This window comes from Nocardiopsis sp. NPDC050513 (assembly GCF_044457925.1).
In the GTDB taxonomy this organism is placed as follows: domain Bacteria; phylum Actinomycetota; class Actinomycetes; order Streptosporangiales; family Streptosporangiaceae; genus Nocardiopsis.
Map to the genome: position 1 here is coordinate 477,332 of NZ_JBITHK010000004.1, position 41,905 is coordinate 519,236.

General features: G+C 72.3%; 21 protein-coding genes (1 of these 21 only partly in view). 18 read left to right on the forward strand and 3 right to left on the reverse strand.

All coding sequences use genetic code 11. The features are described 5' to 3' along the window. Positions 1–22,528 carry the 5' portion of an ADP-ribosyltransferase gene (locus ACIBFB_RS10085; RefSeq protein WP_397228341.1) on the reverse strand. The gene continues 7,592 nt to the left of window position 1, outside the view, so only the first 22,528 of its 30,120 coding nucleotides appear in the window; the start codon lies at positions 22,526–22,528; the stop codon falls past the left edge of the window. Between the two features lie 587 nt (positions 22,529–23,115). Here ACIBFB_RS10085 and ACIBFB_RS10090 point away from each other — a divergent pair. The 15 genes from ACIBFB_RS10090 to pabB all read left to right on the forward strand — a co-directional run bounded on the left by ACIBFB_RS10090 (position 23,116) and on the right by pabB (position 37,509). Continuing rightward, entirely contained in the window at positions 23,116–23,718 is a 603-nt protein-coding gene (locus ACIBFB_RS10090; RefSeq protein ID WP_397228343.1) for a DeoR/GlpR family DNA-binding transcription regulator, read from the forward strand. A 166-nt stretch (positions 23,719–23,884) separates the two neighbouring features. Then, a complete protein-coding gene (locus ACIBFB_RS10095; RefSeq protein ID WP_397228345.1) occupies positions 23,885–24,646 on the forward strand; it encodes a DeoR/GlpR family DNA-binding transcription regulator in 762 nt (253 codons plus the stop codon). Positions 24,647–24,866: 220 nt separating this feature from the next. Then, positions 24,867–25,394: a hypothetical protein gene (locus ACIBFB_RS10100; protein WP_397228347.1), complete on the forward strand. Its 528-nt coding sequence runs from the start codon at positions 24,867–24,869 to the stop codon at positions 25,392–25,394. After that, entirely contained in the window at positions 25,388–26,263 is an 876-nt protein-coding gene (locus ACIBFB_RS10105) for a hypothetical protein (RefSeq protein ID WP_397228349.1), read from the forward strand. The genes ACIBFB_RS10100 and ACIBFB_RS10105 overlap by 7 nt, the downstream gene beginning before the upstream one ends. Before the next feature lie 26 nt (positions 26,264–26,289). Then, positions 26,290–26,967, forward strand: a complete 678-nt coding sequence (locus ACIBFB_RS10110; RefSeq protein WP_397228351.1) for an SAF domain-containing protein — start codon at positions 26,290–26,292, stop codon at positions 26,965–26,967. After that, positions 26,967–27,713, forward strand: coding sequence for a hypothetical protein (locus tag ACIBFB_RS10115; RefSeq protein ID WP_397228353.1), 747 nt, complete (start codon positions 26,967–26,969; stop codon positions 27,711–27,713). The genes ACIBFB_RS10110 and ACIBFB_RS10115 overlap by 1 nt, the downstream gene beginning before the upstream one ends. Next, positions 27,710–29,074: a CpaF family protein gene (locus ACIBFB_RS10120; protein ID WP_397228355.1), complete on the forward strand. Its 1,365-nt coding sequence runs from the start codon at positions 27,710–27,712 to the stop codon at positions 29,072–29,074. The genes ACIBFB_RS10115 and ACIBFB_RS10120 overlap by 4 nt, the downstream gene beginning before the upstream one ends. Beyond that, entirely contained in the window at positions 29,071–29,946 is an 876-nt protein-coding gene (locus tag ACIBFB_RS10125; protein WP_397228357.1) for a type II secretion system F family protein, read from the forward strand. Before ACIBFB_RS10120 ends, ACIBFB_RS10125 begins: the two co-directional genes overlap by 4 nt. Then, the gene (locus ACIBFB_RS10130) at positions 29,943–30,845 is read left to right on the forward strand and encodes a type II secretion system F family protein (RefSeq protein WP_397228359.1); all 903 of its coding nucleotides are present in this window, start codon (positions 29,943–29,945) and stop codon (positions 30,843–30,845) included. Before ACIBFB_RS10125 ends, ACIBFB_RS10130 begins: the two co-directional genes overlap by 4 nt. 26 nt (positions 30,846–30,871) lie before the next feature. After that, positions 30,872–31,057 (forward strand): hypothetical protein, encoded by a 186-nt coding sequence (locus ACIBFB_RS10135; RefSeq protein ID WP_397228361.1) that lies wholly within the window; start codon positions 30,872–30,874, stop codon positions 31,055–31,057. 4 nt (positions 31,058–31,061) lie between these two features. Further along, the gene (locus tag ACIBFB_RS10140) at positions 31,062–31,442 is read left to right on the forward strand and encodes a TadE/TadG family type IV pilus assembly protein (RefSeq protein WP_397228363.1); all 381 of its coding nucleotides are present in this window, start codon (positions 31,062–31,064) and stop codon (positions 31,440–31,442) included. Further along, a complete protein-coding gene (locus tag ACIBFB_RS10145) occupies positions 31,439–31,894 on the forward strand; it encodes a TadE/TadG family type IV pilus assembly protein (protein ID WP_397228365.1) in 456 nt (151 codons plus the stop codon). Before ACIBFB_RS10140 ends, ACIBFB_RS10145 begins: the two co-directional genes overlap by 4 nt. Further along, entirely contained in the window at positions 31,891–32,301 is a 411-nt protein-coding gene (locus ACIBFB_RS10150) for a pilus assembly protein TadG-related protein (RefSeq protein WP_397228367.1), read from the forward strand. The genes ACIBFB_RS10145 and ACIBFB_RS10150 overlap by 4 nt, the downstream gene beginning before the upstream one ends. Positions 32,302–32,319: 18 nt before the next feature. Then, the gene (locus ACIBFB_RS10155) at positions 32,320–35,175 is read left to right on the forward strand and encodes an OmpA family protein (RefSeq protein ID WP_397228369.1); all 2,856 of its coding nucleotides are present in this window, start codon (positions 32,320–32,322) and stop codon (positions 35,173–35,175) included. 288 nt (positions 35,176–35,463) lie between these two features. Next, positions 35,464–37,509, forward strand: a complete 2,046-nt coding sequence (pabB, locus tag ACIBFB_RS10160) for an aminodeoxychorismate synthase component I (RefSeq protein ID WP_397228371.1) — start codon at positions 35,464–35,466, stop codon at positions 37,507–37,509. Here pabB and ACIBFB_RS10165 read toward each other — a convergent pair. Further along, positions 37,478–38,503, reverse strand: a complete 1,026-nt coding sequence (locus tag ACIBFB_RS10165; protein WP_397228373.1) for an aldo/keto reductase — start codon at positions 38,501–38,503, stop codon at positions 37,478–37,480. The genes pabB and ACIBFB_RS10165 overlap by 32 nt on opposite strands. Before the next feature lie 115 nt (positions 38,504–38,618). Between ACIBFB_RS10165 and ACIBFB_RS10170 the strand changes: the two genes are divergently transcribed. Together ACIBFB_RS10170 and ACIBFB_RS10175 are read left to right on the forward strand one after the other, a co-directional pair. Further along, positions 38,619–39,449, forward strand: coding sequence for a helix-turn-helix domain-containing protein (locus ACIBFB_RS10170; RefSeq protein WP_397228375.1), 831 nt, complete (start codon positions 38,619–38,621; stop codon positions 39,447–39,449). 49 nt (positions 39,450–39,498) lie between these two features. Next, positions 39,499–40,113 carry a DUF4291 domain-containing protein gene (locus ACIBFB_RS10175; RefSeq protein WP_397228377.1) on the forward strand — a complete coding sequence of 205 codons (615 nt, stop codon included), beginning with the start codon at positions 39,499–39,501 and terminating at the stop codon, positions 40,111–40,113. Between the two features lie 267 nt (positions 40,114–40,380). Here the strand turns inward: ACIBFB_RS10175 and ACIBFB_RS10180 are convergent, their stop codons facing one another. After that, the gene (locus tag ACIBFB_RS10180; protein ID WP_397228379.1) at positions 40,381–41,055 is read right to left on the reverse strand and encodes a DUF998 domain-containing protein; all 675 of its coding nucleotides are present in this window, start codon (positions 41,053–41,055) and stop codon (positions 40,381–40,383) included. A 114-nt stretch (positions 41,056–41,169) separates the two neighbouring features. On the opposite strand from ACIBFB_RS10180, the gene ACIBFB_RS10185 reads away from it, so the two are divergent. Further along, positions 41,170–41,790, forward strand: coding sequence for a TetR/AcrR family transcriptional regulator C-terminal domain-containing protein (locus ACIBFB_RS10185; protein WP_397228381.1), 621 nt, complete (start codon positions 41,170–41,172; stop codon positions 41,788–41,790). Positions 41,791–41,905: the final 115 nt, after the last annotated feature.

A 41,905-nucleotide genomic window follows, 5' to 3' on the forward strand; every position in this document is an offset into this window, starting at 1 on the left:
CGAGGGGTTCGGGCAGGTAACTGCCCTCGAGCGCCTGGTCGATGAGGGAGATCCGGTCGTCGATGTCCTGGACGCTGGGGAAGTGCCCGAACACATCGACCAGGTGACCGGCGAGTCCGGCGTCGTCGCGCAGGTCGGCGAGTGTCCGGTCGGGGTCTCCGGAGGTCAGGATGTCGACGATCATGTTCCGCTGGTCGGGGGTCAGGCCCGCGCGCCCGTAGGCGTCCTGGATGTCCTGGAGCGTCGGAGCCCGCAGCGGCCATCCCGACAGCTCGTACAGGGGAAAGCCGTCTCCGTCGTTGTCGTACCAGTCCTCCAGCAGCTCCTCCCGGGCGTCGTCGTCCCGGGCTCTGAGCATGTCGTTGTATGGCCAGCTGCTGGTGGTGTAGGCGAGGACGGCACGCCTCTGCTCGTCCGGCAGGTTCTGGAACGCGTGGCGGTTCCACTGCGGGTCGTCGAGGAACTGGTCGCCGTAGCGCGCGCCCTCCAAGAACGTGGCGAAGCGCCGGAACCCGTCCGGGCCGACTGTGCCCGGGATCTGGGCGGGACCGGACGGGTCGCCGGTGTTCTGCGGCGTGGGCTGGGGCGTGAACGCCGGCATGACGATGAGGCCACTGGCCGCCCCCGACTCGGGTTGCGGCGCGGCCGGGAGTCCTCCCTCGGAGTCGCGCGGGGCGCTGCGCCAGTCGGCGGTCGGTGTCCATCCGTCCGGCACGACCTCGGCCTCGACCACCCAGTGGTCGTTGTCGTACAACTCGTCGCGGACCCGGCGCACATCGTGGATCACGAAGCTGGCCCCGCGCCGCAACACCACATCCGGACCCTCACCCCAACGCGCCCCCGACGAACCCGAGGTGTTCAACGCCGGGTAGCCCTCGGGCACCCGGACCACCACATCGACAGGATTGCGGTGGTCCAACGGCGGAACAGCCGCGGTCGCGGCCACGAACCCCGGATCGGTGAACATCCGACCGACCAGACCACGCATCGACTCCGGATCGGACAGCGACACCCCCAACCGGTCGGCGAACCCCCCGTCGGCGCGGTGATGGACAACGACCGGCTCGAACACCGCCGACCGGCCGATCAACGCGTCCAGCGTCTCCACGGTCCCGCGGGCACGGTCCACGACATCCTCGGGCAGGGGACGGCCGCGCAGCGCGTCGTCGACCCGCGCCGCACCGCCCGGAGCGGTGAAACCGTTGACGACCAATGCTTCGTCACCCGACAGAACCACCGGCGGAACGACCCGCGGCACGTCCGCCGGGCCATCCAGGGTCCGACCGTCACGCATCCCCCGCGGCTCCACACCCCCACCCCACACGGGAGGCGGCGCCCACTCAGCGGTCACACCCCGACCGCCCGCGCCGTCCGGGGCACCGGTGGACGTGACCGCCGTGTCCGGAAACGGCAACTGAAGCAGACCATTGGGATCGAAGAGCCGCTTGACGTCCGCGTAGGAGTCGGCGGGCTCCTTCGGGTCGAGTCCCGCGAGCCGGGACGGCGGCTTCGCGAGGCCGAACACGTCCAGCGGACCGTCCGGCGGTGCGGTCGCACGGTCGGGGGACGTGCCGTTCGGGGAGCTGTCCCTGTCGGCGTCGTCGCTGTCGCGGACCTCGGAGGGCGGCGGGACGCCCCGACCGCTGTTCCCGTCGTCGGGAGAGGTGAGCACGGGCATGGCTGTGACGTCGGTCGGGGTCCACCCGTCCGGCACGATCTCCAGCTCGATCGCCCAGTGCCGGAGACCGTACTCGTCGCGTTCCAGCTCCCGGACGCTGTGGATGAGGTACGTGGTGTCGCGGCGGAGAATGACCTCGTGCTCGCCGGGCTTGGGGACGCCCCGAACGCCGAAGGCGTTGAGCGCCGGGTAGCCCTGCGGCGTCCTGATCGACATCTGGACGCGCCGGTTCGGGAAGGGCGGCTCGTGCGACAGAGAGGTGGAGCCGTACCCTCGGTCGGTGAACGTCCTACCGACCAGAGCCATCATCTGATCGGGGCGGTTCGTCGACGTGGCGAGCTCGGGGGGCAGCAGGTCGACGCTGCGGTGGAGCAGGACTGACTCGGGCGCGCGGGACCGGTCCACCAGGCTGTCCAGGGACCGCACGGCCTCGCGCACGCTCGAATCGGCGTCGCTCTCGTTGACCCCCATGCGCAGCGTGCGGTTGATGCTGAGGTAGCTCCCACCGGTGTAGCTGAGGATGTGGGACCGCTCCGCCTCGTCCACCTCGGGGGAGCGCAAGGTCTCGGTGAGGTAGGTCGTCGAGTCCTCGACGGTGTCGAAGGTACGCGCGCCCTGCATGCCCTCGGGGCCCCGGCCCTGACCCCATACGGGCGGTGCCGTCCACCCTTGGGCGGGCGGGGTCAACACCGACATGACGGTCGGATTGGTCAGGTGGGAGATGCCGGGGCGGGGCGGATCCGCCGTCGGGCGGGTGTTGGCGGAGGAGGGGCCACCGGTGTCGGTGCCCGAGTCGTCGTTCCCGCCCGTGGCCCTGGCAACGTCCGAGGTGTCGGGCGCGGCGGTGGGGTCGTCGTTCCCCGGGACGCGCTGGGTGGTGTCGGGACCGTTGTCCCCGGACGGGGTCCGGGCGTTGCGCGCCTCAAAGACCCGTTGGTCGAGCTGGTCCGCCGCCCGCTGGTGGTCGGCCGCGCCGAAGAGGGCGTCACGCACACTCGACCGGTGGGTGTTGATGCTGTCCACAGTGCTCTTGAGCTGCCGATTCAGCACGTCCAGGCGCGCCTTGGCCTTGTCGGCGGCGGTCTCCGCGGTCCGCAGTCGGGCTTCGAGCTCGGGGACCTCGTCGCGCAGCGAGGCGGCGTGCTCGGCGGCCGCGTCGGCCTGGCCTCGCGCGGCGGCCACGTGCATTCCCAGGAGGTGGACGCCCTGCCGCGCTCCCACTTCGAGTTGAGCCGCCCGGTCGGCCTCCCTCTGCCACTGGCTCGCGCGATCGTCGAACTGGCGCACCTGCTCTTCCGCACGGGAGTCCTCCGCCTGACGGGTGGCGAGTTCTGCCCGCAGATCCGCGAGCTCCTGGTCAGCCGAGCTGGAGCTCTGCGCGTCGTGCGCGGGGTCGGAACTCCCCGCGTCCCCGTCCCCCCGACCGGAGTTCTGTGCGGCGACCTCCAGCGCCCGGATCCGTTCGACGAGGTCCGCGGTCTCCCGCAGCCGATCGTCCAGGGTCCGCTGCGCGGCGTCGCGAGCGTCGGTGGCGGCCCCGACCTGATCGAGGGCCTTGTCCTTGCGGTCCTTGGCCCGCTTCTCGTCGGCGCGCTCCTGATCCTGGTTCTTCTTCAGGCTGTCCGCGCGGTCGGCCTGGGTCCGCGCGGTGGTCTCGGCCTGCTGGATCGCGTCGTGGGTCTGCCGGATCTGGTCCTTGATCTGGTCCCGTGTCCGCTCGGTGGAGCCTTGTTCGGCTCGGGCGCGCGGGATGTCCTGTCGGCTCAGACGCTGGGCGTCCGGTTCCAGCCAGTCGAGGTTGGCCTGGTCCCTGCGGGCCTGCTCCAGCAGCGTGTCGACCTCCGCTCTGTGGTCCTCGGCCTGCCGGATCAGGTCCAGGACCTCGCTGTCGTCACCGGGACGGGCGTCGCTCGTCAGGGCGGGCGCGCTCAGGTACGGGGAGACGAGGTCGTGGAGGCGGTCGGCGTAGGTGCGGAGGGCGGCCCCGCCGGCGTCGCCGTCGGAGAGGGCGGCCGCGGCCCCCAACACGTGACGCGCCGCGTCCAGGGCCTGTGCGCGTTGGCGGATCGTGTCGGCGATGGCGGTGTAGCGCGTCGCCCTGCGCTCCAGGTCCTTCTCGACGGTCCGGAGTCCGTCGAGTTCGTCCGCGGCGGTGTGCAGCTCGGTCTGGCGGGCGGCGAGTGCGGTCCTGGCGTCGTCCAGGTCCTGTTCCAGCGTGTCCCGCTGGGCCGTCACGGTGCCGAGATCCCGCTCGGCCTGGTCGAGGCGGGTCTTCAGGTCCTTGGCCGCCTGGTCGAGCGCCGGATCGCCCGGGGTGGTGCCAGCGGCGCCACGGGTGGAGTCGTACTGTTCCTTGAGCTGGTCGCGGCTCTGCTGGGCGGTGTCGAGGGTCCGCTGGACGTCGGCGAGCGCGTTCTCGACCGTGGTGATGTCGGCTTCGACGAGTGCGGCGTCCTGCTCGGCCTGCCCGAGCCGCGCCCGCGCGTCGGGGACCTGTGCGAGGATCGCCTCGGCCTCCTCGCGCAGTCCGTCGGCACGGGTGCGCAGGCGGTCCTGGTCGGCGGTGGCGCGCGCGGCGGCGTCGCGCACGTCCCGCGCCCGGGAGTCGAACCGGTCCTCGCCCGGACCGGCATCGCGTGACGGGGCGGTGGCGGACTGGGCCGTGATCGCCGGATCGGCGGGCTCCAGGTTGAGTTCGGCGAGGAAGCGGGCGCCGAGGCTCGGCCCGGGATCCACGGCGGGGGTTGTCGTCGTGTCGGCGGCGTCGCCCGGTTCGGCCGTCTCGGTGATCGGCGGGAGCGACGGGACGTGGCGGACGCGGCCCCCACCGGTCCGCTGGGACGTGACGTCGATGTTCGAGGGGTCCTTGACGGCTTCGCGCGTGGCGTTGATCGTCCTGACCCACGAGTCCATCGCCCGCTCGAAATCGCCCTGCTTCTCGTCCAGCGCCTGTTCGAGTTCCCGGTACCGGTCCCTGGCGTCGGTGTCCTCGGGCTTGGCCGCGTACTCGGCGGCGGACGACTCCACGGGGCGGCGCGCGGTCAGGTAGTCCGTCTCCGATGCGGACAGGTTCGCCTCGGAGCTGGCCACCTTCTCGATGACCGTGGTCAGCCGGTCGGCGTCGGCCTGGGTGATGATCCCCATCCGGACGGCGTCGCTCTGGGACACCCAGGCGGTCACCTTGGAGTCGGTGTCACCGAGCTGCCAACGGGCGGGCCGCGGGGGCCTCGTGCCGAACACACCGCGCACCGTGTCGGCGACGTGGCCGAGGGCCCTGGAGAAGGCGGAGCCGCGCAGTTCCGACTTGGCGCCGATCGCCCACTTGGTGTCGACCTCCACCAGGAGGAAGGGGCCGAGACGCTCGCGCTTGGAGTGCGGCGGGTCCGCCGGTTCGACGGCGCGGACGTTCTCGCCGCCGGACTCCGTGACGACGGGCGCCGTGGCCGCCCCGGTGTGGATGCCGAGGTGCGGATCGTGCAGCGGGGACTCGTCGGACCGACCGGAGGCGTGCGCGGTCGGCATGGCGCCCCGCACGTTCTCGTGTTCGAGGACGGACACGGTCGCCTCGCCCGCGACGCCGGAGTCGGACATCCATCCCGTGGGGACGACGTCGAGGATGCGCGCCGACGACGGGTCGGGCTGGGCCTTGACGCTCCAGGTGGTCCGGCCCATCTGGATGAGTTCGGCGCCGTCGTCCGCGGCCTCGGGGTAGAGGCCCTTGAGGGCGACCGCGTTGAGGCTGTGGTCGATCGCGTTGTACCGCGTGTTGAGGCCCAGCTTTCCGGCCGCGTACTCGCGGGCCGACTGGATCGCCGCGGGGGTGTAGCGACCGCCCGCGACCGCGTTCGGCGGCGGCGTCCAGCCCAGGGACTTGGCGACGACGATGTGACCGGTGTCGCGGACGTCCTGCCCGCCCCTCTCGACCGTGGCCGGGACGACGACCCCCTTCCTGCTGGCCATCGGGCTGTCCCCGCCGTTGTTCGCGGTCCAGGCGCGCAGCATGTCGTGCAGGGACGCGCGGGTCTCGCTGACGGGGTGTTCCGGTGCCGTGGTGGAGGTCGGCGCGGCGGTCGGCGTCGTGCCACTCGTGGTGGCCGGGGTCGGAACCGGGCCCGAGGACGTGGGCACGGGAGCCGGGGTGGTCCCGCTCTCCGGCGGCTGCCCGGTGCCGGTTCCCTGGAAGTCGAGGTAGGAGGTCGGGTAGACCGTGCGCACCGTGCCGGCGTCGCCGCTGCCGGAGAAGATCCTGCGCTCCCCCTTGCCCGGCTGGTCGCCGAGGACCTGGTTGGCCAGCTGCTGGTCCCTGGAGATCTCCAGGTCGAGCGTCATCCGGGTGTCGTGGCTGAGCTTGGCGTAGGGGATGTTCAGCGCGAGCTCGACGGTCCGCGACTCCGCCTCCGCCTCGACGTCCGCGTTGACGCGGACGGAGATCCCCGACGGCGCGATGGCGGGGCCGGTGAGGTAGGGGCGGCTGTCCGGCGGCGGGTCCGCCGACTGATCGGCCCCTCCCGGATCGGTCGGCAGCGGTTGCCACAGGTTGCCCTGGGCGCCCACTCCCCGGAAGTGGACGTCGGCCTCGGTGTGTGTGTCGGACTCCTCCCACTTGTGCTTCTCGCGGAACTCGTTGCTGCTCCCCAGGAACTCCAGTTCGGGGTTGGAGTAGTCCAGCCGCACGTGGACGGTGGCGTCCAGGGCCAGGGGCGCGGTGGCCGGAGAATTCAGGTCGCGGATCGACTGGTCGATCCCGCGCACCTTGACCGGGATCGGCACCCCGGAGTTGGGTTTGTTGCCCAGGTGCGAGGTGAGCGCGTGCAGCACGGCCTCGCGACTGCCCGCCGTCAGTTCCCAGCCCGCGGAGGCCAGGTCGTTGACGAGCGCGTGCAGCGCCGCGTTCGGGTCCGCGGGCGCCATGCGCTTGCCGGAGTCCTCGAACCCGGAGCGCACGGTCACCGGGCCGGGCTTCTTGGGCTCGGGCCGCGGCTCCAGGGTCAGCTGGCCGTCCTTCTCGACCGCCTTGTCCTCCACCAGGCCGGCGCTGTGGGCGTCGCGGATGTGCAGCGTTCCCGTCACCAGGTCGGAGACCTTGGCCATCCAGCCGCGGAACTGGGCGGTCCTCGGGAAGGTCGGTCCGATGTCGAAGTTCTTGACGAATTCGTACGCCTGTGTGATCGTCCCGGACCCGGTGAACGAGTAGGCCATCGGGACGAAGGGCAGGAAGGCGACTGTCTCGGCGTACTTCCTGCCGAGCGTGTGTCCCTTGGACCTGATGAAGAGGCTCTTGCGGACGTTGGGCCCGAGTTGGGGGACCGGGCGCAGGCCGTCCTCGTGGCCGAGTGGCTGGTCGGGGTTCGAGGAGTCCGCGGGGCGGGGGTTGGGGTTGCCCCAGCCCAGGCCGCGGACGTTGGTGGTCACCGCCCAGGTCGTGCTGGCGTTGATGGACAGGTCGAGGGTGGTCTTGTCCTGCCACGTGACGATGGCGTCGGACTGCTTGAAGGTGTCGACGGAGGTGACGTCGAACTCGGTGGACACGGTGGCGCGCACGTCGTTCGGGGACCACAGTCCGCCGCTCATCTCCGCGCGGACCCGGCTCCCGTTGTTCGAGGCCGCGAGCACCTCGGGTGAGAGCGCTGTCGGGAGGAGCTGCCTGCTGCCCTCACCCTCGTGGAGGAAGTGTTCGAGCTTGCGGCGGTAGCCGTCGTGCAGGCCGAACGTGCGCCGGGGGGTGGAGAAGGCCTGGTAGGTCTCGTCGAGCAGGGTGGTGTCCCCGCCGCTCTCGGTGCGGAAGCGTGTGGCGATGCTCTCGATGGTGGCCGAGAGCTGCTTCAACCTCGCCGCCCGGCGCTGCGCCTGGGTCTCCTTCGGAGAGGGCGTGGCCGGGGCGTCGGCGGGCGTGTTCCGGGTTCCGGCCGGGGACGGGTCACTGGCGGTGCGGTCGTCGGTGGTCGTGGCGGCGGCTCCGGCCTCCGGAACGGAGGAGCGCCCCCGCGACCGGAAGTCGCGCCGCCGGTTGACGCTCGTGGGATCGGGTGTGGTGTCGCCCTTGATGATGCGTGCGGCGTCCTCGGGCGAGATCGGCGTGATGTCGCGGATGACGGGTGGCGCCGCCGGGGGCGCCGACGGGTCCGGTTGCCGGTCGGCCTTGGGGGTGTCCAGCGTCAGCTGGGCCTGGACGGGGTTGTCGAGCAGCGGTATCCCGCGGTCCCGCAGCGGATCGGCGCCGTCGCGGACCAGGCCGACGTCGTCGAACTCGTACAGGCGCGCGTCGAACGTGGCCCGGCTGACCCAGACGTCGGAGTCCTCGGGGAAGACGAGGACATCGTCGGATCTGTGGGAGATCCCCTGGCTCTGGCCGGAGCCCGTCGTTCGGCTCGTCGGGACCGAGACCATGGGGAGGCCCGTCGACCTGGGCAGTCGGTGGACGTCATCGGCGTCGCGGTTGCGGACCAACGCCGCGGCCGTGACGGTCACGGCGTTGCGCGTCTGGCTGCGGGTACCGCTGGAGCGTCCCGAGGACCCGCCGAGCTCGGCGCCGGTGCCGCGGTCGGTCGGGCGTACGTGCTGGAGGGCGCCGAAGTCGGCGAAGAGCCGGACCGTCAGGAACTTCGGCCGGCGGAGTTTCTCGTCGCCCCTGAACAGGGAGGCGGGGTTGACCCACGCGGGTTCGAACAGCTGGACGGGGATCCCGTGCAGAGCGAGGTGGTCCAGCCCGCCCTTGAAACCCGACTCGGAGATGGCGTCGAGGATCTTGAGCGTGTTGTGCCGGGCGATGTCGTAGTTGCGGCGCAGCGGCCATTTCTCGCGGGGGGAGCGTTCGAAATAACCCGAGTTCTCGTTGCCCGGACGGCGCGCGTAGTCGGACTTGTCCCGTGCCAGTTCCGGGAGGACGAGACCCGGGCGTCGTCGGGCCAGTCCGGTCAGGATCTGGTGGGCCAGTTCCTCGTGGATCCCGCGCGGCGGTCCTCCGTCCGTGGTCTGGTACTGCTGCCCGTTCGGCCAGCTGAACGTGCGCGGGACCGCCCCGGCGAAGTCCGTCGGGCGCGGGACGGCGAGGTTGGCGTACGGGGGCCGGAGAGGAGTGGCGACCGCGGGGGCGGCGGTCGCGTTCGCCGGGGTCGTTCCCGTGGCGGTGGGGGTCGTTCCCGTGCCGGCGGGAGTGGACGTGGTGTTCGCGGGCGCGGTGGTCGTGCCCGTGTCGGCCGGGGTGGTTGTGGCGGCTCCAGGGTTCGCGCTGGTGTCCCCGGTGGTGGTCTTCGTGTCCGCCGCGGTGGTGCCGCCGTCTGCGGCGGTCCCGGCGTCCCCGGGCGCCGTCGTCGGGTCGGCCGGTGTGGTCGTGGCGTCCGAGGAGGCGGAGTCCGTCGACTCGGTCTTGGGGACGGAGGGCGGTTCGCCGTTGAGGATGCGGGCGTCCTCGTCGGTGAGGATCTCGATCGTGTCGCCCTGGAACCGGTAGACCCGCGGGTCGCCGTCGAACCGGACGTAGAAGTTGCGCTGGACGTCGTAGGCGCTCGAGTCGTTGCCGCCCATGGTCGCCCAGTTCGTGGTCCCCGAACGAGACAGGGAGTCCTGCACGTTCGACCGCAGGCGCAGCGTGTACTCGATGTTCGGCATGTCGATCCGGGCACCCCACACGCCCGGCACGTCGGCCTCGGCTCCCAGGCCCGCGCTGACCGCCATGCCGATGGTGTTCGTGTTCGTCCGACCCGTCGTCGCGCCCTGGTCGGACACGTTGACCTTGATGTTGTCCGAGGTCTTGGGCGTGTGGCCGTGGCGGGTGTAGTCGGTGGGCACGGACCACATGGTCATGACCCGTTTGTTGCCGTCGATGTCGACGAGGCTGAACGGGACGGGGCCGTTGGTCATGCGCGGAAGCCGGTTGCGCATGGCGCCGTCCGAGAACTCCTCCTCGACCTTGTGGTGGATCGCCGCGGTTCGTTCGGGGCGCTTGTCCAGGAACGACGGAGTGAGCTTGCGGAGCGTCTTGTCGAGGGTCTTCGGCGGCGTGTCGACGTGCATGAGGTAGTCGGTGAGCCATTGGTCGAAGGACCTGTTCCGACCGGAGCCGACCTCGCGGATGCCGTTGACCTTGATCGGATGCCCCTGTCCCGCACGCGGATCCAGTGGTCTGCGACCGTCGGACCCGTCCCCCGTGGGGGCGAACGGGTCGCGCAGGCGGATGGTCTCGGGCCCCTCGCTGGTGGTGACGCCGTTGGGCACGGCGATCGTCAGTCCGTTCTCCGCCTTCGCGGTCGACGGCGCCGTCGCGCCCCCGGTGGCGCCGTCGCCCACGGGGGTGATCCGGATCGACATGTCCACGTCGGCGACGTAGAGCTCGGGCTTGCCCTTGAGCTCGTAGGCGGACCCCGTGTCGCTGACGTGGGAGGTCTCCTGGGTGGTGGACCGCACGCGGGACCCGCCGAAGACCCGCCCGGAGATCCGCGGACCCGCGCTGTTGCCGTCGATGACGCCGACGTACAGGGGGCTTGCGGTCACCCCCACCGAGAGCGGCTTGTCGCCTCCGTGCAGTCCGCCCAGCTCGGTGGCGACCGTCTCGCCCGCGACGTCGACGTACTTCCCCTTGGAGGTTCCGGCCTCGTCCCTCTGGGTCGTCGGTACGTGGTAGAAGTCGCCGGTCGTCGGGCTCAGGGACAGTTGCGTCCGCCAGGTACGCCCGTTGTCCCCGGTGACCGTGAAGGTGTGTCCGCCCTGCCGGAAGAAGACCCGCGTGTCCCGGTTGATCTGCTCGTCCACCTGCCGCCGCAGCTCGTCGCGGGCGGTGTCGTCCAGTCCGTTCCGCGGGTCGGCGGACTGGGCGTCGACGAACGCCGGGAGGTTCTCCGCCACGATCAGGTCGGTCGACAGCACACTGGCGTCCAGCAGGTAGCCGAGGCGGTGCGCCGTTCCCGATCTGAGCGGTACGAGCGACCCCTGGTAGGTGGTCGGTGCGGCCGTGGGCCGCGGCGGGGTGGTGCCGGGGTCGGTCGGCGCGGCGGTGGCGCCCCGGGTGCCGTCCCGATGGGCCGACGGGGCGGGTGTGGCCTGAGCACCGGTCGTGGTGGAGTTCGGGTCCGGTGGTGCCGGGGTGGTGTCCGGGCCCTGACCCTGGGGTGCCGGGGGAGTGGCGCCGGTGCCGTTCGTGCTCGACTGGACCGGATCGGGCACGAAGGCGGACATGACGGTCAGGTCGCCGGCGAACGGGTTCCCGGGCGCGCCCTCGGTCGTCGTGACCGTGGTGGCCGGGAGTCCTCCCTCGGAGTCGCGCGGGGCGCTGCGCCAGTCGGCGGTCGGTGTCCATCCGTCCGGCACGACCTCGGCCTCGACCACCCAGTGGTCGTTGTCGTACAACTCGTCGCGGACCCGGCGCACATCGTGGATCACGAAGCTGGCCCCGCGCCGCAACACCACATCCGGACCCTCACCCCAACGCGCCCCCGACGAACCCGAGGTGTTCAACGCCGGGTAGCCCTGGGGCACCCGGACCACCACATCGACAGGATTGCGGTGGTCCAACGGCGGAACAGCCGCGGTCGCGGCCACGAACCCCGGATCGGTGAACATCCGACCGACCAGACCACGCATCGACTCCGGATCGGACAGCGACACCCCCAACCGGTCGGCGAACCCCCCGTCGGGGCGGTGATGGACAACGACCGGCTCGGACACCGCCGACCGACCGATCAACGCGTCCAGCGTCTCCACGGTCCCGCGGGCACGGTCCACGACATCCTCGGGCAGGGGACGGCCGCGCAGCGCGTCGTCGACCCGCGCCGCACCGCCCGGAGCGGTGAAACCGTTGACGACCAATGCTTCGTCACCCGACAGAACCACCGGCGGAACGACCCGCGGCACGTCCGCCGGACCGTCCAAGGCCCGACCCTCACGCATCCCCCGCGGCTCCACACCCCCACCCCACACGGGAGGCGGCGCCCACTCAGCGGTCACACCCCGACCGCCCGCGCCGTCCGGGGCACCGGTGGACGTGACCGCCGTGTCCGGAAACGGCAACTGAAGCAGACCATTGGGATCGAAGAGCCGCTTGGTGTCCAGGTCGTAGGACTCGCTGACGCCCTTGGGATCCAGGCCGGGCAGCCAGGGCGGCCTCTTGCCCAGGCCGAGCACGTTCAGGTCGGACCGCGCTCCGGCCGCGGCGTCGGAGGGAGCGGTGCCGTCCGTGTCGCCGAGCGGCCAGTCGACGTCGTCGGTGTCCCGCGCCTCGGGGGGCGGCGGGGCGCCCTGCCCGGCGCCGTCACGGAAACCGCCGCCGGTGCCGTGACCACGCCCACGACCGCGACCCGCGGTGGAGGCATCGCCCCGCCCGTCGTTCTGGTCGCCGACGGCGGAGTCGGTGGACCCCGTGGTCGGGGTCACACCCTGGGCTGGTGAGATGAACACGGGCATGGCGGTGATGTCGCCCGACGTACTGGGGCCGATGCCGGGGTCGTCGTCATCCTGCCCGGTCGAGGGGTTCAGCAGACGCTCGACGTCGTTCTCCAGCCGCGCGGCGTCGTGTCGCGCGGTCGCGGCCTGCTCTTCGAGCCGGTCCACCCGCTGCTGGTTGGTGGCGATCGCGGTGCGGGCGCCGCTGGCGGTCGCCCGGAAGTCCGCGATGCCCTGCCGCGTCCTCGCCAGCTCCCGGTTCAGATCGTTCAGCCGCCCGTGGGCACGGGTGACGCTCTCCCTCGCCCGGACCAGTTCGTGCTCGCGGGCGGTGAGCTCGGTCCGGGCCGACCTGGCTTTCCCGGCGGCCTCGTCGGCGTCCGCCGCCGCCTTGTCCACCTCCCGCTGGGACAGCCTGTCGGCGTCCCGCTCCGCGCTGTCCCGTGTGCGTTCCGCCTCCTCAGCCGCCTCCTGGAGGGACTCCGCGTCCCTCGTGTGGGACGTGACCCGTGCTCCGGCGCTGGCCTCGTGGCCTCGAGCGGTGTCGAGGGCCTCCCTGCTGCCGTGGAGCTCGGTGAGGAGTTCGGAGAGCTCCTGGTCGGTGGAGCCCGTGGTCTGCTCGGCCGCGGTGTCGGCGGTCGCGGGGGCGGTGCTCGGCCCGGCGGTCGCGGGGTCGGCGGCCCCCACCTCTCCGGGAGGAACCTCCTGGCCTGTGTCCTGGCTGGCGTCGCCCAACCGCTGGATCCGCTCGTTGAGGTCGCGGATCCTCTGCTCGAGCGCGGTGGTCTCGCGCTGTCGTGCGGCGAGGGCCTCTTGGGACGCGGTGAGCTTGGCGGCGGCGCCGTCGGCCTTGCCGCGGGCCTTGGCCGCCTCGGTCCGGGCCTTCTCGGCCGCCTCCTGCAGTCTGCCGCGCTCGGCCTTGAGCTGTGCGGCGTGTTCGCCCGCGGTCCGCGCGTTCGTCTCAGCCGTCTGGGCGGCCTCGCGCGCGGACTCGACCGTGCGGGTGAGTGCGTTCCGGGTGTCGACGGCGGCGTCCAGGTCCCGCTGGGCATCCGGAATCGACTCCTCGCTCAGGTACCGGACGTGGCCCTCCAGCCGCCCGGCGTTCGTCTCGGCGGTGTCGACCCGGTTCTGGAGCCCCTGATTCTGCTCCTTGAGCTCTCGAACCTGCCCCGTGAGCCTGTCGGCGTGGTCGCGCAGGCTCTGGGCCTCGTTCGACAGGCGATCGATCTCGGCGAGGCGCCGGCGGGTCGCGTCGTCCGGCGGCGGCGTGCCGTCCCGTGGGGAAGTCGGCTCCAGGTTCAGGTTCGAGCGGAGGGTGTCGAGGAGGCTCGTGTCACCCCGGGCAGCCGTGTCCGGGGGCGTGACCGCCGTGTCGGATCCGGTGCCGGTCGGACGCGGGCCGAGCTCGCTCTGGTCCTGGTCGCTCGCCCTCCCCTTGCCCTTCGGGTCCAGGGTGGTGCCGGATTCGCCGGACACGACGATGGTCGGGACGGGGCGGGGCGCGCTCCGGTCCTGGTCGGTCGCCCGGCCCTTGCCCTTGCCCCTGGGGTCGGGGAACGCCATGTCACCGGGGTTCTCGACGACCTGCCTCGTGTTCCTGAGCGTCGTCGTCCAGGTGTCGATGGCGTCGTTGAAGTCCTTCAGGGCCTGGTTGAAGGCGGTCTGCTGCACGTCGTAGCGCTGCCGGGCCGCGTTGCGGTCCGGGCCGTTGACGACGTCGTCGGCGAGCTGTGCCATCGGGCGGCGCGCGTCGGTGTAGGTCTTCTCGGCCTCGGCGAAGTTCTGCCGCGCCTCGTGCAACGCGTTCAACGTCGGCCGGAGCTGGTCGGCCTGGGCACGGGTGATGATGCCCATCTTGATCGCGTCGGACTCGGACACCCACCCGGAGAGCCGGATGGTCGTGTCCCCGAGCTGCCAGCGCGTGGGCCTGCTCAACGAGGGTCCGGTGCCGCCGGCGCCCGTCAGGGCGTCGAGCCGGGGAAGCTTCGAGGCGGCGCCGATGGCCCACCTGGTGTCGAACTCGACCAGGTAGGCGGGCCCCAGGCGGAGACGGTCCGACTGCGGGTAGCGCTTGACCGGCCGGTCGGATCCCTGGCTGGAGCCCGTCGTGCGCGCCGAGCTGTACGGGGTGCCGCCGGTGTAGATGCCCTCGTGCTTGGGGTACTCGTTCGGGGCCGTGGTGGTCAACCCCATGGGGCGTACCGGGTCCGTGCTGCCCCCGGTGGTGGAGGACTCGCCGCGGCTGTGGCCGTCGCCACCCCTGTCGGTGAGGTTGTCGCTGATCCTGACACCGGGGACCGCGTCCAGGATCTTGGGGTCGGACATGTCCGGCAGAGCCTTGACACTCCAGTCGGTGCGACCGATGGACAGCAGCCGAACCCCGTCGTCATAGCGCGAGGCACCCGGGTAGAGGCCCTGGACGGCGAGGTCGTCCAGGGCGCGGTCGATCGCGTTGGAGCGCGAGTCGAGCTTGAGTTCCTCGGAGACGTGGGAGCGGGCGCTGTTGATCGCCTCCGGGGTGTAGGCGCCGTCACGCACCGCGTCGACCGGTGGTGTCCACCCCAGCGACTTGGCGAGGACGACGGCGGCGGTGTCGCGGATCGCCTGACCGTGGTCCTGCGCCGCGATCGGGAGGAAGACGATGTCGTCCGTCGCCGGGATGCTGTCGGGGGAGGTGTCGCGCGTGTTCGTCGCCCAGGTGCGCATCATGTCGTTGAGCGATGCGAACGACGTGTTCACCGGGTGCTCGGGCGCGGGGTCGGCCCCGTCGTCCGGGGGCTGGCCATCGTGGTTCCGGGTCCCCTGCGGCTGACCGTCCTGGGGCCGGGTCTCCTGGGACCGGCTGCCCTGGGCCTGGGTGCCCCGCGTGTCCGTCCCGTCGGTGTCCGTGCTGGCTGCCGGGGGCTGGACGAAGGTCAGATAGGGGAACTGGTACAGGGTCTCGATCTCACCACCGTTGCCGTGCCCGGTGAACGTGGTGCGCGGCGCACCACCGGAGGTGCCGGAGACGGGCTTGGAGAGCTCCAGGGTGAGAGCGAGGCGGGTGTCCTGGGTGATCTTGGCGTACGGATGCTGCATCTGTATCTCGACCGTACGGGTCGGAGCGTCCGAGACGCTGTTGTTCGTGCTCTCACTCCAGCTCTTGTTCAGGCCGGTGTTGGGCGCGAGGAACAGCGGTCGACTGCCGGGCTGCTCGTCCGGTCCGCTCTCGTCCTGACCGTAGGGCAACGGCGCCAGCGCTGTGCCCTCCACGCCCAACGCGCTCGAAGTGCCGTGGCTCTCGCTTCTCCCACTGGTGTCGGTCCACGTCCGCGACTCGATGTAGTCCGCCGCGAACGAGACGAACTGCGTGCGCGTCGAGAAGGCCCGCAGGTCCACGTACACCTTGGCCTCGGTGGACGTCTTCACCGTGCCCGCGATCGGGCGCACCTGGACCGGGACCGGCACCGACTTCGCCGGGTTGTTGCCCAGTTGGGTGGTCAGGGTGTGCAGGAGGTGCTCGCGGCTGTCGCCGGTCAGCTCCAGGCCTTCGCGTCCCAGGTCGTCCACCAGGCGTTGGATCGCCTCGTTGGGGTCGGCCGGACGCATCTGGCGGCCGGTGTTCTCGAAGCCCGGACGCACCACCAGGTCCGCGGGCTTCTTCGGATGGGGTTGGAACCCGAGGCTGGTCTGGCTGAGGGTGCCGTCGACCGCGTCGTAGACCAGGTTCGCCGCGTGGGCGTCGTGGGCGTGCACATACCCCGAGACCAGGTTGTCCACCTGTACCTGCCAGCCGCGGAAGCTGGTGTTCCACGGAATGGTCGGTCCGATGCTCCAGTTCTTCTTGAACTCGACGGCCTGCGTGATGTCACCGGACCCGCGGAACGCGTAGGACCACGCGACCTGCGGGATGAACAGCACGGACGAGGAGAAACCGTGTGACCGGGTGGTGGAGTCGGACACGCTGCGGGGCGTGAAGCCGAACGAGGGGCCGCCGATGGGGATGGGACGGACCGCCTCGCTGGGCAGGGAGCCGTCCTCGGCCGCGGGGTTGGGGTTGTCGGTGCCGCCCGCGCCGAAGCGTCCGGTCAGGCTCGTGGACGTGAAGTCGTGGGTGGACAGGCTGATCTGGGCCCCGCTGTTCCACCAGATCTGCGCGTCCACGGGGAAGAAGACGGTGATCGAGTCGACGTTGACGAGGGTGGCGACGGTCGCTCGGATGTCGTGCGGGGAGAAGAACCCGCCGCTCATGTCCTGCCGGGTACGCGCTCCGGACGGCGAGGTGGCGCTGGTGTCGGTGGCGAGGCTCTGTCCCGACAGCCGGTTCTCGAACAGGAACCGGGACGCGGGCTTCTGGGTGAGGAAGTTCTGGAGCTTCCGGGTGAAGTCGGGGGGCAGGCCGTCGGGGTCGGCGCCGAAGGAACTGTAGGTCTGCGCGACCAGACCCATCCGCTCCGGACCGCTCCCGAGGTCGGTGTTGACGAACTCGATGGTGCCGTGCTTGAGGATGATCTCGGCGCGGTGCTGCGACAGTTCCCTTTGTGGTCCGGACGCACCGTCCGACGCGCGCGGCAGCAGGGCCACCGGATGGTTGGGAACGAAGCCGCGTTGGACGATGTCCCGTGCCCGGTCGGCGGTGAGCGGTGTCGGTGCCGGGTTCACGGCCCGTGGCGGAGCGGACGTGCTGGCCTGGGCGGGCGCGGACGTCGATGGGGTGGCGGGTGCGGGAGTCGAGGTCGTCGCCGGTGCCGGCGTGGAGGTGGTGGCCGGGGCGGGTGTGGAGGTGGTGGCCGGAGCGGGTGTGGAGGTGGTGGCCGGGGCGGGCGCCGGGGTCACGCTCGGCGGCGACGACACCTTGGGTGTGGTCACGGTGGTCAGGGCACTCAGGCCGTCGTCGCCGAGAAGCGGGATGCCGCGCTGGCGGAGCGGGGTGCCGTCAGGGACCTGCCCGAGGTCGTCGTGCTCGTACAGGCGGGCGTCGAACCTGGTCTCGGTGGTCCACACGTCGCTGCCACCGGAGAACATCACCCGGTCCTCGGCGGAGTGGGTGAGGCTCTGCCCGATGCCGCGGCCGCTCCCGCGCGCGAGGGTGCCCGAGACGTTGGGCGTGACCATCGTCGCCGGGACACCGCGCGCGTCGGGATTGCTGTCGTCACGGATGTTGGCGCCCACGGTCAGGGTGAACGCGTGTGTGTTCGACCGGTTCAGATCGGTGCTGATCCCGGCCGATCCGGCGAGCCGCGTACCGGAGCTCGCCTCGGATTCCGTCACGTGGCGCAGGGCTCCGAAGTCGGCGGTGACGCGCACGGTCACGAAGTCGGGGCGTGTCAACTCCTCGAGCCTGGCCATGGAGGGCGGGTCGATGGAGGCGGTCTCGGTGAGGTGGACGGTGATGCCGTCAGCGGTGAGGTCGTTGCGGTTGCTCTTGAGGTCGGACTCCGCGACCGCGTCGAGGATCCGCAGGGTGTTCTCGCGCGCGACGTCGTAGTCGCGGCGCAGTCCCCAGTGTTCGCGGAAGGATCGCTCGAAGTAGTCCGCGTTCTCGTTGCCGGGGCGGCGGGCGTAGTCGCGACCCGTGCGCGCCATCTCCGGAATGACCAGGCCGGGGCGTTGCGCGGCGATCGAGGTCAGGATCCGGTGGCCCAGCTCCTGGTGGACCGTGCGACCGTCGGAGTTCGTGGACGTGTTGGGAGCGGGGCCCGCGACGTCGGGGGGCCAGCCGAACTGCCGGATGCTGGCACCGCTCAGGTCGGTGAGCCGGTCGCCTCGCAGGTTCGGGAAGGGCGGAACCTTGGTCTGGGTGCTGCTCCGGCCGTCGGTGTTCCGCACGGGGGTGGTGCTGGTGACGGGCGCGGGGGTCGTGCTCTGGGCGGGTGCGGTGGTCTGGCTGGTGGTGGGGGCCGTGGTGCTGCTCTGGTCCTGGTTCCCGGACGTGCCGGCGGTCGTCGTCGGGCGCTGGCTCGCTGAGTCGGCGAGGTCGCGCAGCGCCTGGGCGTCCTCCAGCGTCAGGACGTCGACGGATCTGCCGCGGAAACGGTGGATCTCGCTCTCGCCCTCGAACTGCACGTAGAAGTCGCGTTCGACATCGTAGGCCGCGTGCTGCGACGAGCCGTGTGTGAAGGGGCTGGAGGTCGCGCTCTGGGTACGGGTGTTCGCGGTGTTGGATCCGTGCGTGAACGCGTACTCGAAGAACGGAACGTCCAAGCGGACGCTGCGGTTGTCGGGCAGATCGATGTGGAGGCCCCACCCGTGGCCGACCGTGCCCGAGAAGCCCTTGCTGCGGTTCACCGACGAGAAGGTGCTCTTGGTGGAGGTGTCGTTGCGCAGCAGTTCCAGCAACGACGGCGAGTCGTCCTTGCGGGTGTAGGACGTGGGCACCGACCACATCGTCATCATCTTCGTGCTGACACCGTCGGGCCCGGTCACGCTGATCGTCGACGGAGTGCTGGTGATCTGGGGCAGATGGTTCTGGATCTGGTCGCGGTGGAAGCCGCGCTCGATCACCCCTCGGAATTCGTCGAGCCGCCTCCGCTGTCGGTCGCGCCCGCCCGGTAGGTGCTCCGACAGCCACTGCGAGACCCTCGTCGTGGGATTGATCAGCAGGTGGTCGGCGATCCACGGCGCCAGATCCGTGTGGGTGGACCCGGTGCCGCCGTCCGTGCCGGCGGTGACCGGGGTGACGTCGCCGACCCTGATGGGGTGACCGGCCCCGGCATGGTTGACGACGGTGCGCGGAGGCTGCCCGGGCACGGGGGTCGGTCCCGCGTGCAGCTGGATGGTCCGGGGCATGTCGGGGTGGGCGACCACCTCACCGGGCAGATTGAGGAACAGGCCGTTGGCGGAGCGACCGCTGAAGGTGCGCGGAGCGGGGGCCGGTCCCGCCCCGTCGGCCGGGGTGCCCGTCGTTGGCGGGGCGGCCGGAGGTGTGAGGGTCAGGGTCATGTCCACGTCGGCGACGTAGAGTTCGGGCGCGTCCAACTGCCAGATCTCGGTGTCGCTGTTGGCGGAGGCGGAGGCGCCGTAACCCGTTCCGCGCACCCGACCGCCGCCCCGCACGCCGAAGGAGAACAGGGGCCCCCACCTGGCCACCCCCCAGTCGGTGACGTACAGGGGGCTGACGGTGAACTTGGCGCCGAACGACTTGTTGCCGCCGCGGGAACCGCTTTCGCTGGCGTTGACGCCGACCCCCGCGGACTGGGTGCGCAGGAGCTTGGTCGGTGTTCCGTCGCCCAGGGGACGGGTCGGGACGTGCCGGAAGTCGCCGTCGGCCGGGGTCAGCGCCAGGGTGGCCGACCACGTCCCACCGGGGCCCTCGACCCGCACTGTGTGGCCGTCGGGCCCGAGGAAAGGGCGAGCGCCTCCGCCCTGGAAGGCCTCCGCGAACGCGTCCATGAACGGCTGGCGGTCGTTGGCGGCCAGGCCGGGCACGGCGCCGAGGCTGTCCCTGACGAACGTACCGGCGTGCTCCGCGCCGGACATGTGCGGGCCGACCAGGTTGGACGCCGTGAGGTAGTCCAGCTGGTAGGTGCGCCCGTCGGGGTCGGGTCGCAGGCTGCCCTCGTACTCGGTCGGGGCCGGTGCGGGCTGGGTCGTTCCGTCGGTCGGGTTCGGCTGGGTCTGGCTGGTGTCCTGGTTGTCTCCCTGGGTGTCGTCCTGGGTGGTCTGTGTGACCAGGGGCGCCTGCTGATCGGTGGTCGTGGTGGGCGGAGCGGGCGGGGTCCGGGTGTCGTCGGACGGCTGGGCGTCGTCCTGGGTGGTCTGCGTGACCAGGGGCGCCTGCTGATCGGTGGTCGTCGGTGCGGCCACCTCGGGGTGCGGGCTCGACTGCTGCCGACTTCCCGGGGAAGCGTCGCGGCTGGTCTGCGGTTGCGGCGTGTTGGCACCGTCACCGCGCGATCCGGAACCGGCGGTCGTGGTCGCGGGCGCCTGTGTGACGGGGGGTGCGGTGTCGTCGGCCGCCGAGTCCTGGGGCGGATCGACCGTGATCTCGGGTACGGCGAAGACCTGGATCTCCTCGGCCGTCCAGGGGAGGGGCGACTGGGGGAGGTCCAGGCCCGACTTGGGGTCGAGGAGGGAGAAGTCGGGGGTGAGGAAGGAGTCCTTGGGGTTGATGAGGTCGAGGATGGACAAGGGGGGTGCGAACGGCGACGGCGCGTCGGTCGCGCGGTCCGTGTCGGGGTAGTCGTAGAGGTCGGGGAGCGACTCGTCGTCGTCCACGACGGAACCCGTGGTGTTCTGGCCGCCCTCGGTGCGAGTGGGATCGTCCGACGCGGCGGGGGCGGTGGTGTCGGAAGAGGCCGGGGTGGCGGAGTCCTGGTCGCCGGTCTGGACCGGCGCCGTCGGGCCGACGTGCGCGGGCTGGGCGGTCCTGACCCCGTCGCCGTCCCCAGCGGGTGTGGTCGCGTCGGAGGTTTCCTGGTCGCCGCCCGCGGGCGCGGACTCCCCGGCCGGGGCCGTGTCGGCGGTGAGACCGGAGGAGAAGGACGTGACGTAGGGGTTGTCCTGCGGGGACACGTCCACGGGGCTCGGCACGCCCCCCGTGGCTCCCGCGGTGCCGTCACGGCTCGCCGTGCCGTTCCCTCCCGCGCGAGCGCCCTCACCCCTGTTCCCGGTGCCGTCGCCTCCGCGCGTGCCCGGAGCGCCGCCGTCGGCGGCGGGGGTGTCGGCGGTCGCCCTGGTCTCCGTGTCCGCGTCCGTGCCGAGGGCGGCGTCCCCGCCCCGGCCGTCAGCGTCGTCGCCGTGCTCCGAGTCGCGGCCGCCCCCGGTGGAGGCGGTGTCCGCCGCTCCGTCGTCCTCGCGGTCGCGTCCGTCGCCGCCTCGGCTGTCGGGAGAGCCCTCGTCGCCCGTGTCCGTGTTCCGGTTCCCGCCCGTGTTGCCGGTCTCACCGGTCTCACCGGTCTCGGTCGTGACGGGGCCCGGCGTACTGCCGTCCGACTCCTGGGAGGAGGTCGTCGGCGGAGCCGTGAGCGGCGGCGGCAGGTTCGGGCCGCCGCGCACCGCGTCGATGCCCGCGACGGAGGCGTCCGTGACCACCGTCTGCGTCGTGGCCTGGCTGGCGCCCGCGCTGGCGGAGAACCCGGAGGCCTTCCACCCGCCTTCGAGGGCCGCGTTGGACACGCCCTCGCCGACGTACCCCTCCAGCGCCCCCGTGGCCGCGCCCAGTCCCAGGTTCTGGGCGTAGGCGGCCTTCCCGGTGCGGAGGTCGTTGAGGCCCTTGGAGAGCGTGTCGGGCACCTTGTCGGCGAGGTGGTCCCGGATCGCGGGCGGAAGTGCGTCCCCCAGGGCCTGTCTCAGGTGCATGGACAGGTCGGGGCTGGGCCAGTTCCTGGCGAAGGCGTCCGCGTAGTCGTCGCCCAGCTTCCTCGCGGCGGCCGAGCCCAACTCGTCGCCGAAGTGGCGCTCGAACAGGTCGGCGAAGTCGTTGCGCAGGTTCGCGGCGCTGACGTCGTTGGCCCAGCTGCCGATCCCGGGCACGTCCCCCTGCTTGTAGGGGACGCCGAGTTCGTCGTTGTGCCGTGTGAACACGGACGCCAGATCGTTGTTGAGGCCCGTGCCCGGCGGGGGCAGGGCGTCCGGCTCCGGGTCGGGCCTGGGTCCGGTGACGGGTGGCAGGTCGTCCGGATCCAGCTCCGTCCTGGGGTTGGTGATCGGCGGTGCGTCCTCCGGAACCGGTTCGGTCTTCGGCCTGGTGACCGGAGGAGTGTCCGCGATCGGGTCGGGGACCGGATCCGGTTTCGGGTTGGTGATCGGCGGCGGGTCCGGGAGTCCGTCGAGGTCGAGCAGGTTCTTGTTGATGACCTTGGTGACCTGGCCGCCGAGCAGGATGTCGACGCCGCCCGACAGGGCCGCGGAGACCAACCCCTCGAAGACGGCGCCGATGTGCGCGCCCTTGGTCAGCTCGGGGTCCCACTCGTCGCGCGTGCCCTTGTCGATCTGGATCCGCTGGATGATGCTGTCCATGCTCGCGAAGATCTGCGAGATCACCAGGTGGCTGGGGACGGTGAGCAGGAACCAGGCGAGGATCCGGCGCATGGCCAGGCTGCGGATGGCCTTGAAGATGGGGATCCACTTCAGCGAGGCGCCGAACGTCCAGTAGGCGGAGGCGATCGCCCAGGCGATCTCCACGATCAACTGGATCAGCTGGCCGAGCATCATCATGGCCATGTACTCGGCGTTGGCCTTGGCCTTGCGCAGAAGATCGGACAGCTGGGCCGAGATTTCCCCGACCTTGCCGACGTAGTTGTTTTCCCCGGTGGTGAACTGGGCGACCGATCGGTCGAAGTAGTCCGCGGCCTGACCGGAGAAGTCGGCGCGTACCCTGCGGCGCACCATCTCCAGCAGGTCCATGAGTTCCTGGGTGACGCGGTGCCCGACGGTGTCGTAGAGGTCGGCCAGGGCGCCCAGGCGGGCCGGGCTGGCCGAGGGCAGGACGATCCCGGTGAGCGTCGCGAGAGTGTACCGCCAGCCGTTGCTCATGTCGTGGTCGAACGGCACGCGACGCCACCTCCCCCCGACCGCCGCCCGTGCGCGCAGGCGCGGAACCTCCCGCGCCTGCGGGCCTCTCGATCTCGGCCGACCGGCGAGGCCGGTCCGACAGAACGTAGCACCGGAGCAGCGGATGTGGAAGTGATTGGGAAATAAGTTCTGTTTGCATGTTCTTGTGTGGCATCAGTTGCCCGTGCTCCCGACGCGATGACGCGTGCGCTCGGCCGGGAGACCGAGATCACGCCCTTCGGCCCGCCGCGGCGCCACGAGTGATCGCTCCGGCCCGCCGCCCCGCCGAATGGGCGCCGGCGTCCGAAATCAACGGGAAACCGATTCGAAGCCGGAGCCGGACTCCGCCCCACTCCGGCGATGACCACCGGTTTCGTCACCTGAAATTTCTCTGAAGAGGCGCGCCCCGTACCGTCACGTTCTTCCAAATGCCGTTGGGCCCGCCCCGACATTGCCATCCGGCGGGAAATCGTGGTAGAAATCCCCATCCGTTGACGCGAGGAATCCGGAATTGGCCCACGCGCCGATTCGACGAAAACCCTCGAATAACGATTTCATTACCGACCGAGGAGTGGTGGGAGGCCGACGTGCCCGATGGCACTGGTGACGGGCGTGACTCCGGACGGGAGCGGGACGGAGTGGCCCGCGGGCCGAGCATGGCCGCGGAGGAGGAGCGGATCGCCAAGGCCTCGCTCGCCGAACTCCCCGAGAACGGCACCGTGATCCTCGACGCTGGCAGCGTCACCGAGCGGCTCGCCGCCCATCTTCCCGCTGACCACGACTACACCGTCATCACCAACTCCATCCCGGTGGCGGTGGCGCTCGCCGGCCGCACCGACATCACCGTGCACCTCATGGGCGGCCGTCTGCACCGGCGGGCCGGAGCGACCCTGCCCGGCCCGCGCGAACTGGAGGGGCTCAGCGTGGACGTCGCCTTCGTCGTACCGGGGGGCGTCTCCTTCGACCGCGGCCTGACCAGCTGCGACCCGGCCGAGGGCAGCGGCAAGAAGGCGATCATGGACGTCGCGCGTCGCGTCGTCGCGTTGACCGACCACACCAGGATCGGCGACGACCGCCTGTCCCGGTTCGCCGCGCTCCAGGACGTCGACTGCCTGATCACCGACACCGGGCTGCACGAGGAGGCGGCCGAGCGCCTGCGCGCGCGGGTTCCACGTCTGCTGCGCGTCTGAGGCCGCCCCGTCCCGCCCTCCGACCGTTCCGGGCGCGGACGCGGGATGTGTGTGCCGGGCCGGATCCCACGCTATGCCACATGGAAGCACATCCATATGATTGACTTCCGAGGCAAGTCGCCCCCACGGTTCCACGACTGCCCCAGCGAAACTCAGGTGATCCCACATGTACGCCGAAGAGCGCCAGCGGCTCATCCTCGAGCGTGCGCGTCGGGAGGGGAGGGTGGACGTCGCCACACTCGCCGCCGAGTACGACGTCACCTACGAGACGATCCGACGCGACCTGACGGCTCTGGAGCGACACGGGATCCTGCGCCGCGTGCACGGGGGCGCGATCCCCGTCGAACGGCTCGGCTTCGAGCCCACGCTGACCCAACGCGACACCGTCATGACCAAGGAGAAGGAGCGGATCGCCAGGGCGGCCCTGGCCGAGCTGCCCACGGAGGGCGCCATCCTCCTCGACGCCGGTTCCACCACCGGACGGCTCGCCGAGCAGATCCCCGCGGACCGCGAACTCACGGTCGTCACCAACTCCGCGCCGATCGCGCTGACCCTCCTTCCCCGCGCCAACATCAACCTCATGCTGCTCGGCGGACGGCTGCGCACCCGCACGCAGGCGACCGTCGACGCCTGGGCGCTCCAGGCCCTGGAGGAGACCTACGTCGACGTGGCGTTCATCGCCACGAACGGCGTCTCCGCCGAACGCGGCCTCACCACCCCCGACCCCTCCGAGGCACAGGTCAAGCGTGCGATGATCCGCGCGGCCCGCCGCGCCGTGCTGTTGGCCGACCACACCAAGGTCGGCAACGACCACTTCGCCCGCTTCGCCTCCGTCGAGGAGGTCGACTGCGTCATCACCGACACCGGCCTGGTCGACGGCCTCGCGCAGGAGCTGGCCGCGCTCGGGCCGCGCGTCACCACCGTCTGACCTCCGGGCCGACGGGCGTCTGATCGGGCCGGTCGGTGCGAGCAGGGCCTCGCACACACTCCGCCTCATACATCCCATGATCCGCTGAATTTTTCCGTAGGGCTCCGTGTGCATTCAGCAGTCGTTGGGCCGCACGTGGGTTGATTGCCACTCAACCCTTCTATAAACTCACCCAAAACCAATTACTTTCACATGTACTGCCAAGCGGAAGGCGGCCGCGATGAGATCGACGGCCTCGAACGCCCGCACGGGCACGGCGGCCGCAGCGTGCGCGGTGGCAATCGCCCTGGTCACGGCCTGTACGCCGACGGACGGGGAGTCCACCGGAGAACCCTCCGCTTCGGCCCCCGCCACGGCGGGGGCCTCCTCCGACTCGGAGGCCGCGCTCGCCGCCTACACCGGCATGTGGACCGTGGTCGTCGAGGCCTCCCACCAGGGTTCCGCCACCCCGGACGGGCTGGAGGACCACGCCACCGGGGGCGCCCTGGCCCTCATGCGGCAGGCGCTCGAGGGAGTCGTCGACTCGGGGAACGAGGTCACCGGTGAGCCCGTGCTCGACCCGGAACTGACCCTCGAGGACTCCACCCACGCCGTCGTCGCCGACTGCGTGGACGACTCGGAGTGGAACATCGGAACGCCCGCGGCGGCCGGGAACGCGGACCCTCGCAGGGTCGACGCCGAACTCGTACACGACGGACTCGCCTGGCGCGTGTCCTACCTTCGGATCTGGGAGCCGGGATCATGTTGAGACGCACTGGCGCCACCTCGCTCGCGGTCGCCGCGGTGGTCCTGGGGGCGACGCCCCCGGCGAACGCGGACACCGCTGACGAGCCCGCGACCACGGAATCCGCCCCGGTCCTCACCGAGGTCGAGTGCGGCAGCGAGGGCGGCTCCGGATGCACGGTCGTCCTGAGCCACACGGAGACCACGGGCGGAACCGGGGGCGCCCCGGGAGCCACCACGGGAACCGGAACCACGTCCACCACCGCAGCCGACCCCAACGACCCCTACGCCGACGTGGACTGGAGCGCGGTCGACTGGGACGCGGTCGACTGGGACGCCATCGACTGGGACGCGATCGACTACGACGGCGAGGAGGGGGAGGAGGGCACGGCCCCGACCGACCCCGTGACACTGATCCAGGAGTCCCTGGCCTCCTTCGAACTCCCCCCGCCCCAGATCGCGACCTCGCCCGGCAACGGCGCCCTGGTCCTGGTCAACACCCCCCTGTGGCTGTGGATCGACGACCAGACGTGGGCCCCCGTGACCGCGACCGCCCAGATCCCGGGCTGGTCGCTCACCATCACAGCCACCCCCCGGGAGTCGCGATGGGCGATGGGCGACGGCGACGAGGTCGTCTGCGAGGGACCCGGCACCGCGTTCGACCCGGAGCGGCACGACCCCGAGTCCGCGTCCCCCGACTGCGGCCACGCCTACACGCGCGCCTCCGTGGCGCGGGAGGGCGGTACCTACACCGTCACCACGGGCGTCGTCTGGGACATCGCCTGGGAGTTCTCCGACGGCACGGCCGGGACACTCGACTCCGTCACGACGACGTCCGAGGTCGAGGTCGCGGTCGACGAAGCACAAGGCCTGGTCTCCGACTCGGGCCGCTGACAGCGCAAGGAAGCAGTGGAGGCAACATGGTGGGCACGACCACGGGCCCGGCGCCCGCGACGGTCCAGGGCGGGACACCACCGGTACGGCTCCTGGGCAAGGGGCCCCGGCGCTGGCGCTGGCTGGTGCTGGGACTGGCGATGGCCACGACCGGCGCCCTGGCCGGAGTCACCGCGATCGACCGCCTCGACCAGCGGCAGGGCGTCCTCGTGGCGGACCGCGACCTCCCGGCCGGTCACGTCGTGACCACCGACGACCTGAGAATCGCCCAGATCACCGTGGGCGAGGGGGTCTCCGTCATCGGCGAGCGGAGCCTGGAGGAGGCGCTGGGCCGCGCGCTGACCGTCCCGGTCGCCGACGGGGCGATCCTGCCCAGCACGGCGCTCGGACCGGATTCGGCGTACCCGCCCGCCCAGGAGGCGGTCGTGGGCGCCGCCCTCATGCCCGGGCGCTTCCCCGCCTCCATCCAGCCCGGATCGGCGGTCTCCGTCGTGGTGATCCCCGAGGACACCGGCCAGGTCGCCGAACAGGAGACCAGCGCCGAGGCCTTTCCCGCCCGGGTCCAGAGCGTGGAGGACGCCGCCAGCGACGGCTCGGTGATCGTGGAACTCGCCGTCAGCGCACTGGACGCCGCCCAGATCTCCTCCGCCGCCGCGACCGACCGCGTCACCGTCGTGCAGGTCCCGACCCGGGGAGGCTCGTGATGCCGCGCACCGTGGCGGTCCTCTCGCTCGGCGGCGCACCCGGGGTCACCATGACCGCGATGGCCCTGGCCGCCTCCTGGCCGCAGGAGCCCGGTGCACTCCTCGTCGAGGCCGACGCCTCGGGAGGAGACGTCGGCACCTGGCGCAGGCTGTTCGTCTCGCCCGGGCTGACCGACCTGGCCGCCGCCGCCCGCCACGAGCGCTCCGACGCGGCCGGGGCGGGCCCGCTCGAACACGCGCAGGTCCTCGACGGCGGCCTGCCCGTCTGTCCGGCACCGGCCTCAGCGGACCGGGCGGACGGCGCGGTGCGGCTCCTGGCCCAGAACACCTCCGCACTGGCGTCCCCGAGCGGCCACGTGACCGTCCTCGATCTGGGACGACTCGCCCCGCGCTCCGCGACCGCGCACCTGGCCGCGCACGCCGACGTCGCGCTCCTGCTGGTCCGCGACGACCTGGCGCAGCTGCGACGACTGCAGGAGTCGGCGCGGTACCTGTTCGAGACGCTTCCCCGGGCCTGGACCGTCGTCGTCGGCGGCAGGGGGTCCACCGCCGAGATCGCCAGCACCGTGGGCCTGCGCGTGTGGGGCAGGGTGCCCGACGACGACCGGAGCGCGGCCTTCCTCCGCGGCGAGGCGGGGTTGCGCCGACCCGAACGCCGTCCGCTCTTCCGGGCGGTGGCGTCCCTGTCCCAAGCGGTGGTCCGCGAGACCGCCGCACAGCAGGTGCGGATGGAGGTCCCGCTGTGACCGAGATCGACGCCGCCTTCGACGACGACCCCAACCAGTTCATCGACGCCGGCCGCGCGGTCCGCGAGGACGCGTGGGTCACGTGGACCGCGACCGAGGCCACGCGGCGGCTCAGCGAACTGCTGCGCGAGAACGGCGAGTACGGCCCCGCCGAGTACCGCCGGGAGGCCGAGCGCGTCATCGCGCGGATCCTCGACGAGGCGGCCAGCGAGGCGCTCGCCGCGGGACGGCCGGTTCTGGCCCCCGCGACCGAGGCGCTGATCGCGCGCCGTGCCCTCGCCCAGGTGAGCGGGCTCGGACCGCTCCAGCCCCTTCTGGACGACCCGGAGATCGAGAACATCAACATCACGGGCTCGCGCGTGTGGATCCGCTACGCCGACGGCCGGCGCGAACAACGCCCGCCGCTGTTCGACGACCCCGAGGAACTGATCGCCCTCATCCGACGCATCGCCGCCGAGTCCGCCACAGGCGAACGGCGTTTCGACCCCGGCGCGCCGATCCTGGACATGACCATGCCCGGCGGGGAACGGCTCAACGCCGTCATGGAGGTCGCCCGCGACCCCGCGGTGTCCATCCGCCGCCACCGCCACACCCGCACCTCCCTGGAGCGCCTGCACCGCCTGGGCACCCTCGATCCCGTCCTGGTCAAGCTCCTGAGGGCGGCGGTCCTGTCCCGGCGCAACATGGTGATCACCGGCGGCACCGGCGCGGGCAAGACCACGCTCCTGCGCGCCCTGGCCGCCGAGATCCCGCCCACCGAACGCCTGGTCACCATCGAGGACGTGTTCGAACTCGGACTGGACCGCGACGTCGACGCGCACCCGGACTGCGTCGCGCTCCAGGCCCGGCCCGCCAACGTCGAGGGCGTCGGGGAGATCGCCATCGCCGACCTGGTCCGCGCCGCCCTGCGCATGTCGCCCGACCGGGTGATCGTCGGTGAGACCCGCGGCCACGAGACCGTACCCCTGCTCAACGCGATGAGCCAGGGCAACGACGGCAGTCTGACCACCCTGCACGCCGCGAACTCCGCGGGCGCCTTCACCAAACTGGGCGCCTACGCGTCCCAGTCCAGCGAACGCCTGCCTCTGGAGGCCACGGCGGCCCTGGTGGCCGCGGCCGTCCACCTCGTCGTGCACGTCTCGGCACTGCCGACCGGCGGCCGCATGGTCACCAGCGTGCGCGAGGTGGTCGGCGCGGAGGGGCAGAACGTCATCTCCAACGAGCTCTACCGCAGGAGCCGTTCGGGTGAGCGGCTGCCCGCGGCGTCACCGAGCCCCGACACCCTGGACGCGCTGCTCGAGGCCGGATTCGACCCGGCCCTGCTCCACGCCAACGTGGAGGTCGGGGGGTGGCCGGCATGACCGCCTTCCTCCTCCTGGCCGCGTGCGGCGCCTTCGCGGGCGCGGGCATCTGGATCGCCGTGGCCTCGCTCCTCGTGCCCACGCCCGGGGCTCGGCCCGGACAGCGGTCGCGCGCGTCGCTCGCCGCGCTGCTCAGCCGACGCACCTTCGTCCTGGTCGCCGCGGGCGTGGCGGCCGGAACCCTCGTATGGGTCGTCACCGGCTGGCCGGTGGCGGGGGTGCTCATCGGCGTCGGCACCTGGTTCGCGCCGACGATGCTCGGCCCCGACCGCGCCCACCAGCGCCAGGTGGCCGGTGTGGAGGCGGTCGCGGCGTGGACGGAGATGCTGCGCGACCTGATGGCCGGAGCCGCCGGTCTGCACCAGGCCATCGCCGCGACCGTCCCCATCGCCCCCGAGCCGGTCCGCCCCGAGGTCGCCCAGCTCGCCGAACGGCTGCGCCAGGGCACGCCGCCCCGGGAGGCGTTGCGGGTGTTCGCCGACGAGGTCGACAACCCCACCGCCGACCTGGTCGCCGCCGCCCTCAGCAGTGCCACGTCCCGGCACGCGACCGACCTGGGCGTCCTGCTCGGCAGCCTGTCCGAGGCCGCGCGCGAACAGGCAGCGATGCTGGTCCGGGCGTCGGCGAGCCGGGCCCGCGTGCGCACCTCGACCCGCATCATCATCTCGGTGACCCTGGGCATGGCCGTGCTCCTGACGCTGCTCAGCCCCGACTACCTGGAGCCGTTCGACGGCTTCGTCGGACAGGTCGTGCTCGGCGGCATCGGCGCGATCTGGGCGGCCGCCATGTTCTGGCTGGTCCGGCTCTCCCGGCCCAGACTCGGACCGCGCGTACTCACCCCTGACACACGGGAGACGGAGGTGGCCGCGTGATCGCCGACACCCCTGTGCTGGCCATCGTGGGCGGAGCCCTCGTCGGACTCGCGGTCTGGCTGGTGCTGGCCGCGCGCTTCGCCCGGCCCAGCCTCGCCGAACGCCTCGCCGCCCCCCAGCCCCTCCCCTCCGCCCCGGCCGGTTCGCCAGGCACCGGCGGAGTCACGGCGCGGATCGGCAAGGTGGGCGTTCCGCTGATGACCGCGCTCGGCCTCCCCGGCCCCCGCACACGCCGGAACCTGGTCGTGTGCGAACGCGACGCGACCTCCTACCTGGCCGAGAAGTCCACGGGTCTGGTTCTGGCGCTGACGGTGCCCCCGTTCCTGGGCGCGATACTCGCCCTGGTCGGAGTCACCCTGTCCATGGCCCTGGCCGTACCCGGGTGGGTGCTGTTCGCACTGGTCTTCTGGTTCGCCCCGGACCTCTCCCTGCGCGACGAGGCCGACAAGCGGCGCGAGCGGATGCGCCACACCCTCGCCGGGTTCGCCGACCTGGTCGTGGTGTCCCTCGCCGGCGGCGCCGGGGTCAACGGGGCCCTGTCCGACGCCAGCTCGGCCAGCGACGGCTGGGCGATGATCCGCATCCGTGAGGCCCTGCGCGACGCGTCGCTGCGGCGCGAGCCGCCCTGGACGGCCCTGCGCGGGCTGGGCGAACGCTACGACACGCCGGAGTTCGACGAACTCGCCGCCAGCCTCCAACTCGCGGGCGCCGACGGAGCGCGCATCCGCTCCTCACTCGCGGCCAAGGCCAAGACCCTGCGCACCCAGTTCCTGTCCGAGCTCGACGCGGACGCCCAGTCGGACACCGAGCGGATGAGCCTGCCGGTGGTCCTTCTCTTCGGCGGCTTCCTCATCATGCTCGGTTACCCGGCTCTCAGTCATGTCCTCTTCAGTCTCTGACGTCACGCATCCCCTGGAGAACCTCTATGAACAGCATCGTCACCTTCGTGCGCATCGTCCTGGGCATCCACAAGGGGGACCCCGGCGACGACGGCTACTCCACCGAGGCCATCGTGGTCATCGCCCTGCTGGTGGGCATGGCCATCGCCGCGGTGGGGATCCTCTCGACCAACGTGATCGCCAGGGTCACCAACCTCTCCCTCGGCGGCTGAGGGCGTGCACGTCACCGACGACGACCGGGGCAGCGCCGAGCTCGCCGTCGCCGCCCCGCTGCTCCTGACGCTGGTGTTGCTCGTGGTGCAGGCGGCGATGTGGATGCACGCCGACCACGTGGCCGCCAGCATCGCCAGGCAGTCGGCGGAGGCCGCCCGCACCGTCGAGGGCGCGGGCGGCCAGGCCAACGCCGAGGCCATCGCGGACGAGCTCGGCGGCACCCTGCTGATCGACCGCACCGTGTCCGTCGTCCGCGGTCCGACCGAGGCCACGGCCGTGGTGGAGGCGCGGGTGCAGTCCCTGATCCCTGGGTTGACCTGGCCGGTGCGGCACGAGCTGACCGTTCCGGTGGAGCGCTTCGTGCCGCCCGGAGGTGCGCCGTGACCCCGACCGGCCAGAGCCCGGCCCAGGCGGGAGCGGTGCCGCGCCATGGCGACGACCGGGGTTCCGTCTCCGTCGAGCTGGCGCTGCTCACGCCCTTGCTGCTGTCCTTCGCGCTGCTGATGGTCCTCGCGGGCAGGGTGGTGGGCGCGGGCTCCACGGCCGACGAGGTCGCCCACGCCGCCGCGCGCGCGGCGGCGCTCGAACGCCAGGTCCCCCAGGCCGAGGCGGCGGCACAGCGGATCACCGCGGCGAGCCTGGCCTCGGAGGGCCTGACCTGCTCCAGCCACACCCTGACCCTGGACCACAACGGGCTCGCCCCCGGTGGTTTCGTCACCGCCACGCTCGAGTGCCACGTGGGGCTGGACGACCTCGCCGGACTCAGCGTGCCGAGCACCGTCACCATCTCGGGCAGTTCGACCGTGGCCGTGGACGCCTTCCGGGGGGACGCGTGAACCGCGACGACCTCGGACCGGACGACGGCCAGGCGACCGCCTTCACCGTGGTCATGGTGACGGCGTTCGTGTTCTGTCTCGGCCTGGTCTACGACGGCGGCGGCCTGCTGCGCGCCCACACCCAGTCGATCGCGTTGGCCCAGGAGGCCGCGCGCGTCGGCACACAGCAACTCGACTGGGCGGCCTACCGGTCGGGCACGGACACCGTGCGACTCGACCCCGCTGCCGCGGCGACGGCCGCCCAGGACTTCCTCGCCCAGTCCGGGGGGTCCGGGACGGTCAGCGTCGACGGGGACACCGTGACCGTGACCTCCCGGATGTCCTACGACTTCGTCCTTCTCCCCCTGGGTTCCACGACGGTCGAGTCCACAGCGAGCGCCCGCCCGTACACGCAACCCGCTCCCTAGACGTCCTGTGAGGCTGCCATGTCTCGTTTCCGCCAGTCGAGCGCGATCCTGCTCGCCTCGGCTGTCCTGCTCGGCATCCCCTACGTGCTCCTGTGGCACCTGGAGTGGCCGCGGCTCGACCTGACGTGGGCGGGCACCCTCGTCCACATCCAGGGCCTGAGCATCCCGCCGGGGTTGCCGACCGCGATCCTCATCGTGCTGCTGTGGTCGCTGTGGGGCCTGTACCTCGCCGGGATGGCCGTGGAGGGCGTCGCACGGCTGCGCGGAACACCCGGTCTGTTCCGCCGCCTGGGTCCGATGCAGGCGGTCGCGGCGACGGCGGCCGGCGCGGCGGTCCTGACCCCGACCTACGCGCTCGCTGACGCCGCCGCCGAGGAGGCGGAGGACGCGCCCGCGGACGACGACGGCTCGCCGCCGCCCGTGCCCGTCTCCGACGGGACCCAGGCGGGGGAGAGCGTCGAACGGGAACGCACGATCGCGGGTTTCGCGACCGACTCGGCGGAACTGACCGACGCGATGCGCGAGGACCTGGCGCCCGTGGTCGAGCTCGTCCGCGACCACGGCGCTCCGGGCGCCCCGATCCAGATCACCGGACATGCCGACCCCCGGGGAACCGACGAGCACAACCTGGAGCTGTCCGAGCGGCGGGCCCAGGTGGTGGCCGACCACCTGACCGCCGAGCTCGGCGACGCGGCGCCCGAGACGGTGGTGCGCGGTGTCGGGTCCGAGGAGCGGCGCGAGGGGGACTACGCGGCGCAGCGCAGGGTCGATCTCGTGTACACGGTCACGACCGAACCCGCGCCGTCCCCGACGACGGAGTCCGCCGATCCCGCCGGGTCGACGGAGACGGCCGAGACCCCCGCGTCCACGGACTCGGCCGAGACCACGGGCACGACCGGATCGGCCGGGTCCGGGTCGACGGAGACGACGGAATCCGCCGCGGCGCCCGAGACCGCGGACACCGGGGAGACGACGGAGTCCGCCGAGGCCGAGGACACCGCCGGGGCCACGGAGACCGCAGGAACGGCGGACACTCCCGAGACCACGGAGACGCCCGAGACCACCGCGTCCACGGAGTCGGCTGGAGCAGCGGACACGACAGCGGAGACCGAGGCCCCCGAGCCCGCGGAGACGACGGAGCCCGCCGAGATCGTGCAGGTGGAGCCGGTGGAGACGGTCGAGGTGGAGACGATGTCGGCCGCCAGCGACACGGGGGCGGCCTCGGGCGGCGAGCGGGACCTGGACGAGAAGCACGTCGTCGTCCTGGAGATCCCCGACGGCGCCGTCGGGATCTCCTTCGCGTTCGCGGGCGTCCTCGGCGGATACGTCCTGGGCAAGCGCGGTGTCCGGATCCCCGGGGTGGTGCTCTCCCTTCCGCGCCGGCTCCCGCCCTCCCCGCGCCGCAAGCCCCTCGCGCTTCCCCCCGCCGATCCGCGTCCGACCCCCGGCGACGACATCGACGAGCGGGTCAGCGTGGAACTGGGCCACGTGCCGGGCATCGGCGTCACCGGCAAGGGAGCGACGGGCGCCGCACGACGGCTGCTCCTCAACGCGCTCGACACCTCGGACGAGCAGACCGCCCGCGTGGTCATCACCGAGGCGGACACCGCGCGGTTGATCGGTGAGGAGGGGCGCGACCTGCTCAGGCAGCACCCGTGCGAGCCCGTCCGCATGGTCGGCACGGTGGAGGGCGCGCTCGAGGAGCTCCGGAGCGAGCTGCACCAGCGGGCGGACGAGGCCCTGCTGATGGACGATCCGACACCGCTCGTCCTGGTCACCTCGGCCGCCCCCGAGCACGAGACGGCGCTGTCCTCCCTGCTGCTGCACGGCCAGCACCGGGGGATCAGCGCGGTGGTGCTCGGGCGGTGGCCGCTCGGAGGGAGCCTGGCGATCGAGGAGGACGGGCTCATCACCGAGACCAGCACGCCGCTCGCCCCGCTCGCCCACCACTCGTGGCCCGGCTGCGACGCCGACGAGGTGGCCGAGGCGATCCGCGCCTACCGGGACTCAGCACCCGCGGAGGACACCGAGCGCACCCGGGGCGGGGAGGTCAGGACCGCCCGCGTCCGAGCCGACGACGCCCGGGCAGAGGCCGAGGCCTTCTGGGAGGCGGTCACCGAGGGGAGCGCCTTCTGGGACGACATGTCCCCGGACGACGACTTCTGGGACGAGAGCTCCGATCGTGGCGCCGTCACGATCGACGCCGCCGCGGACACGCCGGCCGACGAAGCCCTCCCCGAGAGAGAGGCGCCTTCGGAGGAGGAGGCCCCCTCCGGCACGGACGCGCCTTCGGAGGAGAGCGTCCCAGCGGAGGACGCCCCCTCCGAGAACGACACCGCGGTGGAGGAGGTCTCCGATCCGCTGCCCACGCGGGAGCGCAGGTCGCAGATCCGCGAGGCCCAGGTGTCGCGCAGGGCCAAGGCGTCACGGCTGGCCAGATCGGCGCGGAACCAGGACCCGGCACCGGCCCTGCCGACACCCGAACCGGAAGCCGCCGAGACCGCTCAGCCCGCCGCGGGCACCGCGGACTTCTCCAGCCTGAACCCACCGGAGGAGCGCCCGGCTCCGGTGCGTGCGAGGGAGAACGTCGGCGCCGGGACGAGCGCGGACGAGAGCGAGACGCCGGCCGCCCGCCGTCGGCGAGCGCGGGCGGGGGCCGGGGAGCGGCGCTCTCCCCACGTCACCCGAAAGATCCCCCAGGCTCCCCAGCCGCCCCAGATGGAGAAGGCTCCGGTCCAGCCGGAACCGCGGCCCGCGGCGAACAACGCCGGAACCGGAGGGTCGGGGAGCCGTCCCCTGCCCAGCAAACAGAGGAAGGCCGGCCGGGGCCGGACCTGGCGTCCGAAGGAGAACGCGTCAGCGTCTCCGTCCTGAGGGGACCGAGCTCGCGGGGAGGGCCCGGCCGACTGCCGGTTCGGCCTCCCGCGTCCGGACGATCACGGGCAATGGTCAGGGACGGATGACGGCCGCCGCGCGTCCCACGCCTCCTGGCCGCGGCGGGCCCGGAAGAAATCGGGGCGTTCGTCCCTTGTACTGGCGAGCCCCGTCGCGGCCGTCGGCGGCGCACCGCCCCTCGACCGGCCCCACCGGCCCGGGGCCGTCGTCGAGCGCTCCAGGAACCGCCGTAACCTGGGGAGTCGCGATCCGGAAGGAAAGGGCGGGATGCGCGTTCTCCTCGTGGACAACCACGACTCCTACACCTTCAATGTCTTCCAGCTGCTGGCGCGTGTCCTGGGGGAGTCCCCCGAGGTGGTCACGAACGACGACGCCCGTTGGGACGACCTGGACCCCTCCGCCTTCGACGCTGTGGTCGTCTCCCCGGGTCCCGGCCGCCCGCACAACGCCCGGGACCTGGGCCGTGTGCCCGGACTCCTCGCCCACACCCGCCTTCCGGTCCTGGGCGTGTGCCTCGGCCACCAGGCCATCGCCCACCTGGCCGGAGCCGACGTCACCGCCGCGCCCGTCCCGCGCCACGGACACCTCACCACGGTCAGGCACACCGGGCGCGGCCTGTTCGCGGGGCTGCCCCAGGACCTGACCGCCGTGCGCTACCACTCGCTGGCCGTGCCCGAACCGCTCCCCGCCCGCCTGGCCGCCACCGCCTGGGCCGAGGACGGCGTGGTCATGGGCCTGGAGCACCGTGAACTGCCGCGCTGGGGCGTGCAGTTCCACCCCGAGTCGGTCGCCAGCGACGCCGGAGCCGACCTGGTCGCCAACTTCCTCCGCCTGGCCCGCCCCCAGGCGACGGCCGCCGCGGGCACACCAGCACCCGAACGCGCCGCGCCGCCCGCCCTGTCCGGCGCCGCCCCGGAACGAAGACCCGCCACGACCGATCGCCCCGCGCCGCACGCCCGCGTCCTCGACCACGCCGTGGACACCGAGGCCGCCTTCGCCCACCTGTACGGCGACGCCGAGTACGCGTTCTGGTTGGACAGCTCCCGCCCCGGGGGACCCGCCCGCTTCTCCTTCCTCGGCGCGGCCACCGGTGAGACCCTCGCCTACCGCGTCGGCGACGGCGCCGTCCGGGTCAGGGACGCCCACGGCGCCGAGCACCGCGAACCCGGCACCGTCTTCGACGCGCTCGACCGCCGCACCCGCCGCACCGCCGCCCCCACCGGCCTGCCGTTCGACTTCACCGGCGGCTACGTGGGCTACTTCGGCTACGAACTCAAGGCCGACTGCGGCGGCGCGGTCGCCCACACCTCGCCCACCCCCGACGCCGTGTGGATGCGCTGCGACCGGTTCGTCGCCGTCGACCACGCCGAGAACCGCACCTACGTCGTGCACGACGACGCCGACGACGCCCGCGCGTGGGCCCGGGACACCCTCGACGCGCTCACCGCCCTGCCCGCCCCGCCCCCGCCCGCTCCCGCCGCGCCGCCCGTCGACCTGGACGCCCACCTGGAGCGGTCCCGGGAGGGCTACGTGACCGACGTCAAGGAGTGCCTGGGCCACCTCACCCAGGGAGAGAGCTACGAGATCTGCCTGACCAACCGGGTCCGGATCCCCGACACCGCCGACCCCGACCTGGACGTGTACCGGCGGCTGCGCGCGGCCAGCCCCGCGCCCCACGCCGCCCTCCTGCGACTGGGCTCCCTCAGCGTGCTGAGCGCCTCACCCGAGCGATTCCTTCGTGTGGACGCCGACCGCGTGGCGGAGAGCCGCCCGATCAAGGGCACCGCCCCCCGCCACGCCGACCCCGAGGCCGACCGCCGCGCCGTCGAGCACCTGCGCACGGGGACCAAGACCCGTGCCGAGAACCTCATGATCGTGGACCTGCTGCGCAACGACCTGGGGCGGGTGTGCGAGGTCGGCAGCGTCGAGGTGCCCGCGTTCATGTACACCGAGTCCTACGCCACCGTCCACCAGCTGGTCTCCACCGTCCGGGGACGGCTGCGGCCGGACGTGAGCACCCTCGACGCCGTGCGCGCCTGTTTCCCGGGCGGGTCGATGACCGGTGCGCCCAAGCTGCGCACGATGGAGCTCATCGACGGGCTGGAGGCCTCGGCCCGGGGGGTGTACTCGGGGGCGCTGGGCTACCTGTCCCACTCGGGGACCGCCGACCTGAGCGTCGTCATCCGCACCGCAGTGCGCTCCGACGGGGAGTTCACGATCGGGGCGGGCGGTGCGATCGTACTCGACTCCGACCCGGAGGAGGAGTACGAGGAGATGCTGCTCAAGGCCGCCGTCCCGGCGCGCGGCCGATGACCCGTGCGGACGCGGCGCCGAAGGCTCCCGGGGGCTCCTCGCACTGGGCGATGAAGTCGCCGGGGAAGCCCACCTCGAACCCGGTCGCCGCCTCCAACTGGCGTACGGCCTCCTCGGGGAGATCGACGTCGACGGCCCTCAGGTTCTCCGTGAGCTGGCCGACCCCGCTGGCGCCCACGATCGGGTGCACGGCCGCCGACCGCGCCCGGGTCCAGGCGATCGCGACCTGTGCGGGTGTGGCGCCGAGTCCGCCAGCGACCTCGCCGACGGCGCGGGCGACCTCGTGGTCGCGCGGGGACAGGGAGCCCGGGTCGACGCGGGTCCCGGCGGGCACCCGCTCCCGGTCGGTGAACTTGCCCGAGAGCACGCCTCCGGCGAGCGGCCCCCACGCGGCCAGGGTCAGCCCGAGCGCCTCGGCCATCGGCAGCAGTTCCCGTTCGGCGTCGCGTTTGAGCAGGTTGTAGGGCACCTGCACGCCCGCGAACGGCGTCCATCCCCGCCAGTCCGCCAGGGTGTCGGCGTGGCTGACCACCCACGCGGGGGCGTCGGAGATGCCCACGTACAGGATCTTCCCGGCGCGTACGGCGTCGTCCAGCGCCCGCATCGTCTCCTCCACCGGCGTGTGCCGGTCCCACAGGTGCACCCAGTACAGATCGAGGTAGTCGGTGCGCAGCCGCCGCAGGCTGCGTTCCAGGGACAGGCGGAGGTTCTTGCGGTGGTTGCCCGCGGCGTTGGGGTCCTCGCCGTCGCGGGAGAGCGTGTACTTGGTGGCGAGCACGAAGCGGTCGCGCTGGCCGGAGAGCAGTTCTCCGAGGATGTCCTCGCTGTCGCCGTAGGCCGAGGCGGTGTCGACGACGTTGCCGCCGGCGTCGGCGTAGGCGCGCAGCATCGCCTCGTACTCGCGCACGGCGTCGCCGCGTTCGTAGAAGGTCATGGCGCCGAAGAACAGTTCGGACACGCGCAGGCCGGTCCGGCCCAGCAGTCGGTAACGCACGGGCGTCCTCTCTCGTGGATGTACTCCCGACTCTGCTGTGACGGCACCCGCGATGGGAGACCGCCGTGGGACTGGCCCTCGCGGGGCCACCCTCGCCACGCCCTAGACTCGCCGTATGGCAGACAACGGTCTGGGCACCTTCCTCCGCTCTCGCCGGGAGGCCGTCACCCCCGCCGACGTGGGGCTTCCCCTCGGTCCGCGCCGCCGCACCCCCGGGCTCCGCCGCGCCGAGCTGGCCACGCTCGCCGGGGTCAGCGTCGAGTACCTCACCCGTCTCGAACAGGGCCGTGACCGCCGCCCGTCGCCGGAGGTGATCGAGGCGCTCGCGGGCACGCTGGGGCTGTCCGCCGACGAGCGGGTCCACCTGCACCGCCTCGCGAAGGTGACCAGCGGAGACGTGTGCCAGGGCGGTCCGCCACCGCCGCGTTCGGTGCGTCCCACGGTGCGGGAGCTCCTGGACCGGCTCGAACCGGGTCCGGCGCTGGTGGTCAACGGGCTGGGCGACGTGCTCGCGCACACCGACGGGTTCGCACGCCTCGCCGGGCCGCTCGGTGTTCTGGAACCGGCCGTGCCCAACCTCGTCCGGTACGTCTTCACCGACGTCCGCGCCGCGGCCGCCTTCCCCGACTGGGGTTCGGTCGCCGACGAGCAGGCCGCGGACCTCAGGGCCGCCGCGTCCCTGGGCGACCCCCACGCCGCGTCCCTGGCCGCGGAGCTGTCCGCGGCTGTCGGCGCCCGGTTCCGCGACCGCTTCGAGGGCTCGGCCGCCCTCCCCAGCCGCACGGGGACCGAGGTCTGGAACCATCCGGAGGCGGGCGAGCTGCGGTTGGCCTACGAGAGCCTCGCCGTCCCCGGCCCGGACGAGCAGCGGCTGGTGGTCCACCTGCCCGCCGACGAGGGGGCCGCGGTCGCGCTCGAACGGGTGTCGGCGCTGGTCGCGGGCTGAGCCGAAAAGGGTTTGCCCCGGCTGGCGAGGATCCCCGAAGCTGTCGGCCATGCAGATTCCCCGGCACCAGATCCGCGCCAGGTTCACCGACGCGACGGTCACCGTCTACCAGGCCTACCACCCGTCCATCGGCGTGCCCGCCGCGCGGGACGGCCGCTTCCCGGCCTCCTGGAAGCGGGGACGCATGACCTGGGTCAAGCCGTCCTTCAGGTGGATGATGTACCGGTGCGGGTGGGGGCTCAAGGCGAACCAGGAGACCGTCCTGGCGGTGGAGATCACCCGCGAGGGCTTCGAGTGGGCGCTGCGCGACGCCTGCCTGTCCCATCACGACCCGCGGGTGCACGCCGACCGCGACGCCTGGCGTGAGCAGCTGCGCACAGCCCCCGCGCGCGTGCAGTGGGATCCCGAGCGCGACCTTTGTCTGCGCCCGCTCGACCACCGGTCCCTCCAGCTGGGGCTGTCGGGGGAGGCGTCCCACCGCTACGCCGACGCGTGGATCGTCGGCGTCACCGACGTCACGCCGCTGGCCCACCGAGTGCACGCCCTGGTGCGCGCGGACGACCTGGACGGCGCCGCCGCTCTGCTGCCAGAGGAACGCCCCTACCCGGTTCCCGAAGGCCTGTTGGACCACCTGGTGCCCGCCGGGCGTCCGGTCGCCAACTAGGCTCTGCCCCCGCCGCACACGCGGCAGACCTGGCAGCGAGCGGTTCGTCAGGCGGCGTGACCGGCGGGAGGCTCGCTGGTCGGCATCCGCGGAGTGTGGCCGCCGAAGTCCGCGACGAGTTCGAGCCGACCACCGAGTGCCTCGACGTACCGGGCCACGACGTCGACGGAGACGACCTCGCCGTGCCCACCCTGAGCCCCCGCACGAGTTCCCTGTGCCCGGTCAGCGGTGAGGATCGGACGAGGGTTTCGCGGCGGTCGGCAACGGTTACGGTCGCCGGGACAGGCCGGACAGGCGGACGAGGGCCGCGCTGAGCCAGAGCAGCCCGATCGCCGCTCCAGCGGTGAAGGCAGCCACGCTGGCGGCGGAGGCGGCGAACCCGGCGATGACCGCCACCGGCGCCAGACGGCACGCGAGGGCCCAACCGCGTGCCTGGCGAGCGGAGAAGTACCGGGCCAGGATGAGGAAGGCGGCGCACAGCGCGAGGTAGCCGACCATCCCGGCGACCATGTGGACGGCGCCGTGACCGCTCACCACGGGGGTCGTGGTCTCGGGCGTGCCGACGGGGAACCCGGCGCCGGGGTCGGCGGTGAAGACCCCGGCGACCAGGAAGGACACGCCGAACACGCCGATCAGCCGTGGCGCCCAGATGCCGCCGGGCGCTCCGCGCAGCGCGTGCCGTGCGCCGACCGCGCCGCCGATGAGCAGCGCGCCGGTGGCCAGGAAGACCCCGATCTGGATCCATCCCAGGGAGCCCAGGCTGAGCTGGCTGAGGGCGTTGCGGCCGAAGTCGAAGCCCTCGCGGGTCAGCCCCTGGAGCAGGCCCGCACCGAGGAACAGCGGGCCCGCGGCGACACCGCCCGCGAGCAGGAACCGCAGCGGGGAGCGGGCGGGGACAGGGCGGGAAGCGGGGATCGTCGGGGCGTTGCGGGTCTGGGACATGAGGGTTCTCCTGCTCGGATGAGTACTGGACGGTCCAGTACTTCCTAGGAACTGGACGGTACAGTACCCGAAGAAGAACTAGACTGTCCAGTACCCAAAATTGAAGGAGGCGACGTGGAGGAGACCGCCCAGGGCCGGTCCGCACGCAAACACCAGGCGATCGTGACGGCCGCGACCGAGGTGTTCATGGCGAAGGGCTACCCCGGGACCAGCATGGACGACATCGCCAAGCTGGCCGCCGTGTCCAAGCAGACCGTCTACAAACACTTCACCGACAAGGAGAAACTGTTCCGCGAGGTCGTGCTGGCCACCACGGTCCGGGTCGAAGCCATGATCGACCTGGTGGCGGACATCCCTGCCGAGGCCGACACCCTGGAGGAGAACCTGACCCGGCTCGCCCACCGGTTCCTGACCACCCTCACCCAGCCCCAGGTCCTCCAACTGCGGCGCCTGATCATCGCGAACGCCGACACCTTCCCCGAACTCGGCGCCGCCTGGTACGAGCGCGGATTCGAGCGGGTGCTGGCCACACTGGCGACCACCTTCCGGCGCCTGGCCGACCACGGACTGCTCCGGATCGAGGACCCCCTCCTGGCCGCGAACCACTTCTCCGGGCTGTTGCTGTGGATCCCCGTCAACCAGGCCATGTTCCACGGCGGCCCCCGGCACACCCAGTCCGACCTGGACCGGTACGCCGTCGCCGGCGTCCGTGCCTTCCTCGGCGCCTACCGCTGACCGCTCACGGTGGCCGGACGGCATCCGGCGGGGGGGGGGGGGGGGGGGGGGGGGGGCCGCCGGCGCCCCCCCCCCCCCCCCCCCGCCCCCGGGGGGGGGGGGGGGCGCGCGCGCG

Excerpts from the sequence above, each read along its gene's own strand:
- ACIBFB_RS10155 (WP_397228369.1), top strand. The coding sequence starts at position 32,320 with ATGTCTCGTTTCCGCCAGTCGAGCGCGATCCTGCTCGCCTCGGCTGTC.
- ACIBFB_RS10125 (WP_397228357.1), top strand. The coding sequence starts at position 29,071 with ATGACCGCCTTCCTCCTCCTGGCCGCGTGCGGCGCCTTCGCGGGCGCG.
- ACIBFB_RS10175 (WP_397228377.1), top strand. The coding sequence starts at position 39,499 with ATGCAGATTCCCCGGCACCAGATCCGCGCCAGGTTCACCGACGCGACG.
- ACIBFB_RS10095 (WP_397228345.1), top strand. The coding sequence starts at position 23,885 with ATGTACGCCGAAGAGCGCCAGCGGCTCATCCTCGAGCGTGCGCGTCGG.
- ACIBFB_RS10105 (WP_397228349.1), top strand. The coding sequence starts at position 25,388 with ATGTTGAGACGCACTGGCGCCACCTCGCTCGCGGTCGCCGCGGTGGTC.
- ACIBFB_RS10180 (WP_397228379.1), bottom strand. The coding sequence starts at position 41,055 with ATGTCCCAGACCCGCAACGCCCCGACGATCCCCGCTTCCCGCCCTGTC.
- ACIBFB_RS10135 (WP_397228361.1), top strand. The coding sequence starts at position 30,872 with ATGAACAGCATCGTCACCTTCGTGCGCATCGTCCTGGGCATCCACAAG.
- pabB (WP_397228371.1), top strand. The coding sequence starts at position 35,464 with ATGCGCGTTCTCCTCGTGGACAACCACGACTCCTACACCTTCAATGTC.
- ACIBFB_RS10110 (WP_397228351.1), top strand. The coding sequence starts at position 26,290 with ATGGTGGGCACGACCACGGGCCCGGCGCCCGCGACGGTCCAGGGCGGG.
- ACIBFB_RS10115 (WP_397228353.1), top strand. The coding sequence starts at position 26,967 with ATGCCGCGCACCGTGGCGGTCCTCTCGCTCGGCGGCGCACCCGGGGTC.
- ACIBFB_RS10170 (WP_397228375.1), top strand. The coding sequence starts at position 38,619 with ATGGCAGACAACGGTCTGGGCACCTTCCTCCGCTCTCGCCGGGAGGCC.
- ACIBFB_RS10100 (WP_397228347.1), top strand. The coding sequence starts at position 24,867 with ATGAGATCGACGGCCTCGAACGCCCGCACGGGCACGGCGGCCGCAGCG.